General features: G+C 52.6%; 55 protein-coding genes (2 of these 55 only partly in view). 23 read left to right on the forward strand and 32 right to left on the reverse strand.

The genetic code is table 11. The features are described 5' to 3' along the window. Positions 1–649, reverse strand: the 5' portion of a protein-coding gene (locus tag DK507_RS15755; RefSeq protein WP_109357248.1) for a glycosyltransferase. 488 nt of this gene lie to the left of the window's left edge; the window shows 649 of its 1,137 coding nt (coding positions 1–649); the start codon lies at positions 647–649; its stop codon lies beyond the left edge, outside the window. 34 nt (positions 650–683) lie between these two features. Beyond that, positions 684–1,547 carry an alpha/beta fold hydrolase gene (locus DK507_RS15760; protein ID WP_109357249.1) on the reverse strand — a complete coding sequence of 288 codons (864 nt, stop codon included), beginning with the start codon at positions 1,545–1,547 and terminating at the stop codon, positions 684–686. 62 nt (positions 1,548–1,609) lie between these two features. Between DK507_RS15760 and DK507_RS15765 the strand changes: the two genes are divergently transcribed. The 7 genes from DK507_RS15765 to DK507_RS15795 all read left to right on the forward strand — a co-directional run bounded on the left by DK507_RS15765 (position 1,610) and on the right by DK507_RS15795 (position 8,600). Then, positions 1,610–3,010 (forward strand): protein adenylyltransferase SelO family protein, encoded by a 1,401-nt coding sequence (locus DK507_RS15765; protein WP_109357250.1) that lies wholly within the window; start codon positions 1,610–1,612, stop codon positions 3,008–3,010. A gap of 139 nt (positions 3,011–3,149) precedes the next feature. Then, complete coding sequence (gene astD / locus DK507_RS15770; RefSeq protein ID WP_109357736.1) at positions 3,150–4,604, forward strand: succinylglutamate-semialdehyde dehydrogenase; 1,455 nt, start codon at positions 3,150–3,152, stop codon at positions 4,602–4,604. 66 nt (positions 4,605–4,670) lie between these two features. Then, on the forward strand, positions 4,671–5,474 hold the full coding sequence (gene cobA, locus DK507_RS15775) for a uroporphyrinogen-III C-methyltransferase (RefSeq protein ID WP_109357251.1): 804 nt from the start codon (positions 4,671–4,673) through the stop codon (positions 5,472–5,474). Next, positions 5,471–5,767 carry a DUF2849 domain-containing protein gene (locus DK507_RS15780; RefSeq protein WP_109357252.1) on the forward strand — a complete coding sequence of 99 codons (297 nt, stop codon included), beginning with the start codon at positions 5,471–5,473 and terminating at the stop codon, positions 5,765–5,767. The genes cobA and DK507_RS15780 overlap by 4 nt, the downstream gene beginning before the upstream one ends. Before the next feature lie 2 nt (positions 5,768–5,769). Next, positions 5,770–7,401 (forward strand): nitrite/sulfite reductase, encoded by a 1,632-nt coding sequence (locus DK507_RS15785; RefSeq protein ID WP_109357253.1) that lies wholly within the window; start codon positions 5,770–5,772, stop codon positions 7,399–7,401. After that, positions 7,394–7,819 (forward strand): DUF934 domain-containing protein, encoded by a 426-nt coding sequence (locus tag DK507_RS15790; protein ID WP_109357254.1) that lies wholly within the window; start codon positions 7,394–7,396, stop codon positions 7,817–7,819. The genes DK507_RS15785 and DK507_RS15790 overlap by 8 nt, the downstream gene beginning before the upstream one ends. Then, positions 7,812–8,600: a phosphoadenylyl-sulfate reductase gene (locus tag DK507_RS15795; protein ID WP_109357255.1), complete on the forward strand. Its 789-nt coding sequence runs from the start codon at positions 7,812–7,814 to the stop codon at positions 8,598–8,600. Before DK507_RS15790 ends, DK507_RS15795 begins: the two co-directional genes overlap by 8 nt. 231 nt (positions 8,601–8,831) lie before the next feature. On the opposite strand, the gene DK507_RS15800 is transcribed toward DK507_RS15795, so the two are convergent. Both DK507_RS15800 and DK507_RS15805 read right to left on the reverse strand, forming a co-directional pair. Beyond that, on the reverse strand, positions 8,832–9,677 hold the full coding sequence (locus tag DK507_RS15800; protein WP_109357256.1) for a hypothetical protein: 846 nt from the start codon (positions 9,675–9,677) through the stop codon (positions 8,832–8,834). A 61-nt stretch (positions 9,678–9,738) separates the two neighbouring features. Continuing rightward, positions 9,739–11,238 carry a replicative DNA helicase gene (locus DK507_RS15805; protein WP_109357737.1) on the reverse strand — a complete coding sequence of 500 codons (1,500 nt, stop codon included), beginning with the start codon at positions 11,236–11,238 and terminating at the stop codon, positions 9,739–9,741. 155 nt (positions 11,239–11,393) lie between these two features. Between DK507_RS15805 and DK507_RS15810 the strand changes: the two genes are divergently transcribed. From DK507_RS15810 to DK507_RS15830, 5 genes are all read left to right on the forward strand, one after another. Beyond that, positions 11,394–11,876, forward strand: coding sequence for a UPF0262 family protein (locus DK507_RS15810; RefSeq protein WP_109357257.1), 483 nt, complete (start codon positions 11,394–11,396; stop codon positions 11,874–11,876). Positions 11,877–11,941: 65 nt separating this feature from the next. Then, positions 11,942–12,634, forward strand: a complete 693-nt coding sequence (locus DK507_RS15815) for a glycoside hydrolase family 25 protein (RefSeq protein WP_254054416.1) — start codon at positions 11,942–11,944, stop codon at positions 12,632–12,634. 56 nt (positions 12,635–12,690) lie between these two features. Further along, complete coding sequence (gene dcd / locus DK507_RS15820; RefSeq protein WP_109357258.1) at positions 12,691–13,245, forward strand: dCTP deaminase; 555 nt, start codon at positions 12,691–12,693, stop codon at positions 13,243–13,245. Between the two features lie 46 nt (positions 13,246–13,291). Then, entirely contained in the window at positions 13,292–14,485 is a 1,194-nt protein-coding gene (locus DK507_RS15825; RefSeq protein ID WP_109357259.1) for a trans-acting enoyl reductase family protein, read from the forward strand. A 111-nt stretch (positions 14,486–14,596) separates the two neighbouring features. After that, positions 14,597–15,370, forward strand: a complete 774-nt coding sequence (locus DK507_RS15830) for a metallophosphoesterase family protein (protein WP_109357260.1) — start codon at positions 14,597–14,599, stop codon at positions 15,368–15,370. A gap of 69 nt (positions 15,371–15,439) precedes the next feature. On the opposite strand, the gene ctrA is transcribed toward DK507_RS15830, so the two are convergent. Together ctrA and DK507_RS17885 are read right to left on the reverse strand one after the other, a co-directional pair. Then, complete coding sequence (ctrA, locus tag DK507_RS15835; RefSeq protein ID WP_109357261.1) at positions 15,440–16,147, reverse strand: response regulator transcription factor CtrA; 708 nt, start codon at positions 16,145–16,147, stop codon at positions 15,440–15,442. Positions 16,148–16,350: 203 nt separating this feature from the next. Next, positions 16,351–16,515 (reverse strand): hypothetical protein, encoded by a 165-nt coding sequence (locus tag DK507_RS17885; protein WP_162559084.1) that lies wholly within the window; start codon positions 16,513–16,515, stop codon positions 16,351–16,353. Here DK507_RS17885 and arfB point away from each other — a divergent pair. After that, complete coding sequence (gene arfB, locus DK507_RS15840; protein ID WP_109357262.1) at positions 16,509–16,910, forward strand: alternative ribosome rescue aminoacyl-tRNA hydrolase ArfB; 402 nt, start codon at positions 16,509–16,511, stop codon at positions 16,908–16,910. The two genes, DK507_RS17885 and arfB, sit on opposite strands and share 7 nt — an antisense overlap. A gap of 70 nt (positions 16,911–16,980) precedes the next feature. On the opposite strand, the gene DK507_RS15845 is transcribed toward arfB, so the two are convergent. Genes DK507_RS15845 through DK507_RS15860 form a run of 4 tightly spaced genes read right to left on the reverse strand, consistent with a single transcriptional unit; the run spans position 16,981 to position 21,127 of the window. After that, positions 16,981–18,057 carry a glutathione S-transferase family protein gene (locus DK507_RS15845; RefSeq protein ID WP_109357263.1) on the reverse strand — a complete coding sequence of 359 codons (1,077 nt, stop codon included), beginning with the start codon at positions 18,055–18,057 and terminating at the stop codon, positions 16,981–16,983. A 45-nt stretch (positions 18,058–18,102) separates the two neighbouring features. Then, positions 18,103–18,897 (reverse strand): SDR family oxidoreductase, encoded by a 795-nt coding sequence (locus tag DK507_RS15850; RefSeq protein ID WP_109357264.1) that lies wholly within the window; start codon positions 18,895–18,897, stop codon positions 18,103–18,105. A gap of 47 nt (positions 18,898–18,944) precedes the next feature. Continuing rightward, positions 18,945–19,598: a 2-hydroxychromene-2-carboxylate isomerase gene (locus DK507_RS15855; protein ID WP_109357265.1), complete on the reverse strand. Its 654-nt coding sequence runs from the start codon at positions 19,596–19,598 to the stop codon at positions 18,945–18,947. A gap of 29 nt (positions 19,599–19,627) precedes the next feature. Then, a complete protein-coding gene (locus DK507_RS15860; RefSeq protein WP_109357266.1) occupies positions 19,628–21,127 on the reverse strand; it encodes a GMC family oxidoreductase in 1,500 nt (499 codons plus the stop codon). Between the two features lie 104 nt (positions 21,128–21,231). On the opposite strand from DK507_RS15860, the gene DK507_RS15865 reads away from it, so the two are divergent. The 3 genes from DK507_RS15865 (at position 21,232) to DK507_RS18120 (ending at position 24,157) form a co-directional block, all read left to right on the forward strand. Beyond that, a complete protein-coding gene (locus tag DK507_RS15865) occupies positions 21,232–21,864 on the forward strand; it encodes a TetR/AcrR family transcriptional regulator (protein WP_109357267.1) in 633 nt (210 codons plus the stop codon). Between the two features lie 221 nt (positions 21,865–22,085). Continuing rightward, positions 22,086–22,571, forward strand: coding sequence for a GAF domain-containing protein (locus DK507_RS15870; RefSeq protein ID WP_109357268.1), 486 nt, complete (start codon positions 22,086–22,088; stop codon positions 22,569–22,571). A 161-nt stretch (positions 22,572–22,732) separates the two neighbouring features. Further along, positions 22,733–24,157 carry an RcnB family protein gene (locus tag DK507_RS18120; protein WP_254054418.1) on the forward strand — a complete coding sequence of 475 codons (1,425 nt, stop codon included), beginning with the start codon at positions 22,733–22,735 and terminating at the stop codon, positions 24,155–24,157. A 107-nt stretch (positions 24,158–24,264) separates the two neighbouring features. Here the strand turns inward: DK507_RS18120 and DK507_RS15880 are convergent, their stop codons facing one another. From DK507_RS15880 to DK507_RS15895, 4 genes are all read right to left on the reverse strand, one after another. Then, a complete protein-coding gene (locus tag DK507_RS15880) occupies positions 24,265–25,023 on the reverse strand; it encodes an arginyltransferase (RefSeq protein ID WP_109357269.1) in 759 nt (252 codons plus the stop codon). 181 nt (positions 25,024–25,204) lie between these two features. After that, positions 25,205–25,447, reverse strand: coding sequence for a hypothetical protein (locus tag DK507_RS15885; protein ID WP_109357270.1), 243 nt, complete (start codon positions 25,445–25,447; stop codon positions 25,205–25,207). Between the two features lie 187 nt (positions 25,448–25,634). After that, the gene (locus DK507_RS15890; protein WP_109357271.1) at positions 25,635–27,320 is read right to left on the reverse strand and encodes an amidohydrolase; all 1,686 of its coding nucleotides are present in this window, start codon (positions 27,318–27,320) and stop codon (positions 25,635–25,637) included. 30 nt (positions 27,321–27,350) lie between these two features. Then, the gene (locus tag DK507_RS15895; protein ID WP_109357272.1) at positions 27,351–28,226 is read right to left on the reverse strand and encodes an NAD(P)-dependent oxidoreductase; all 876 of its coding nucleotides are present in this window, start codon (positions 28,224–28,226) and stop codon (positions 27,351–27,353) included. Positions 28,227–28,298: 72 nt separating this feature from the next. On the opposite strand from DK507_RS15895, the gene DK507_RS15900 reads away from it, so the two are divergent. Next, complete coding sequence (locus DK507_RS15900; RefSeq protein ID WP_109357273.1) at positions 28,299–29,540, forward strand: threonine ammonia-lyase; 1,242 nt, start codon at positions 28,299–28,301, stop codon at positions 29,538–29,540. A 25-nt stretch (positions 29,541–29,565) separates the two neighbouring features. Here the strand turns inward: DK507_RS15900 and DK507_RS15905 are convergent, their stop codons facing one another. The 3 genes from DK507_RS15905 to DK507_RS15915 form a co-directional block, all read right to left on the reverse strand. Then, positions 29,566–31,635, reverse strand: a complete 2,070-nt coding sequence (locus tag DK507_RS15905) for a S9 family peptidase (protein ID WP_109357274.1) — start codon at positions 31,633–31,635, stop codon at positions 29,566–29,568. A gap of 93 nt (positions 31,636–31,728) precedes the next feature. After that, a complete protein-coding gene (gene folP / locus DK507_RS15910; protein WP_109357275.1) occupies positions 31,729–32,847 on the reverse strand; it encodes a dihydropteroate synthase in 1,119 nt (372 codons plus the stop codon). Between the two features lie 10 nt (positions 32,848–32,857). Next, a complete protein-coding gene (locus DK507_RS15915; RefSeq protein ID WP_109357276.1) occupies positions 32,858–34,006 on the reverse strand; it encodes a site-specific DNA-methyltransferase in 1,149 nt (382 codons plus the stop codon). A gap of 363 nt (positions 34,007–34,369) precedes the next feature. Here DK507_RS15915 and DK507_RS15920 point away from each other — a divergent pair, with 363 nt between their 5' ends. Then, positions 34,370–35,449 carry an acyl-CoA desaturase gene (locus tag DK507_RS15920; protein ID WP_162559085.1) on the forward strand — a complete coding sequence of 360 codons (1,080 nt, stop codon included), beginning with the start codon at positions 34,370–34,372 and terminating at the stop codon, positions 35,447–35,449. An 11-nt stretch (positions 35,450–35,460) separates the two neighbouring features. Here the strand turns inward: DK507_RS15920 and DK507_RS15925 are convergent, their stop codons facing one another. Genes DK507_RS15925 through glmM form a run of 5 tightly spaced genes read right to left on the reverse strand, consistent with a single transcriptional unit; the run spans position 35,461 to position 38,532 of the window. Beyond that, positions 35,461–36,030, reverse strand: coding sequence for a ribonuclease HII (locus DK507_RS15925; RefSeq protein WP_109357278.1), 570 nt, complete (start codon positions 36,028–36,030; stop codon positions 35,461–35,463). Continuing rightward, positions 36,027–36,779 (reverse strand): bifunctional hydroxymethylpyrimidine kinase/phosphomethylpyrimidine kinase, encoded by a 753-nt coding sequence (gene thiD / locus DK507_RS15930; protein ID WP_109357279.1) that lies wholly within the window; start codon positions 36,777–36,779, stop codon positions 36,027–36,029. The genes DK507_RS15925 and thiD overlap by 4 nt, the downstream gene beginning before the upstream one ends. Beyond that, positions 36,776–36,952 (reverse strand): hypothetical protein, encoded by a 177-nt coding sequence (locus DK507_RS17890; RefSeq protein WP_162559086.1) that lies wholly within the window; start codon positions 36,950–36,952, stop codon positions 36,776–36,778. The genes thiD and DK507_RS17890 overlap by 4 nt, the downstream gene beginning before the upstream one ends. 12 nt (positions 36,953–36,964) lie before the next feature. Next, entirely contained in the window at positions 36,965–37,192 is a 228-nt protein-coding gene (locus DK507_RS15935) for a DUF1272 domain-containing protein (protein WP_109357280.1), read from the reverse strand. After that, positions 37,192–38,532, reverse strand: a complete 1,341-nt coding sequence (glmM, locus tag DK507_RS15940) for a phosphoglucosamine mutase (protein ID WP_109357281.1) — start codon at positions 38,530–38,532, stop codon at positions 37,192–37,194. Before glmM ends, DK507_RS15935 begins: the two co-directional genes overlap by 1 nt. 120 nt (positions 38,533–38,652) lie before the next feature. Here glmM and DK507_RS15945 point away from each other — a divergent pair, with 120 nt between their 5' ends. Together DK507_RS15945 and DK507_RS15950 are read left to right on the forward strand one after the other, a co-directional pair. Beyond that, positions 38,653–40,062: a sodium:alanine symporter family protein gene (locus DK507_RS15945; protein WP_109357739.1), complete on the forward strand. Its 1,410-nt coding sequence runs from the start codon at positions 38,653–38,655 to the stop codon at positions 40,060–40,062. Then, entirely contained in the window at positions 40,040–41,032 is a 993-nt protein-coding gene (locus tag DK507_RS15950; protein ID WP_109357282.1) for an aldo/keto reductase, read from the forward strand. The genes DK507_RS15945 and DK507_RS15950 overlap by 23 nt, the downstream gene beginning before the upstream one ends. Before the next feature lie 131 nt (positions 41,033–41,163). Here DK507_RS15950 and DK507_RS15955 read toward each other — a convergent pair whose 3' ends face one another. The 3 genes from DK507_RS15955 to DK507_RS15965 are packed head-to-tail and all read right to left on the reverse strand — an operon-like array spanning position 41,164 to position 45,481. Then, a complete protein-coding gene (locus DK507_RS15955) occupies positions 41,164–42,459 on the reverse strand; it encodes an amidohydrolase family protein (protein ID WP_254054419.1) in 1,296 nt (431 codons plus the stop codon). After that, a complete protein-coding gene (locus DK507_RS15960; protein WP_109357283.1) occupies positions 42,456–43,856 on the reverse strand; it encodes an amidohydrolase in 1,401 nt (466 codons plus the stop codon). Before DK507_RS15960 ends, DK507_RS15955 begins: the two co-directional genes overlap by 4 nt. 29 nt (positions 43,857–43,885) lie before the next feature. Further along, on the reverse strand, positions 43,886–45,481 hold the full coding sequence (locus DK507_RS15965) for a peptide MFS transporter (protein ID WP_109357284.1): 1,596 nt from the start codon (positions 45,479–45,481) through the stop codon (positions 43,886–43,888). Positions 45,482–45,641: 160 nt separating this feature from the next. Between DK507_RS15965 and DK507_RS15970 the strand changes: the two genes are divergently transcribed. Both DK507_RS15970 and DK507_RS15975 read left to right on the forward strand, forming a co-directional pair. Beyond that, on the forward strand, positions 45,642–46,232 hold the full coding sequence (locus DK507_RS15970; RefSeq protein WP_109357285.1) for a nitroreductase: 591 nt from the start codon (positions 45,642–45,644) through the stop codon (positions 46,230–46,232). 80 nt (positions 46,233–46,312) lie between these two features. Further along, positions 46,313–46,657, forward strand: coding sequence for a GntR family transcriptional regulator (locus tag DK507_RS15975; protein WP_109357286.1), 345 nt, complete (start codon positions 46,313–46,315; stop codon positions 46,655–46,657). Positions 46,658–46,685: 28 nt separating this feature from the next. Here the strand turns inward: DK507_RS15975 and DK507_RS15980 are convergent, their stop codons facing one another. The 5 genes from DK507_RS15980 to DK507_RS16000 all read right to left on the reverse strand — a co-directional run bounded on the left by DK507_RS15980 (position 46,686) and on the right by DK507_RS16000 (position 55,066). Continuing rightward, positions 46,686–48,668 carry a tetratricopeptide repeat protein gene (locus DK507_RS15980; protein WP_109357287.1) on the reverse strand — a complete coding sequence of 661 codons (1,983 nt, stop codon included), beginning with the start codon at positions 48,666–48,668 and terminating at the stop codon, positions 46,686–46,688. Positions 48,669–48,672: 4 nt separating this feature from the next. Beyond that, complete coding sequence (gene prsR / locus DK507_RS15985) at positions 48,673–50,055, reverse strand: PEP-CTERM-box response regulator transcription factor (RefSeq protein WP_109357741.1); 1,383 nt, start codon at positions 50,053–50,055, stop codon at positions 48,673–48,675. A 1-nt stretch (position 50,056) separates the two neighbouring features. Further along, positions 50,057–52,153: an XrtA/PEP-CTERM system histidine kinase PrsK gene (gene prsK, locus DK507_RS15990; protein ID WP_254054420.1), complete on the reverse strand. Its 2,097-nt coding sequence runs from the start codon at positions 52,151–52,153 to the stop codon at positions 50,057–50,059. A 1-nt stretch (position 52,154) separates the two neighbouring features. Continuing rightward, complete coding sequence (locus DK507_RS15995; RefSeq protein ID WP_109357288.1) at positions 52,155–53,543, reverse strand: TIGR03013 family XrtA/PEP-CTERM system glycosyltransferase; 1,389 nt, start codon at positions 53,541–53,543, stop codon at positions 52,155–52,157. Between the two features lie 131 nt (positions 53,544–53,674). Beyond that, positions 53,675–55,066: a short-chain fatty acyl-CoA regulator family protein gene (locus DK507_RS16000; RefSeq protein WP_109357289.1), complete on the reverse strand. Its 1,392-nt coding sequence runs from the start codon at positions 55,064–55,066 to the stop codon at positions 53,675–53,677. 283 nt (positions 55,067–55,349) lie between these two features. Between DK507_RS16000 and DK507_RS16005 the strand changes: the two genes are divergently transcribed. After that, entirely contained in the window at positions 55,350–55,772 is a 423-nt protein-coding gene (locus DK507_RS16005; RefSeq protein WP_109357290.1) for a hypothetical protein, read from the forward strand. Positions 55,773–55,800: 28 nt separating this feature from the next. Here DK507_RS16005 and DK507_RS16010 read toward each other — a convergent pair whose 3' ends face one another. Further along, entirely contained in the window at positions 55,801–56,184 is a 384-nt protein-coding gene (locus DK507_RS16010; protein ID WP_109357291.1) for a hypothetical protein, read from the reverse strand. Positions 56,185–56,187: 3 nt separating this feature from the next. Further along, positions 56,188–57,103: the 3' portion of an amidohydrolase gene (locus DK507_RS16015; protein ID WP_109357292.1), read on the reverse strand. It continues 413 nt past the right edge of the window; 916 of the gene's 1,329 nt are visible here — the last part of the coding sequence; its start codon lies off the right edge, out of view; the stop codon is at positions 56,188–56,190.

The raw sequence follows: 57,103 nt of genomic DNA on the forward strand, positions 1-57,103 counted from the left end.
GCCGCGGCAAGTTTTTGACCGCCCGAAGTCCCGCCAGCGTCCCGACGACTACTTCGCCTTTTGCCTTTTTAAACCCTGGAAGCGCACCGCGTTGCGGTTTTTTATCGAACCGCTTCACATCAATACCGTTGGGAATACGGTGCACTTTGTCTTCGGGCTGCTTCCAGACTGATTGCGCGATGTTCTGAAGTCGCTCAGATGGCACCACCAGCGCCTGGCTCCCGCCCAGTGCAAATTTCCGAAACAAGTTACGCTTCCAGTTTAGCTTTTTGCGCTCATCTTCATTGAAGCCATCTTCATGGTGGATCAGCGGAGGCAACCCTTCGACCCGGGCAAAGAGAGTCCGAGCCATAACGCCGTCCATTGAACCCCAGTTATAAGACAGGATCAGATCAAATTGCCGATAATAATCAACCAGTTCACGATAGCGCTTCAATGACGGTTTGCCTGACAATAATGGCGCATCCTTTGGAAAGCTGACCTTGATTTTGCTATCAATCGCATCGCGCGCCGACAGATTATCGGGTTCAGCTGAAAGAACAGTATGCTGCGCCTGCGCTCCAAAATGGTTCATCAGCCTGACCGCCCGTGCTTCTTTGCCGCCAAGATTGAACGTGCTGTGCAAATGCAAAATTCTGGAGGGTTTCATTGGTTATGCCGGCTATCGTTAACGTCAGAAGAAATCAATCGACCCGTTGGAGCAACGCGGCAATCGCGTCAAGCGAAGCCTGCTCCTCCAATGTCGGCGCATGCCCTACCCGCGGGACCGTGACCAGCTCCGCTTTGTTCAGTTTATCGAGCATTTTTTGGGCGGTCGCTTCGCTGAAAAGATCGGACAATGCTCCTCGCAAGATAAGCGTCGGCACGTTTTCGAGCGCCTCCAGTGCGCGCCAGATCGCTTCATTGCCCCCGCCCTTGCCTTCAAATGGCTCCGATATCTTCATATCATAATCCAGCTTAATCCGGCCGGAGCTGTTCATTCGATAGAGTTTCTTTGAAAAGGCTATCCATTCTTTCAAGCTATAGTCGGGATGAATACCGCGACTTTCCTCAGCCTTGTCGCGCGCGGCATGCGCCCAGGTTTCAAAACTGCGACCTTGTCCAAGATTTTCACCGATACGGTCCAATCCGCGTTGGTCGACATCAGGACCGATATCATTCAACAACGCACCGGCTACCCGTTCCGGATGTCGGGATGCCATGATCATAGTGACAATCCCGCCCAGTGACGTACCGAAAAATATTGCTGTTGGCAGTTCGATGTCATCCATAAGTCTGACTACATCGGCAACATAGGTTTTCGCGTTATAGCTTGCGCTATCCTTGGCATATTCGCTCTCGCCCCGCCCGCGCAGATTGATCATGATGATCCGGCGTTTTCCACTAAGCCAATCGCCAAGATGCCCAAAGTCCCGAACATTGCGTGTCAGTCCAGGAACACAGATTACCGGTATTTGCGTATCATCGCCGGGATAGTCACGATAATGCAGCTTCAAACCATCTTCGGATTCCCAGTATTTGTCGTCATAGCTGCCCTGATCGATCATAAATTTCGTGCGTCCCCCGGTTCTTACTTGCCGCGCTCTCTATTCATCCCCACTATTGAGCAATGGCATATAAACCGCAAGCTGAACCGGCAAAATCACCCTATCGCCCCGATGTAAAGATAACCCAGCTGGGTGAAAAAATTGGTGATCCGGTTCAAGCGGCCAAATTTCCGCGCCATGAACTGCGATTCCGCAATGATCGCTGGGACCAAACGATTGGCCTTTCCGACTTAAGCGAAGACGAATGGATCGATCATTTCGGTCGTTTCCAGCCCCTTGCCGACAATCTCAACCCGCCCTTGGCCCTGCGCTATCATGGCCATCAGTTTCGCAACTATAATCCGGAAATTGGAGACGGACGCGGGTTTCTGTTCGCACAAATGCGTGACCATGAAGATCGTCTGATGGATCTCGCCACCAAAGGATCCGGCACCACCCCGTGGAGCCGTTCGGGCGATGGCAAGCTAACACTGAAGGGCGGAATTCGTGAGATACTTGCCACCGAAATGCTGGAGGCTTTGGGTGTGGACACATCCAAGACCTTCTCGCTGGTAGAGACCGGAGAAGATCTTTATAGAGATGACGAGCCCTCCCCAACCCGTTCTGCGGTCATGACCCGGTTGAGTCACAGCCACATTCGGTTCGGTACATTTCAACGTATCGCGGTAGAACAGAATGAAGGATTAATGCACGCACTGGTCGATTATTGCCTGACCCATTTTTACGGCGGTGCAAAAACCGACCATCCGGCCATCGAGTTGTTTCAAAATGTCGCCACCAAAGCTGCCCAGCTGGCCGCCAGCTATATGACGGCCGGATTTGTGCACGGCGTACTCAATACCGACAATATCAACATCACCGGTGAGAGCTTTGACTATGGCCCCTGGCGGTTCACTCCCCATTGGGAGCCCGGCTTTACCGCCGCCTATTTCGACCATGAAGGTCTCTATTGTTTTGCCCGGCAACCGGAGGCGTTACACTGGAACCTTGCACAACTGGCAAGCGCGCTCAGGCTCATATGCGATAGCGATCCTTTGGTTGAGACGCTGGAAGCATTCCCCAAAGCGTATGGCACCGCGTTTACCGAGCACTTCTGCTGGCGTCTGGGCGTCAAAAGTGAAGGCTTTGAAAGGGACAAACCCCTCGTCATGGCGGCAGAGCAGGCCTTAACCCAGAAAGCCGTGACAATTGACCGGTTCTTTTTCGACTGGGGTCAGGATTCTCTACCGAAAGACGAAAGTTACGAGGCCAACGAATTCGCGACTTTTCGGGAAGAGATGGACAAACGCAAGCGCGCACGATCATCTGATCATCAGTATTGGCAATTGGATGCACCCTGCTCCATGCACATCGAAGAGGTTGAAGCAATCTGGGATGCCATTGATCAAAAAGACGATTGGCAACCGTTAACCAGAAAAGTTGAGGCAATACGAGATATGGGCAAGGCATTACGGGGACTGTAAAGCGAAGTAACCGTTCGTATGAGACGAAGCGAATAAAAACAGGTTTATAGTTACTGGATTTTTAAGCTGTATCAGCTAGTTGGTATTGCAACTAACAAAGCGACATTCCGCTTGCCTGCTTGAATATTGTATCGGAACGATTGTGACTGAATTTACATCAATAGAACCAGCCACTGGCGCGATTTTGTGGAAAGGGCAATCTGGCGATGCCGATGCAGCGGTCGCCGATGCAAGGAAAGCTTGGCCGACATGGGCAGCTCTTCCCGTTACCAAACGTATCGAGGCCGTGCGTCGATATGCCAATCAAATTCGCGGGCAAGCAGAAGAACTGGCTGAGCTGATTTCCCGCGAAACCGGAAAACCTATTTGGGAATCACGAACCGAAGTGGAATCGGTCGTCAAAAAGATCGATATCTCGGTCACGGCCTATGCAGAGCGCACGCCGCAACGCCAGCTGTCCAGTCAACCCAATATGCGTGCCGCCCTAAGGCACAAGCCGCATGGAGTCTTGGCTGTACTTGGTCCTTATAACTTTCCTGCCCACCTACCCAATGGCCACATTGTTCCAGCACTGATTGCTGGCAACACGGTAGTGTTCAAACCGTCAGAAAAAACACCGGCAGTGGGCCAGTTTTTGTTTGATGCTTTCAAGAAAGCAGGACTGCCAGGTGGCGTTGTCAACATTGTGCAGGGCGGGCCTGAGGTTGGCAAACAGCTTACCGCGAACGATGATATTGATGGCCTGTTATTCACGGGATCCGCCCAAACCGGCGTTGCTCTCAATCGACAATTTGCCAATCGACCCAACAAGATATTGGCGCTCGAAATGGGTGGCAATAATCCGATCATTGTCTGGGACACGGATGATATTCACAGTGCAGCGGTATTGGTTGTGCAATCGGCTTTCCTGTCAGCCGGGCAGCGCTGCTCCGCGGCAAGTCGGATGATTGTAAAAGACGAACTCTATGACCGCGTGGTCAAAGAAGTTAAGCGAATTGCAGACAGGCTGATCATTGACGAGCCTTTCAGTAAACCGGCACCATTTATGGGTCCGGTAATAGACAATGATGTCGCTGATGGTCTTACTGAAAGCTTTCTGACATTGATGAGCCATGGCGGTCGCCCGATCAAACATATGGCGCGGCCACTGGATGATCGCCCGTTTCTCACGCCCGGGATTATCGATGTCACGGCCATGGAAGAACGTCTGGATATCGAATTGTTCGGCCCGATATTGCAGGTCATTCGCGTCGCTGATTTTGAGGAAGCAATCGCGGAAGCCAACAACACGCGATACGGCTTATCGGCGGCCCTTGTCGGTGGTACAGCAACCCAATATGATCAATTTTGGTCCAATAGCCGTGCCGGTATTGTAAACTGGAACAAGATGACGGTTGGAGCGTCCTCCGAAGCGCCATTTGGCGGCATCGGCCTTTCCGGCAATCACCGGCCAAGCGCTTATTATGCAGCCGACTATTGCGCTTATCCGGTAGTTTCGATGGAAGCAGAGCAAACGCGGGCATCCATTGGCATCGGATTGAAAGACGAAGACCGGACAGAAACCGAAACCGCAGCTGAAGTCTCTGGTCAATAGTATATCTTAGGTCGCTAAAAAAACTTCTGCTTTGAAAATCGCCGCTTACCCGAGCATATCGGTTTCATGGAAACCAAAGAACCTTCTATACCGCAAGCCCAGTTTGCCGACGGCACGGTCTATCTCGTCGGTGCTGGCCCCGGTGATCCGGAGCTGCTGACATTGCGCGCAGCACGCCTGTTGTCCGAAGCTGATATCATCGTCCATGATGGTCTAGTGAGTTCGGACATACTTGATATAGCGCCGGCGACAACCCAACGGGTATCCGTTGCCAAGCAGCGGTCCCGCCACAGCATGGCACAGGACCAAATCAACGCGTTGCTGATTGCCGAAGCGAAGAAGGGTCGCAAAGTTGTTCGCCTGAAAGGGGGAGATCCCTTTATTTTTGGCCGCGGCGGCGAAGAGGCCAGTGACTGCATAAAAGCCGGTGTAAGGGTGGAAGTTGTTCCCGGTATCAGCGCTGCTCTCGGCTGTGCGGCGCAGGCAAAAATGCCTCTCACCCATCGTAATGCATCCAGCGCTGTCTCGTTCGTCGCAGGACAATGCAAAGGCTTGTCAGATCAAAACTGGTCCGGATTGGCCGGTAAAGGACGCACACTGGTTATCTACATGGGCGTTGCCAATGCCGAAGCGATTGTTGAAAAACTTATCGCAGACGGCGCCGCGCCCGACTTGCCGGTTGCCGTGCTGGAAAACGGAACGCGGGACAGTTTCCGGGCCCTCCGGACATTGCTGACTGATCTTGGTGATCTTGTTCAACGGGAACAAGTGAAGAGCCCTGCCCTGTTGGTGGTTGGCGAAGTCGCACGCTACGGCGATGCAACGGATAAATTTCTTGAATATGCGCAAATGGCGGGAGTTGAATTTTGAAAATACTGACGGGAAATGACCTCAAAACGGGCGACGTCACATGGTGGACTGGCAGCGACTGGTCTCGCCATGTGGAAGATGCTGTTGATGTCGGCGAGAATTTCGAATCTATCCTGCACGAAGAAGAGGCCGCCCGCCGGGTCAATGTCCCCTATGCCATTGAAGCAGAGATGACCGACGATGGCCCGCGTCCCGCCCATATCAAAGACCGTGTGCGCGCTCTTGGACCAACTGTAAGACCGGATTTAACACTAAAGCCAGCCGACCCTGAGGCTGGAAACTGGGTGATTTAAGCATGTATCAATATGACAAATATGACCAGCAAATGGTCGATACACGGGTTGCGGAATTCCGCGATCAGGTCGAACGCCGCCTTGCCGGTGAGTTGACGGAAGACCAGTTCAAACCCCTACGCTTGATGAACGGGCTTTATCTGCAGCTGCACGCCTATATGCTGCGCGTGGCCATTCCCTATGGCACGCTGAACAGCAAGCAGATGCGGATGCTGGGCCACATCGCACGTAAATATGACCGTGATTATGGGCATTTTACCACCCGTCAGAATATTCAGTATAACTGGATCAAGTTGGAAGATGCACCCGACATTCTGGCCGACCTCGCTTCCGTCGAGATGCACGCAATCCAAACGAGCGGCAACTGCATCCGCAATATCTCCTCTGACCAATATGCTGGCGCAGCGGCCGACGAAATTGCCGATCCACGCCCTTGGGCAGAAATCCTGCGTCAATGGTCGAGCTTCCACCCGGAATTCTCGTATCTGCCACGCAAGTTTAAAATTGCCGTCATTGCCAGTGATGAAGACCGTGCGGCAATGCGCCTGCATGATATCGGCATCCAACTCGTTCACAAGAACGGTGAACTCGGCGCGAAATTCTATGTCGGCGGCGGCATGGGCCGAACACCAATGATCGCTCCTGAAATCCGCGACTTTGTGCCTGCAGATGAACTGATCAGCTATGCCGAAGCCTGCCTGCGGGTCTATAACCGTTATGGTCGGCGCGATAACAAGTACAAGGCGCGCATCAAAATTCTCGTCCACGAACTGGGCAAGGAAGAATATACTCGTCAGGTTGAAGAAGAATTCGCTCATATGAAGACATTGGGCCTGAACCCGCCAGTAGAAGAACTGGCGCGGATTACCGAATATTTTGCTGATCCGGCTTTTGACACCAGCGCCAGCGATAATCTTGATCTTTCGGATCCGGATTTCAAGCTGTGGGTCGATCAGAATACTGTTGCGCACAAACAACCCGGCTATGCTATCGCAACGATCAGCCTGAAGCCGAAAGGCGGCATCCCCGGCGATGCTTCATCGGCGCAGATTGATCTAATGGCCGATCTGGCGGAGCAATATAGTTTTGATGAACTGCGCGTCACCCATAGTCAGAACATCGTTCTACCACATGTCAAGAAGAGCGATCTATATGCTCTGTGGCAGAAACTGGATGAAGCTGATTTGGCACCTGCCAACCTCGACCTGGTCACCGACAGCATCGCCTGCCCCGGTCTGGATTATTGCAGCCTTGCCAATGCGCGCTCCATTCCGCTGGCACAGAAGATCAGTGAACGTTTCGCCGATCTGGGTCGCCAGCGTGAACTGGGCGAGCTGAAGCTGAAAATCTCGGGCTGCATCAATGCCTGCGGGCATCACCATGCCGGCCATATCGGTATATTGGGCGTCGACCGGAAAGGGACAGAAAATTATCAGTTGCTGCTGGGCGGCTCTGCTGCCGAGGACACTAGCCTCGCCAAAATCACCGGCCCCGGCTTTGATGAGGACGGCGTGATCGATGCCATTGAAACCGTAACTGACCTGTATCTGAAAGAACGGCAGGAGGATGAGCGATTTATCGACACCTATCGCCGTGTCGGCATGGCTGCTTTCAAGGAGGCTATCTATGGTTGAGGCAATCCGTTTTCGCGACGACGAGGTGCATGAAGAACCAGCGGTTTCGCTGGATGCATTTCTGGATCAGTCAAACGCCACCGCCGTTCGGATAGAGGCAGGCGAAGACGCCCGGCTGCTGCTTCCGCTATTGGATCGCTTGGCATTGATCGAAGTCGACTTCCCCGTCTTCGGCGACGGCCGAGGCTACTCTGCTGCGCAAATTCTGCGTGAAGCAGGCTACAAAGGCGAATTGCGGGCAAGCGGTGACGTATTAGTGGATCAAATCGCCTATATGCGACGCTGTGGCTTTGATGCTTTCGCTCCGGACGCTCCAATTGATGCCAGAGTCATGGATAAGGCGCTGGAACTCTATGAAGAGGTTTATCAGAGCACGACAGACAGCCGTGCGCCCATCTGGAAGCGTCGTCATGGGTGAACCAGCTCGCAAAATCGATATAATCGACGCACGTCCTGACTTTACACAGGCAGACGCCGATGCCCTGAACGCGCGCTTTGAGGGCGTTCATGCCTCAGCCATGCTGAAGGCCCTTTTCAAAGAAGGTGGACTTGGCGAGATTGCGGTTGTTTCTTCTTTCGGAACAGAAAGCGCGGTTCTGCTGCATCTGGTTGCGCAGGCAGATCCCTCTATTCCGGTGACTTTTGTCGATACGCTAAGAATGTTTCCCGAAACGCTGGAATATCGCGAGACGCTGATCCAGACGCTGGGAATCCAGAACGCAAATGTTGTAAAGCCAGATCCTGTCGTACTCGCTGCCAAGGATGAGAATGAACTTCGGTGGTCTTTTGACCCGGATGGCTGCTGCGAGATCCGCAAGGTCGAACCATTGGCCCGCGCCAAGGCCAGTCTCAACAGCTGGATATCCGGCCGTAAAGCCTTTCAATCAGTCACCCGACAAAATCTCCCCCGCTTCGAAGTCGAAGACGGTCGATTAAAAATCAATCCGTTGGGCGACTGGGTCAAAGATGATCTCGAAGCCTATTTTGAAGAACATGACCTGCCCCGCCATCCACTGGAAGCGCAAGGCTATCTCTCGGTCGGCTGCGCTCCGTGCACTTCCAAAGTCAAGCCTGGAGAAGACCCACGTGCAGGCCGCTGGCGGGGTTGGGACAAAACCGAATGCGGTATCCATGAGGATATCACGCCGTTGCCGGTCAAAGATGATGATGAAAGTGGCGCGAACGATCCGATCTTTTAAATCGCCCCGCTGTTTTGCCGCTAGGCCATTTTAGGTGCGTACCAGGCTGAGCATTTGTAACAGGAAAAAGCGCTATTCCTCTGAAAAGGACGCCTTGCTAGCCGCACAAGACGCTGACTTTCCATTAAGACCCTATCGGTGTGACCGATGCCGTAAATTCCATCTGACTAGCCGCACCAAGGGCAAAAGAATAGCACGGCCGGCAAGTTAACCTGCTACGGGTCGTAGATATTAGCCAACATCATCCGGATGCCGATATACAAAACGAAAAGGCCACATATGCTGAAGGCTTGAAGGCACAAACTCAATATCAGATAGCCTCGGCTCCTCTATTGCCAACTGATCCGCCTCCGGATTCCAAAGGCGGGTTACGGCGTGATCAGAGGATGTAAAAATCCGAGCTGCCCGGTTCTGTGGCAGTACAGGACTTTTCCTGTTTATTACATGACCGCATGCATAAGCCGCGTTTCCGAGCTTCATGATCTGCCTGAAACCGGCAGTCCGCGACATGTTCCATATAGCAGAAAAGCGTGTCGTTTTCTTAAACTGGAAGGCCCCCCGGATGATTGTTGCACCCCGTTGGTCAGTAACGTCATAATTCAGACCATGGTCAGGTTTTTTGTTAAACAACGAGAAGTTCGCTGAGCGGGCATTCAGGCCTAGATATTCGTTATTATACGCGATGACCGCATCTGAATCATTCCACAAGTTCAGGCACAATGTTCCCCAGTCATGCCGCGTACCCATGGCAATAGCTAAAGCAAAGGGGGAAGCGGCCAGCACTTCACCCTCTTTCTCACTGACCAGAACAAAAAACTGTAACTCGTGATGAGCCCCCATGCTGGCATCTTCAAAATTTGCCATGATGAAACCGGCTGCTGCTGCGCCCGAAGCCGTTTTTACAGGAAAAACAGATTCATCGGCGATCATTAGTTGCAGCATATCAAAATCCACGCTGCCAAATATCAAGAGACCCTCACCATCATAAACATGATAGGGAGTCGGTGCCGCTCCGGTTGAGAGACTTATTTCACCAGATAGCGGATTATCCTGAAATATCGGGTGATTCAAAGCCATTAAGATACGGCCCGAGAGGCAAAGAACCGAAAACCGTTGGAGTGCATATCAGTACTCAGTACTAATAATCATCCGGCGCATCGCCATAAGCCAGATCACCAAATTTGGTAAACTCGCTCAGGAAGCTCAGCTGGATATTACCGGTGGAACCCTGACGGTTTTTGGCAACGATAACGGTCGCCTTGCCCACCTTGCTTTGATGGTCAGTTTCCCAAGCGAGATATTTCGCTTTCTGCTCCTCGGTTGAATTCTCATCCGGGTCATCCGGTTTTACAGCAAGATGATAATATTCGTCGCGATAGATGAACATCACAATATCGGCGTCCTGCTCGATCGAACCGGATTCACGCAAATCGGATAGCTGGGGGCGCTTGTCTTCGCGGCTTTCCACCTGACGCGAAAGTTGGGAGAGGGCGACCACCGGGCAATTCAGTTCCTTGGCGAGAGTTTTCAGGCCTCGGCTAATCTCCGAAATTTCGTTGACGCGATTATCATTGGCACGACCAGACCCTTGCAACAGTTGCAGATAATCGACCACGATCAGGTTGATGCCACTGCGCCGCTGCAGACGCCGCGCCCGCGTGCGCAGGGCTGCAATGGTCAGACCGGGCGTATCATCGATATAGAGCGGCAAATCCTGCAATTCCCGGGAAGCCAGCGCCAAGCGGTGCATTTCATCCCGGCTGATCGCACCCATGCGCAGTTTTTCTGAACTGATTTCAGCCTGTTCGGAGAGAATCCTCGTTGCCAGCTGGTCGGCCGACATTTCCAGACTGAAAAAAGCGGTCTTGGCACCCAGTGAATCTTCAGGTTCAATTCCGTCCTGAACATCGCGGCGATAGCGATTGGCGGCATTAAACGCGATATTGGTCGCAAGCGATGTTTTGCCCATACCGGGGCGTCCCGCCAGAATCAGCAAATCCGATTTGTGCAAACCGCCCATTTTAGAGTTGAGGTCTGTCAGGCCGGTGGTGATACCCGAAACCTTGCCGCCACTATTAAACGCGCGTTCTACGTTATTCAGTGCCTCCGTGGAGGCAGCGAGGAAGGATTTGACACCACCCTCCTGCGCTTCGCCCTCGGAAACACGGTAGAGAGACGATTCCGCTTCTTCGATCTGGGTTTTGGGATCGACCGTCTCGCTGGTGTCCAGTGCATTGTCGACCAGGGTTCGCCCCACATTGACCAATTCACGCAGCAGAGCCAGATCATATATCTGATCGGCAAAATCACGCGCACCAATCAAGCCTGCCCCGTCGCCAGTCAACTTGGCAAGATAGGACGGCCCACCTAACACTTTCATCGCCTCATCGGCTTCAAAATAGGGCTTAAGCGTAACTGGCGTTACAACCATGTTGCGATCAAGCAGCTTTAGAGCTTGCTCATATATACGGCCATGCAGCGGTTCATAAAAATGCTCTGGCCGCAATTTGATTTGGACGTCTTCGGCCACGCGGTTGTCAATCAACAACGCACCCAGAAACGTTGCCTCTGCCTCGACATTGCGCGGCAGGCGCTGGGATTCTTCTTCTACTGCATCAAAACGAACTAGCTCGGCCATGTTCTTATCATCCACGCTCAGGCGGTTCAGAGCAAGTCCGTTCCCGGTAAATTTTAAAATCAGGCGGGGACAGTCTTGTGGATAAATGGCTTTTGTTTTCTGCCGCACTGCAAAAAAACTTGTCCTAACCCCGGTGCTGCGGCAACAGAGCTGAAATGTCCGATCCGCGCATCATAAATGTTGAACTCGACGAAGCCACCATCTTGTGGCGCAATGCCGATATCGAGCAGGAACGACGTATTGCGATCTTCGATCTAATCGAAGAAAACCACTTTAAGCCCTTGCGCGAACATGATGATGGATATGCAGGCCCTTATAAACTGCATCTGAGTGTGCAGGAAGGCCGACTGGTTTTCTCGATAGCCCGTGAAAATGGAGAGCCGCTTGAAACCCTGATCCTTGCATTGGGCCGATTTCGCCGACCCATCCGCGATTATTTTGCGATTTGCGACAGCTATTATCAAGCCATTCGCAAAGCCACCGCCCAAGAGATTGAGACGATTGATATGGCAAGGCGCGGCGTGCATGATCACGGTGCCGAGCTGCTTACCGAGCGACTTGATGGCAAAATAGAAGTTGATTTTAAAACCGCCCGTCGCCTCTTCACTTTGATCTGTGTATTGCATATCAAGAATTAGTCGATTCTCTGCCCGTTGGTGCAGTTGTTCAGTCGTCCAGTTGAGTAGCGCGTCAGGGAAATAGGGTGTCCACACAAAACAGGAAAAATACCGTGCTGCGGTTCGGCCTGATCATCATTGTCCTGCTGATCATCGCCTTTGTGCTGCGTAATATCGCTGTCGGCTGGGCTCCGCCAAGAGACCAGTATCCAGTGCAGGGTATTTCGGTAGATGCCAGCAATGGTGAGATTATTTGGCATGTCGCCGGCGCCACAGGCGTCGATTTTGCCTATGTCATGGCAACCAATGGCGCGGAAGAGCGGGACGCCAATTTCGCCACCAATATCAAGGGTGCACGCGAAGCAGGCATCCGCTATGGCGCCGTCCATGAATATAGTATGTGCCGTCTGGCCACGGATCAGGCGACCATGTTTGTGACTACTGTTCCTCGGGAAGAAAACATCCTGCCGCCTGCAGTGCGGCTCGCCTATGACAATGGCTGTAAGGATAGGCCGGGACGTGCTTTGGTGTTGAGCGAGCTCAATACTTTTCTCAACCAGATTGAAGGGCATAGCGGCAAACCCGCTGTCATAATCGTTTCGAAAGAATTTGAGGAAGATTATAGCATCAGCAGCGGCATCAGCCGCACATTCTGGCTGGAAGGCAACTTCTTTCCGCCCGATTATGCAACTAAGCCATGGGTCATGTGGCGCGCATCCGATATGCGGCGGATCAGCGGTATCGATGGTCCGGTTAACTGGAATGTTGTGCGGCCCTAAGCTTGCTGGCATGAAGCGAGAACCGTCTTGAGCCCAATTCCCGGAGAAAGAGAAACATGAGCATATTGTCCGACAGATGGATTCGCCAGGAAGCCGAGAATAGCGCAATGATCGAACCCTTCGTCGAGGGCCAGAAGCGTGATGGCTGTATCAGCTATGGTTTGTCGTCTTATGGCTATGACGCCCGCGTGGCCGATGAATTCAAGATTTTCACTAACGTGAACAGCGCTGTCGTGGATCCAAAGAAGTTCGACGCCGATAGTCTGGTCGACCGGAAAACTGATTGTTGTATCATTCCGCCCAACAGCTTTGCACTCGCCCGCACGGTCGAATATTTCCGTATCCCGCGCGATGTTCTAGTAATCTGCCTTGGGAAGTCTACTTATGCCCGCTGCGGTATCATAGTGAACGTCACGCCGTTGGAGCCGGGTTGGGAAGGCCACGTGACGCTGGAATTTTCCAACACCACCCCCCTGCCCGCCAAAATTTATGCCAATGAAGGCGCGTGCCAGTTTCTGTTCCTGAAAGGCAACGAACCGTGCGAAACCAGCTACGCTGAACGTGCCGGCAAATATATGGGGCAAAGAGGCGTGACTCTGCCAAAGCTCTAAGTCATAAGATCGTTTCGAAACAAAACTGATAACAAGGAGGGCCGCGATGTCCGATGCACGGGAATTTGATGTCATAATATACGGATCAACGGGCTATACAGGCCGTCTGGTTGCCGAATATATGGCAAAGCAATATGGCGTCGCCAATTCTGGGGGCGGCGACGCACCGAAATGGGCCATGGCCGGGCGTTCGATGGAAAAGCTGGAAGAAGTCCGGGACCTGATCGGTGCCCCCAAGGAAACACCATTGGTTGTGGCGGATTCCGATGATGCGTCCTCCATCGATATGATGGCGAGCCGGGCCAGTGTCATCCTGACTACGGTCGGTCCTTATCAACTTTATGGCGACGGACTGGTCGCTGCCTGTGTTCAGCATGGTACTCATTATGTCGACCTTTGCGGTGAACCCGGCTGGATGCGTGAGAAGATTGACCAGCATCAGGAAGCGGCTGAAAAATCAGGTGCACAAATCTGTTTTTCCTGCGGTTTTGACTCCATACCCTTCGACTTGGGCGTGTTGGCATTGCAAAAAGAGATGGACAAGCGCTTTGGCAAACCAGCTACTCGCGTCAAAGGCCGAGTTCGTGCCATGGAAGGCACATTCTCCGGAGGAACTGCGGCTAGTCTGAAAGAAACGATGAAGGCTATTGCAAAAAATCCCGGCCTGGTAAAGATTCTCGCCAGCAGCTTCGGCCTGACCCCCGGCTTTGAAGGACCGGATCAGCCTAATATGATGATCCCGAAAGTTGATAAAACGCTAGATAGCTGGGTTGCACCGTTCATCATGGCACCGATCAACACCAAGAATGTGCATCGCACCAACTTCCTTTTGGATTTCCCCTATAGCGAAGATTTCAAATATGATGAGATGGTCGTCACAAGCCCCGGCGAGATGGGTAAACAGGCGGCAGAGATGCTGGCCAAAGCCAACCCGCTAAGCGGTGATGATGCACCAAAGCCCGGCGAAGGTCCGACCAAGGAAGAACGGGAAAACGGCTATTATGATGTCATTTTTCTGGGCGAAACCGCAGATGGTGAGACCGCAAGCCTTTGCGTCAAAGGCGACAAAGACCCCGGTTATGGTTCCACCTCAAAGATGATTGCAGAGGCGGCACTTTGTATTGCGCAGGACGGCAACAAACATGGCGGCGGTATTTGGACACCGGGGGCATTGATGGGCAAAAAGCTGATCAAGCGCCTGGAAGCCAATGCCGGTCTTAGCTTCACAGTGGAAAGCTAGTCTTCTAAATTACCCATTCATCTAAATAGACTATATAGAAAAAAGAGGCGGGCGCTATGATGGCGTCTGCCTCTTGAATTTTTAACAAATGAAACGAAATTCGTTGGCACTATGTTGAAGCGCCTGTTCAAAAAGAAATCTGAACCCCGGCCTCTGGACGTGGCCACCATTCCGGAAGGCCGCCGCGTCTATGCGATTGGAGATATCCATGGCCGCAATGATTTGTTGCAGCAGCTGATCGAAAAAATCATCGATGATGATTCAAAGCGTGGTGATTGCAACAGCGAGATTATTTTCCTTGGTGATCTGGTTGATCGCGGATCGGACAGTGCCGGCGTTATCGAGACCGCAATGACGCTCAAACGCGAACTTGGTGATGTCCGCTTCTTGATGGGTAATCATGAGGAAGTATATCTGAAAGCGGCAACGGGCGATGAGAAAGCAACGCGCTTCTTCAACCGGATTGGCGGCAAAGAAACTATCCTAAGCTACGAGATCAGCATGCGGGAATATATGGAACTCGACAATGCGGCGCTGGCGGAGTGTTTACCAGAGCTTATCCCAGATCATCATATTGACTTCATAAAAGACTTTGAGGACCAGATTATCATCGGCGACTATGCCTTTGTTCATGCCGGTATTCGACCCGGTGTCTCGCTCGATGAGCAGAAACCAAAGGATCTGCGCTGGATCAGGGAGGAATTCCTGTCAGCGAAAGAACCGCACGAGAAAGTCATTGTCTACGGCCACACGATCAATGATGACGTTGTCGAAAAAGGTAACCGGGTCGGCATTGATACCGGGGCCTATTATAGCGAAAAGCTTACCGCTCTGGCGCTGGAAGGCAATCAACGCTGGTATCTCGACACAGCGGCCTCACAATAATCATGCAAAAAAACGGCGGAACCTTTGAGGGTCCCGCCGCCGGTTTTTTGGGTAGTGAGCTGAAAAGTCCTAAGCGACCTGAACTTCCGGTCCGACTTCTTCTTCCATGTCACGGAGGACATAGCCGCGGCCCCATACGGTTTCGATGTAGTTTTCGCCGCCGCAGGCAAGAGCAAGCTTTTTACGCAACTTACAAATAAACACGTCGATAATCTTGAGTTCGGGCTCATCCATGCCGCCATAAAGATGGTTGAGGAACATTTCCTTGGTGAGCGTCGTACCCTTGCGCAGGGAGAGCAGCTCAAGCATTGCATATTCTTTACCGGTCAGATGAACGCGGTTGCCATCAACTTCAACGGTCTTGGCATCAAGGTTCACGGCAAGTTTGCCGGTGCGGATAACCGACTGCGAGTGGCCTTTGGAACGGCGCACAACAGCGTGAATGCGGGCGACGAGCTCTTCGCGGTGGAAAGGCTTGGTCACATAATCGTCGGCACCAAAGCCAAAGGACCGCACTTTGCTGTCCATTTCGCTGATACCGGAAAGAATAAGTACTGGGGTCTGCACCTTGGCAACACGCAGTTTTTTCAGAACGTCATAACCATGCATGTCTGGCAGGTTGAGGTCCAGGCAAATGATATCGTAATCATAGAGCTTACCCAGATCGAGGCCTTCTTCGCCCAAATCCGTTGTGTATACGTTAAAGCCTTCAGTCGTCAGCATCAGCTCAATTGCCTTTGCAGTTGTTGGCTCATCTTCAATCAGCAGCACACGCATTGGGCAGCCCCTTTTCTTAATTTACGCACCGGCAACGGGTACACTCCCGAAACCCCTCGATCATTTATTAACCATAAGACAGATGAACGTAAAAGGTTAATTTTCAATTAATGTAGGATAAAGCACGAGTCGCAAGCAGCGCCGTGACTCTGTAAGCCGCAGAAATGAGTCGTTTCAGGACTCTGGCAGCCTCCGAAAAAAAATTAACTTTTTCTCATAGAAATCACCTTGAATTGGCGAAGCAGATGATTTTCAGTGTCTTTTTTGTCGCAAATCACACCGTTTATGCCAGCGAATGGTAACGCATCAAACCGGCGACCACCCTCTATGCCGACCACCATTAATTGAGTAGAGACGCCCGATGTCATTCGATATTCCCGAAAACGCGATCAGTGAAACCTTCCTTGCCGCATCAGGTCCGGGCGGTCAGAATGTTAACAAGGTCGAGACCGCGGTCCAGATGCGCGTTAACATTTACGCCTTGCGCCTACCTCCGTTTGCATTTCGAAAATTGCGGGACATGGCAGGCCGGAAAATGACCAGTGGCGGCGAACTTGTCATCACGGTGCGAGAGCATCGTACGCGGGAAGCCAACCGCTCAGAAGCCCGGAAACGGATAGAAGACATGCTGGTCGACGCGCACAAACGTGACGTTCGCCGGATAAAGACCAAACCTAGCCGTGCCGCCAAGGCAAGACGTGTTGATTCCAAGAAGAAGAAATCAAACGTCAAAAAGATGCGTGGGAAACCAGCTTTGGACTGACCACGACAGGCATTGGCATGGGACGACTACTCACGTTGTTTTTTGTACATAATATGCACTTCACAAAATATTATGGGAGTCCGCCATTAAATACGTTCATGGCCCTTCCAAAGGGTAGATGATTATCGCGGTTATAATCGGATTGTGCCAAAACCTGTGCATCCCAAAGAACTTCCGCATTACCAAAGGGAAGTAACGCTTTAACCGTTTTTTGCTGATCTGCGGACAGCAAGTCAAAACGGTGACGCAACTCTTCGAGGCACCAAACACGATATCTTGATACAGCGATATCCTGATAATCGCAGCCTTGAACCGTCATGTCAAAGCGCTCCTCATCCCTGGCAAAAGCTTCTGCATTAGCCGTCAATTGAACCAAATGCGTTTCACAGATTTCTTTCAACAATGGTGCAGCATCACTTGGTATTTGGGTAACAAACTTTGGCTGGTCTTGGTTCTGACCATGCCACATCCGGGCAACCCATTCAAAAACTGCCGGCGCAGTATTACGCATTATTTCCTGCGGCGTGGGATCTTGACCATAATGTCGGAACATGGGGCCCATCATTCCAAAGTCGGCCAATGATGGCACATTGCCGAGAAGAAACGGGCGATTCTCCAACATCGCTGTCATGCCAGCCAGTGCATTGTGATATGTTTGCTCGATATGTTTTCGTGTTTCTTCTGTGACACCATCTCGTTTGACATAGTGACGAACCTGTCGGCGAACTATCATCTTCAGTCTCATCCACCGGGGCAATTTCAAGTGTCCCGTAACCTCATCAGTCAGAACATTGGAGGCAAGCAGCCTGTCATAGTCATACCACCAACGATAGTACATTGCTGACCGCCAAAGCCATTCATCCCCATAATCTTCGATAAGATGTGAAATGAAATCAACGACCGGATCGCCCGGCAAGACAGGGTTATCCGGATGTTCGTCCTCAAGATGCATGATGATAGGTGTCGTATCTGACATCCACTTTCCATCATCATCGACAATTGGCATCTGCACCGCGCCCACCTTTTCCTTTAGCATCTGGGCGTCGCCATAAGGTGTCGGCAAAAGCGTATAAGCAATATTCTTATAACGCAAATAGGCTTCAAGTTTGCCCGTATAGTAAGATATACGCGATCCGTAGACTATCATATGCCCCTCCTCATATTCTTCCGGTCTTCTCGTTCGATCTATTCATCAGAAAATGGAGTTGTGTTGGCCACCGTCGATCACAATATTCTGACCGACGATAAATCTTGCCAGGGAACTGCACAGGAAAGCGGCCATCGGCGCGAGATCGTCGGCATCACCCATAAAGCCAGCGGGAATGTGATTATGTTCCTTGAAGTGCGCCCTTACGATTTCTGGTTTGCGTTCAAGACCGAAGGCATCGGCATAGGCACCCATAATTTCCGATGCGCCCTCAGTCGCAAACATGCCAGGCAGAAGATTGTTCATGATAACGCCATGCGGGGCAATTTCCCGTGAAACGCTTGCCGTGTAATTGAGTAAAGCGGACCGAGCCGGACCGGACATCAACCGCCAGATCATCGGGTTCTTGGCAGAGAAGGTAGCGATGTTGACGATCCTGCCCCAGCCTTTCTTCTTCATTACGGGGATATAATTTCGCATGATTTCGATCGGTCCGATCAAGGCTGTTTCCACTGAATCGCGCCACATTTCGGCCGATACATCCAAAAAATCTCCGTTAGGATCGGGCGGCTTTATCGTAATCGCAAGAATATCGGGATCAGGACAGGCAGCGAATAACGCCTCTCGACCAGCCTCGGTGGAGGAATCTGCTACAACTGGTGTTACTGGTACACTGTATTTCTCAGCGATCTGCTCTGCGGCGTTTTGTAATCGGGCTTCACCACGGGCGGAAATGACTAGCTCCGCTCCTGCCTCCGCAAGGCGTTCAGCAGTTGCCCTTCCCATACCCGCACTGCCGCCTGCCATAATAGCTTTTTTGCCTTTGATCTGAAGATCCATTTGTTAGTCCCCCTTTGTTGTTAGATATGGCTTGTTCGTTCTGTTGGTTACTTGGACGGACTGCGCCGCAGTCCCGCCTCATCGAGCCGCCAATGCAGCGTGTCGATCCGGTCCTGCCCAAAAAACGGTTCACCCTTGAAGACCATTGTCGGTACGCCCCAGTGACCGGACTGTTCTAGTAATTTATGGCTTTTCTCTATCTCGGCTTTGACATCATAATGTGTGAAGGCATTTTCCATCTTAGATAGGTTCAAGCCCGCGCGTTCAGCGGCGAGCTCCAAATGTTCACCCTTGTCCCAGTTTTTGGTTCCACCCCACAAAAGAGCAGCGACATGATATGCGAAATCTATACCCTTGCCTTGCCGTTCTGCCTCAACACCGAGCATCGACAATCGCCAGATATAAGGTTGGTTTTCGGGAACCTCGAACGTCTCCAGGTCCTGAACGACCGGGTCCGGCTTGGGCCAGACAAATGGCAATCCCAGAAACGCGGCTCGCCGCATGGAATCCATTACAATGTAGCGCGGCCGCTTTTTGTCAGCCGCATCGAACACCGCTGATTTGGCACGTAAAGCAATCGGTAGTACTGGACGAAGCGAGACGCTCACCGCATAATCCTCGCGCAGTCGCAATAAGTCTGGCGTCACCAGATAGGAATATGGGCTTCTGAACGACCAGAAAACATCAATGGTGTTGGCCATTTTTTACCTTTCAGTTCTTTTTGAGATTATCATTGGTCCAGTTCCGCTTTCATTTTGCGGGCAATCCGTTCTGCAATCATAACACAACCCAGATATGTGTTACCCGCCGGGATAGTGGGCATAACCGAAGCATCGACCACACGCAGCCGGGCAACACCTCGGACCCGACAATCGGCATCCAGCACCGTTCCCATCGGGCAGGTGCTGGTCATATGACCATAGCTGACAATCCCACGATCCAGCGCGACAGATACCGCTTCTTGTTTGGTAAGGTCATAGGGTATCAACGGTCGGCATCCAGACTGTCTGAAGGCTTCCGACGCCTCCCATTCTGCAATTTTTTGAAAAGCATGCCGCAACCGATTTATACCGCCGTCGGGTAGATTGGGAGCGATCACGACAGGGTCCATTTCTGCACTGTCACCTAGCCGCACCTTGCCATTTCCGGCAGAGCGCATCAGGAAAGCCGCCATCACAAAATTGGTGGAAGCCTCTGTCGGTGCGGGTGCTATTGGAAACAAATGATAGTCGACGTCCTTACCGTTGGACGCTCCAATATAGAGGGACTGCGCCGGTCCGGCGACACCACCACGCGGCCCTTCATGAGTATATGGCACAGATGGCCCCAGATGATCGGCCATTGTCTCACCAACTGGCAAATCAGCTTGAACAACTATATCATGATCAGCAAGGTGGGAAGCCGGACCAACGCCGGATCGCATGAGCAGAGCGGGAGACCATAGAGCGCCGACCGACACGACCACTTCATCGCCCTCAATCTGCTCGCCGCTCTCTAACGTAACACCTGTCGCTCTGCATTTCTCAATTTGCAGCGCAGCAACCTTGGCATTGGTTCGGATCTCAAGATTTTCCCGCTGCCTTACCCTATCAGTCAAATAGGCAAGGCTGGTCGACAATCGATTGGTGTCTTTATCAACGGTAGCCGGGAAAATACCGATGCCGGGCAATTGGTCAGGATCATTAATGTCTTGAACAATCGCATTACCGACTTCAGCCATGCCATCATAGAACGCAATTTGTGCATGGCTCATCTCATCGCGACGCCAGCGGCGGACCGTAAGAGGGCCTGAATCGCCGTGGATCGGACTGGACCCAAAATCCAGATCGCTTTCTGCAGCTATGAAAGTTTCTGCAACATCGTTCCAGCCCCACCCGTCCAGTCCGGACGCTGCCCAGCCGTCATAATCTTCCGGTAGTCCCCTCAAGGTGGCCAATCCATTGACCGCAGATGTCCCGCCCAATATCCGCCCCTGCAATATCGGAATGGCAGCGTTTTGCGTTTTCATGATGGTCGTCGCGATTGGAACGGCGCCCTGCCATGCATCAGCGGCCCGTGCTGGATTGAGAATTGCGGAATCATAGGTCGTATCATCAGGCCCCGCTTCTAACAGCGTCAGGTGGATGGCAGGGTTTTCACTGAGCCGTGCAGCAAGAACTGATCCAGCGGTGCCGCCACCGACAATGATAATATGTTTGAGATTTTGCTCCACTATCGTTGCTCGCCTCACCTTGTTCCTGCCTTAAGAATCACCAATTAGGTTGCATTACCTATTATTAGGTTATAAAACCTAATTTGACAAGTTTGTTGTCTCCGGGAAGGAAAACAGGAAAAATGAAAGCGCGTTCTCACACCGCGGACCGCATATTGGAGGCCAGTCGCAAAGCCTTCAACGAAAAGGGATATGCGGCAACGTCAGTCACCGAAATCGCGGCTTCCTTGGACATGTCCCAAGGGAATTTAACTTATCATTTTCCGGCGAAGCGCGACTTGGCGATAGCCCTGGAAGACGATGCAATATTGTCGATGAGAGAATATCGCTTAACCAAGAAAAACGGGTCATTGGCTGACAACTATATTGACCACTTACTATTCGGGATGCAGTTGACATGGCGCTACCGCTTCCTTCTGCGTGATCGAATACATTATGCCGGCGCACCCGTTGGTCAGCGACCGGATTCTGAGCTAACCGCAGATTATGAGGGGCTTGTCGATTTACTCAAGCGAATTGACGAAGAAGGACTCTTCTTGAGAGACAACGAACAGAACATTGATGTCCTGGCCCGGTCACTGTGGATTGTCAGCCGCTATTGGGTTGACTATCTGCGGGAACTCGAGGGGCTTGAACAGGTCAGTTGGACCGACCAGAAGCGCGGTATTCAACATCACCTCGCCGTGCTGTTTCCATATCTGAAAATCTCTGCACGACGTGAGTTCGAGGCAGCATTGGGCCAGCGGCAGATATAGAAAGCTCAACAGACTTCAACCATGTCGCTCTTTTAGACTTTCGGTGACAAATATTTGCCTGGATTTTCGGCCTTTCTAGGTGGCAGTGGAAGAAATCCCCGGAAACAGACAATGGATATTATCAACGAATCTTTCTAGAACAATACTTTAACCGAATGGATGAATGCCGTGCAAAGATATCATCTTGAATGCCTGCCCCATGAACTGATAGCGGGCTGCTTATGTATGATTTCTCTATCTCAGCAGATCAGTCCCCGGACATACTATATGACGACCTAGCGACAGCCGCACGGGCGCTGACAGATGGTGAATCCGACGCTATCGCAAATATGGCCAATGTCTCGGCGCTGATCTGGCAATATGTTCCGGATCTGAATTGGGCCGGCTTTTACCGTGTAATGGAGGACGAACTGGTGCTTGGTCCGTTTCAGGGCAAAAGTGCATGCATCCGGATTGCAATAGGCAAAGGCGTTTGCGGAACCGCCGCAGCAACCAATCAGGTTCAGCGGGTCGCTGATGTACACGCGTTTCCTGGTCACATAGCCTGTGATGCGGATAGCCGTAGTGAACTGGTGGTTCCTGTCAGCAAAGATGATAAGGTAATAGCGGTACTAGATTTGGACAGCCCCCTGCCCGATCGATTCACGGCAGCGGACGAGACAGGTATGAAAAATCTGATTGCAGCCATTGCTAACGGGCTTGGTTAACAGCGCCGTAACTATATTGCCCCATTTCGAGACAGTGTTCTAAATCTACCCTATTTTACAAGCTGCTAATGGTCAAACAACGCCTAAAATGGTAACTATGCGTTAACCATTACACGGTGGGACGTGCCAATCGTACGGTCCGAAACAGGGAGTTGTTAACCATGAAGACCCTTTTATTTGCTGGCTTGGCTGGTGCGATGGCGACGACGCCAGCAGCGGCATCCGCCGCTATCGACTCGGTGCCGGACAGCACCGCAGCGCAGGCACCAGTAGATATGTCTTTCGCCTCTGCCGCCGCCCTTGTCTCTGGTGCGCAGGGCGCCAAGAAGACAATGAACCGCATGGGCGGTAAACATATGCGGCATGCCATGCGCGGCGGGCGTCATTTTCGTGACGGTGCAAAAGTCCGCATGGGACGCATGGGATATCGCAAAGGGTACAAACGACCGCACCGTGGTTTCCGGCTGCCGAGAACCTTTATCAGGCCCAGCTTCTTCATCGCCAACTATGGTCATTATGGCCTTCACCGACCCTCTGCTGGCTATGGCTGGTCGCGCTATTATGATGATGCGGTTCTGACCGATCGCCGCGGGATAGTCTATGACAGCGTCAATAATCTCGATTGGGATCGTTACAACCAAGGTTATAATGACGGTTACCGCGCTGGCCAGGTAACCTATGATAAAAGCATCCTGATGAATGATGACCGGGTTATTGCAACGCCATCGGGTGCACATGGCGGATCGACAATCTATCAAGGTGACTGGGACGGCGCATATCGGGAAGATGGCAGTTACAAGGGCGATTGGCAGGGAACCTATCGCGATGCCGAAGGCAAGGTATATAAAGGCCAATATTCCGGTACATTCATTGGTGATGGCGATGTTTCGCAAACCGGTGCCACCTATGCTGATGGTCCGCACTGGAGCAACGAAGGGCCTGTCCGCGACGAGCCTAACTATCAAGAACGCCGCTACGAAGAGCGGGCTTATGACAGCCGGACCGAAGAGCTGGCCTATCTCGAGCGGTGCAAGAAAAGCAGCGGGATTGGCGGTGCGGTTGTCGGCGGTGCGATCGGCGCTTTGGCCGGAAATCGTATTGCGGGACGCGGGAACCGCTTGGGCGGCTCCCTAATTGGTGGCGGTGTTGGCGCTTTGGCCGGTGCTGCAATCGACCAGAGCACAGACCGGTGCCGCAAACTGCTCAAGAAATATGGTCAGGATTATCAAGAGCGTGGGCGATATTCTCGTGCTCCGGGAGTAGACTATCGTGCTCCTGAATACAGTGTCCCTGCTCCGCAGCCACAATATCGGGCACATAAACGTTACCACAGTGGATGGCAGGGCGGATATTACTATCCCGCCTATTACTATACGCATGCCCAACCAATGGTGACCACTGTGGTGATCGAATCTACGCCGGTTACGACAACGACCACAACAACCTACATCGATGAAGAAGTCATCTACACAAAAGCCAAACCGGCCAAGAAACGCTGGAAGGCCGCTCCAAAAAAAGTGTGGAAACCCAAACCGAAAAAATATGACCCTGGCCCCTTGAAAGGTTGCCAGCAGGCCCACTGCTGATATTGCAATGAACATCCACTAGATTGACGAAAGCCCGCTGATCAAAAATGATTGGCGGGCTTTTCCATTTATAAGCTAACGGTTTGCGGGGAATTTCTCTCGGTAAATCAAACAGTCTTCTTGGCATCTACTTCCCGATTAAATCGCCGCCATCCTTCGGGGCCAAGTTGCTCCAGCGGTTGAAAACGGACTTTATATTCCATCCGGCTCGATCCGTTGACCCAATAGCCAAGATAGACATAGGGCAGACCCGCTTTGCGTGCCCGCAAGATGTGATCCATTATAATGAAATTGCCGAGGCCGGCCCGGTCTGGATGATCGGCATCAAAAAAACTGTAAATCATCGACAAGCCATCGCCTTGTTGATCGGTCAGACAGGCACCAACCAGTCGCCCCTTCACGCCATTAACAGTTGGTTCGCGATATTCGATGACATAGCTTTTTACCGGCGACTGCTCAATCATATCGGAATAGTCCATCTCATCCATCTCGGTCATTCCGCCACCGGGATGTCGTTTAGAGAGATATTTTTGCAGTAAAGAAAATTGTTCCTCGGTCGCCCATGGCTCGCAAGCCTCGACGACCAGATCTTGATTGCGCCGCAATAATTTTCGTTGCGTGGCATTGGGTCGAAACTCATCGACCAATACCCTCACCGAAACGCAAGCTTTGCAGTCAAGGCAGCTTGGCCGGTATGCGACGTTTTGACTGCGACGAAATCCGATTCGTCCCAATGCATCATTGAGTTCGTCGGTATGAGGACCACTCAGCTCGGTGAAGACTTTCCGTTCGCTTTTGCCGGGCAAGTAAGGGCACGGGCTAGGATTTGTAACAAAAAATCGCGGAAAGCGAACAGGTGCAGTCACAGATGAGAGCCTTATCTTCTACGTTAAGAATCAGTAAACCCAATATGCCTTGTGCTGTCACTTATGAAAAGGCAATTTACCATGATGCAAGATCAACGGCCCAACTGCGTCTAATCCATCATCATTGGACAAAAAAAACGGGACGATAACGCCCCGCTTTTTTTGAATATCTTTTTAGGCCTCAGGGGCTTGTTGGCTCATCGTCATCGTCATCAGCAATGATGATAATGCCGGCGATTACAGCTGCAGCAGCCAAAACACCGATGATGATGCCAGTGCTACCTTCGAGCTTTTCAGCGTCGGAATCAGCGGTAGCGCCAATGCGTTCTGCAACTGGAGCAGTACTCTGAACAGCCTGAGCCATTGCAGGAGCGGTGATGAGGGATACAGCTGCTACGGAAGCGGCCAATTTTTTTAACTTCATTATTTACTCCAATCAGAATAATTTAGTTACCAAAGGACAAAGTCGAAGCCCCGATCCATCCGATATGCCAATAACGCTGCGCGACTCTTTATGGGGGTGCATCCGCTATCGTTCGTTTTTTTACGGCCAAGCCCCATCAAACGCAAGTATTAAAAGGCAATTTCAGTTAATATGACGCAAACATAGGTTATTTTACTGGTTGTATCGCCTCGTTTACAAAAACCGGTCGTCCCCCAACCCACGTTTGCTCAACCTTGATATTCCTGATCGCTTGCGGCGCAACCAACATAATGTCCTCCTGAATGATAAGGAAATCTGCGCGTTTTCCCTTCGTCAAACTGCCAATCCGGTCCTCGGCAAACGATGCATAGGCTGCGCCTATCGTATAAGCATACCATGCCTCCCCGCGCGTCAACCGCTCTCCCGGCAACCATCCACCAAAAGGTTGTCCATTTGCATCTTCGCGCGTCATTGCAGCCGCCAATCCGGGAAACGGATTGGACGATTCAACAGGAACATCGGTTCCAAAGGCCAATTTCGCGCCCGATTCGAGAATCGATTTCCAAGCATAAGCACCGTCCAGGCGGTCGGGTCCCAGTCGTGCCTCTGCCATTAACCGATCCGACGTCTGATGAACCGGTTGCATCGATGCAATTGTTCCGGTGCGAGCAATCCTTGGCAAGTCCATAGGATCAACAATCTGTGCGTGCTCGATCCGCCAGCGTCGGTCCCCTTTGAAAGTATATTGCAATTCTTCAACGGCAGATAAAATCTCTTCATTGGCCTGGTCGCCAATCGCGTGCACCGCTGTTTGAAAACGATCCATCGCCGCACGGCTCATCTTGTTTTTAAGTTGCGCAGGGGACAGTAGCGCCAATCCTTTCTCTCCCGGTTTGTCGGCATAGGGTTCCTTCAACAACGCACCACGTGATCCCAACGCTCCATCTATATAAAGCTTTACGCCCGCTAGTTTCAGATGATCATCATAAAGCCATGGCGACGGTCCCGGTCCGCCAATTGCAATCATATTTTCGATTTCACCGGCATAAGAGATGATCCGAACTTTCAGTTGCCCTTTGTCTCCTGCCCTTCGGAAACTCTGCCAATCGGACATAGTGGTCCCCATATCAGCAATCGCGGTTACTCCCTGGGAAAGCAGTATTTCTTGAGCCTTCATGAGAGCAAGGTCTTTTTCCACGGGGCGCGGCGCCGGAATGGATTTGCTGAACAGTCCCTGTGCTTTGTCCACGAAGATACCGGTTGGTTTACCGCCTGCTCTTTCGATTGCACCGCCCAAAGGCGCCTTGGTTGCGGAAGTGATACCTGCAGCTTTCATACCTGCGCTGTTGACCCAGGCAGCATGGCCGTCGACGCGCTCGAGATAAACTGGCCGGTCCGGAACAACAACGTCAAGCTCCGCAGCCGTTGGAAAACGTCCCAAACCCCAAACTTCCTGATTCCATCCACCACCGATAATCCACCGTCGATTAGGGTATTTGGCTGCATATGTGCGCAACGCCTCTTGTGCCTCAGCAAGAGTCTTTGTCTGCGAGAGGTCCAGTGTCAGAGCGGCGAAGCCCAATCCCATAACATGCCCATGAGCATCGACAAATCCGGGAATCAGGGTTTTACCTTTGCCGTCAAATTGGAAATCAACATCCTTGGGACGCTTGTCTTTCCGGTCGAGCAACTCCTTTACCCGACCATCGTCGTCGATAACCATCGCAGCAAACCGGACAACTTTCCCTTCTTCATTAAGCGTTATTCCATTGACGTTCTCGATCAAGCTGTCGGCCTGAACCGGAGTTCCGACAATCATAGCGGCAGCCCATAAGGCCGTGCACGCTTTCGCTACAGATGAAAAAATACGCATCACTATCCCCCGAAAATCAATCCCTAAAAACTACGCTCTGCTCTTGGCAATTCTTGAAACCAGCGAACTTGTGTCGTGCCGACCGCCGCCCGCCGCCTGAACTTCAGCATAAAACTGATCAACCAATGCAGCGACGGGCAAGGTCGATCCGTTGGTCCGTGCTTCTGCAAGTGCCAGTCCGAGATCCTTACGCATCCAGTCAACCGCAAAGCCAAAATCAAACTCGTCGTTGGCCATGGTGGCCCAGCGGTTATCCATTTGCCAGCTTTGCGCAGCTCCGCCCGAAATGGCATCATAAACCTTGTCCAGATCCAGTTTGCTCGCCTGAGCAAAACGCAGAGCCTCAGATAGGCCTTCCAAAACCCCGGCAATAGCGATCTGATTGCACATTTTTGTTGTTTGCCCCGCGCCCGGCCCACCCACATGAACAATGCGTGCTGCATAAACCGACATGATATTTTCCGCTGCGGCGAAGGCCTCTTTACTACCGCCGCACATGATGGACAATTTGCCGTTTTCGGCCCCTGCCTGTCCGCCGGAAACCGGTGCATCAACCACAAGTATGCTACGCCCTTGTGCCTCGACCGACAATTGTCGGGCAATCTGGGCAGAGACAGTGGTATGATCGATAAACAGACCACCGCCCTGCATTGCACCGAACGCGCCGTCACGGCCCATGGTAACCGCACTTAAATCATCGTCATTGCCAACACAGCAGATCACAATCTGGGCCTCTTTGGCCGCTTCGGCAGGGCTATGCGCAAAAGCTCCGCCATGTTCCGCAACCCATTTTTCCGCCTTCGATTGGGTACGATTATAGACTGTCAAGTCATGCCCGGCGCGAGCAAGGTGGGCCGCCATGGGGCCGCCCATCACGCCAATTCCGATAAATGCAATTTTTGCCATAATTTATTATCCTTACGGCTCGCATAATCATTGTTTCCCTGAAAGACCAGATGGGTTAGGGGCTTTGGCACTATGACCGATCAAGATACCAGTTCACTTCCGTCCTTTACCTATGCAGATGTCCGGGCGGCCCATGCCCGCATTCGTGACCGCGTCGTGCAGACGCCGACGTTAAAGAGTATCACTCTTTCCGAAATGACTGACGCGGAAGTCTTTCTGAAATTCGAGAATCTTCAGTTTACTGCCGCTTACAAGGAGCGCGGTGCTTTAAACGCCTTACTGCTGATGGATGAAGACAAACGCACTGCCGGTGTCATTGCCGCCTCGGCAGGTAACCATGCGCAGGGTCTGGCGTACAATGCCAAGAATCTCGATATTCCAGCTACCATCGTCATGCCTACGACCACCCCGATGGTCAAAGTGGAACAAACACGCGGCCATGGTGCGGAAATTGTCATGGCCGGCGGCAATTATGACGAAGCCTATTCGCACGCACTGGAGCTCGCTAAGGCACGCGGCCTGACTTACATCCACGCCTTTGATGACCCGCATGTGGCCGCTGGCCAGGGCACAGTGGCGATAGAGATGCTGGAGGCCGTTCCCGATCTTGACCGGTTGATCATTCCGATTGGCGGCGGCGGATTATTCTCCGGCATGGCGACGGCGGCTCATGCGATGAAACCGGATATCAAAATGACCGGTGTGCAGGCCGCGCTTTATCCTAGCATGTACGGCAAACTGAATGGCAAAGACGTAACCGCTGGTGGCGATACGCTGGCCGAGGGTATTGCCGTGCGCAATCCATCCGAATTTACCGCTGCGGTGATCAAGGAATATGTCGATGAAATCCTACTAGTTGGCGAAGCCCAACTGGAGGGTGCCGTCAGCTTGCTGCTCCAGATAGAAAAAACCGTTGTCGAGGGCGCTGGTGCAGCCGGCCTGGCGGCCCTACTGGGCAACAAGGGTAAATTTGCCGGTGAGAAAGTGGGGCTGGTATTGTGCGGCGGCAATATCGACACACGCTTACTCGCCAATGTTCTGCTCCGTGACTTGGCCCGCTCCGGCCGCCTCGCTCGTCTCCGTCTGCATCTGCGCGATCAGCCAGGCGCGCTCTATAATGTCGTGAAGCAATTTGCCGAGCATGAAGTCAACATCATCGAGGTTTATCACCAGCGCGTCTTTACCAACCTCCCTGCCAAGGGCCTAATCACCGATATCGAGTGTGAGGCCAAGGACAAGGAACAGCTGGACGCCTTGATCGTTGATCTCAACAAAGTTGGTTATGATGTACGACAAGTGGAACTCGCGGACTGATCACACCGCACCGCGATGCCTTAACTCATTTCTTCTTGTCGGCCTTGGCCGGATCATATTTGGCAAACCAGCCCATGATATTGTCCACCTTGGCGATCAGATTGCTGGGCCGACCGGCGATTAAATGCGGCGCGTCCGGAATTTTCACCAGCACGGTATCGACATTCTGGACTTTCAAAGCGGTGTAAAATTGTTCCGCCTCCCAAGCAGGGGTGCGCCAGTCCGCCTCGCCCACCATGAGCATCGTAGGCGTCTTCGCGTTGTTCACGATAGACAGAGGCGACCGCCGCCAATATTCTTCCGGCTGTTCCCAAGGTTGCGCACGGAACCAGTGACGGCTGACAAATCGCGAAATATCCGCCGCCAGCGCCATGGTGGTCCAGTTAATCACCGGCTTGATGGATGCAGCGGCGGCAAAACGGTCGGTTTTCCCAACGGCCCATGCTGTCAATATGCCGCCGCCCGAACCACCGGTTATGAACAGACGGTCTTTGCTGACATAGTTTTTGGCAACCAAGGCATCGACAACGGACATCAGGTCATCATGATCTTTCCCTGGATAGTCGAGGTCAATAAGCTGCGCGAACGCTTCACCATAGCCGGTCGAACCTCGCGGATTGACATAAACCGTCACATAGCCTTCCGCCGCAAAGCGCTGAATTTCAGCGGCAAAAAACGGACCGTACATGGCATACGGCCCGCCATGGATTTCAAGGATCATGGGATAGGATCCGTCCGCCTTGAACCCGGGAGGAAGTGCAACCCAGGCCTGAATATCCCGGCCGTCATGCGTGGATCTGGTGATGATTTCTTCCACTTTGGCCAGTTTAAGATGACCCAGCGCATCATCGTTGAGATTGGTCAGAACCCGGCCGGCTTTCCCGCCGCGTGAAAGCGCCACTTCCGCCGGACGATTGGTGCTGGCCTTGGTGTAGGCAATGATGGGCGAACTTCCACCGGCCTTTTTCGCCACTGAAAAACTGCCCGAAGCATAGGGGCGACCAATAGCGGTACCACCAACATCACGCACAAGGGTTTTAACATTCCCAGACAGATCAATCGACAAGAGGGTCAGTAAGCCGTCTACTTCTGCCTGAGCAATCAGAGCCTTTCCGTCCGCACGCCAGTGCACGGAATCTATGGAGCGATCAAAACTCGCTGTCAGGTTGCGCGAACCCGTACCATCTGTGCCCATCACGTAGAGTTCGGTATGTTGATAGGATTTCAGCTTATCATCATAGCCCAAATAGGCGATTTGTGATCCTTTGGGCGAGACCTTCGGCCCAAAATCAGGACCATCGCGCTGTGTCATAGCGATCATGGAAAGATCCGACAGATTCACCCGATAAATTTCACTTTCAATCGGGTCGAGATAGGCGTCTTCAACATCATTGCCGGTGACCAGAAGCGCGCCATTGCCAAGCCACTCAGGCGAGTTGAAGCCATTTTCGCCTTTGGTCACCTGCCGCGGTGTACCGCCCTCAGCACTCAATATAAAGACATGGCTTTTTCCTTTGGGAAGATAACCGGCGCCGTCAAAGCGGAAGACCAGATCATCGAACACCCTAACTGGCTTTGCCCATTCAGAGTCCTTCGGTCCCTTGGGCGGTTTGGTAAAGGACGCTGGCTTGTCCGGGACAAACATGGAAAAGGCAATTGACTTGCCATCGGGAGACCAGGTTGGTGCAGAGGGGTTTACCCCCAACTGCGCAAGTGAAAAGCTCTCACCGCTGTCCATGTAGCGGACCCGCAAGTCGGGTTTCCCATCTGTTGTGGTGAGATAGACCAACCGATCCCCGTCAGGTGACCAGCGTACCGAGGAACTGGACCCCTCCCCTGACACCAGAGGTCTGTGCTCCCCATTTTGCGTGGTGATTGCCCACAGATCACCGATGACACGGTCGCTGCGTTTATCCATCGATTTGCGAGCATAAACGATAGTTTTGCCGTCCGGAGATATCTGCGGATCATCGGCATATTCCAGGTCAAAAACACGCTCGGATGTAAATTTGCTCGCGTCATCGGGCGTTTCTGCCTGCCCTGCGCTAGTGATGGAAAGAAGCGAGCAGGCGGCGAGCAAATAGCGTGTTTTCATTACAATTCCCTTCGTTTCGTCCAACCTATGGGCGTCACGTGCGCTTTGCCAGCAGGAATTTACATAATTTGAGATTGAAAATCGATGACCCTGTTAAACCCGCGCTGTGACCCCGGCATCACGCATCCCGCGCCAGACTTGCGCGGCTTGCACTGTTTCCGGCACATCATGGACACGCACGATCTGTGCCCCTTGCTGGATGGCATGGTGGGCAAAGGCGATGGAGCCGCCCAGGCGTTGGTCTACCGGCGCTTCCTTCGACAGCGCGCCGATCATGCGTTTGCGGCTCGCACCGATGAGCAGCGGCTGTCCAAGTGCATGGAATAACGCGATATTGTTCATCAGCGCCAAATTATCAGACAGCGATTTCCCAAATCCCAAACCCGGATCAACGATGATCTTTTCCCGCTCAAAACCGGCTTCCACAACATCGCCGATACGCTGCTCCAGCCAATCGAACGTGTCGGTCACAACGTTGCCGTAACCCTGACCTTTATGAGGGTTCTTGCCACTAGATGGTGCATGCATCAACACGACCGGCCTGCCGGAGACGCCCGCAACTTCGAGTGAGCGCTTGTCATGCAGCAAAGCAGAGACATCATTGATAATGTGCGCGCCCGCTGTAATCGCTGCTTCCATCACTGCGGCCTTGCGGGTGTCGATCGACAGCGCAGCTCCACATTGTGCGAGTTTTTCGATTACCGGCACAACACGTTTGATCTCGTCGCCTTCCCAAACGGTTTCTGCGCCAGGCCGCGTTGACTCTCCACCAATATCGATAATCGAAGCCCCTGCCGTCGCCATATTGAAACCTGCATCGGCAGCGTTTTGCGGGTCGCCCTCATGTTTGCCGCCATCGGAAAAGCTGTCCGGCGTCATGTTGAGGATGCCCATCACATGGGGTTGATCAAAACGCAGCACGCGCTCGCCACATTGCAGCGGTGCATGGGCCTTGGTCAGATTGGCAAACAATGCGGCAGCCCGCTCTTGCACGGGCTCAGGCAATCGCGATGCAATCTTGTCCCACAATTCCACCGGCACCAGATTTCGGATCGCTGGCTTGCCATTCTCAATTATAGAATATTCAACTTGAGAAAACCATAACAAGCTATTGTTTAAGCGTGTATTCTGGTTATCAAAATATTGTGGGCTGTCGAGAAATCCGACAGGCTTCAGATAGAGTTTTGCATCCGGACCGACAGCATCCACCATGATAGTCTTCCTATGGTTCCGTGGCCAGCAAATAGGTCTGGCGTAAGGCGTCAACCGGTTTCAGCTCTTTTCCATCATCATAATACCAATAGGTCCAGCCATTGCAGCTCGGTGCATCCTGTACCGTTGCGCCAATCTTATGGATCGAGCCTTCGTGGCCGTTCCAGAGCAGCGAGCCATCAGCACGAACCTTGGCTTTGAATTTGCGGTTCTTGCTGCATAATTCCGTGCCCGGTTTCAGATAACCGGTTTCAACCAATGTGCCAAAAGCAACCCGCGGTTTTGCTTTGGGCGATTGCATGGTCTTTAGTTCGCTTTCATCCAGTGGCAGGGCCGCTTCGATGCGTTCTTCTGCCACTTCGCAGTAATTGTCTTCTTTCTCACAGCCGATCCAGTGACGACCCAGTCGTTTCGCCACCGCGCCAGTTGTACCAGTGCCAAAAAACGGATCGAGCACGACGTCGCCCTTGTTGGTCGTCGCCAGCATCACCCGGTACAGCAACGCCTCTGGTTTCTGGGTGGGATGCGCTTTTACGCCATTGCGTTTCAGCCGTTCCTGGCCGCCACAAATCGGCATGACCCAGTCGCTGCGCATTTGCAGCTCGTCATTCAGATTCTTCATCGCGCGATAGTTGAACGTATATTTCGCCTTCTCGCTTTTCGACGCCCAGATCAGCGTTTCGTGGGCATTCGTGAAGCGTGTACCCTTGAAATTCGGCATCGGGTTCGCTTTGCGCCAGATGATATCGTTGAGGATCCAATAGCCGAGATCCTGCAACGACGCTCCGACCCGGAAGATGTTATGATAGCTGCCAATCACCCATAGCGAACCATTGGGCTTCAATATGCGCCGCGCTTCTTTCAGCCATGCCTTTGTAAAAGCGTCATAAACGGCAAAACTGTCAAACTGGTCCCAGGCATCGTCGACCGCGTCGACCTGCCCGCCTTCGGGCCGATAGAGATCGCCGCCCAGCTGCAGATTATAGGGCGGGTCAGCAAAGACCATATCGACGGATTCATCGGGCAAGGATTTCATCGCCTCAACACAATCCATCTTCAAAATCTGGTTCAGAGGCAGATCAACCGCAGGCTTTTTCGTGCCCTTGGTTCTTGCCTTTGCTTTTGCTTTGGGCGTGTCGATACGCTCAATGATACCCATGAAATTTTCGCCTTTTTGACTGAAGTGACGCTTAGGGTGAGTCCTCAACGGCCAGCGGTCAAGGCCGTTAACTTAGGTTAAAGGCGTGTCTTTATGGTTAACAGAAAATTGAAAAGGAGAACGAAACGAGTCCCCCACCAGATATGGAGTCTTTACACGGCTGGCGGACTCAATCCCTAGTGGTGTGTCCCAAAGGACTCGCTTGTCGACCCAAATTGGACAAAATAAAATTTTCGTATTTCCCAAAGACTAACCGCAAATTTTGATTGCGCATTGGTTAACCTGTTTGCCGAATTTCGCAGAATATGGTTATGTCACCCAACAATTCAGCGGATGCTGGCATTTGATCGTACGGGGCGCGTAATGACAATCGATACCAATGTTAAAAATATTACCGATACTGGCAAAGCGCAGGCTGAAAAAAATCTCTTCAAAGCAGATTCCAACGATACAGAGCAAGGGCTGCTACAACCTGAAAAAGAAGCCGTAACCGTCCCGTTTGGTGCCAAATATGGCGGCCGCGCAGCGAGAGCTAAACTGCGGGAACATGCCATATTGTCGACGACCAAGATCGGCGGCTCCATAGCCGCAATCTATTGGATGTTCGCTTATGGATCCGGCTGGGTCGAATGGTCCGCCTTTCTCGTCGGCTATTTCCTTTCCATGGTCGGTTGTATCATCGGTTATCACCGCTATTTCTCACACCGGACGTTCGAAACGTCCAAAGCGATGGGTATATTTATCGCGATATTGACCCAGTCAGCCGCACAAGGTTCTGCGCTGCACTGGGCAGCCAATCACCGCCGCCATCACGCAATGACCGACAAGGTCGGCGACGCTCATAGCCCGCATTTTGATGGTTATGGCAAGCCGCTCAAAGGCTTCGCCAAATTCCATCACAGCCATGTCGGCTGGCTGTTTGACCGGACAACGACCGACCTCAGCATCTATGGCAAAGGTCTGGTCGATGACGAAATCGTCATGTTCGCCCACCGCACACGCTGGTTCTGGTATTTTGTCTCCGCGATTGTTTTCCCGGCGCTCTGGGCTCTGGCCTTTGCGGGGCCCGAAGCGATTATCGGAACGATTTTAATCGCCGGTTTCCTAAGGATTTTTGCCGTGCTTACCGTGTTGCAGAGCGTCAACAGCATCTGCCATTTATTTGGTTCCCAAAGGTTCAAAGGCCACGATACGGCCAGGAATAACCTGATGATCAATATCCTCACCATGGGTGACGGCTGGCACAATAACCATCATCAACATCCCCGTTCGGCCACATCCGGTGTCGTCTGGTGGGAATTTGATCCTTGCGCCAACATCATCCGACTGTGGGAAAAAATGGGTCTGGTATGGAACGTCAAATGGGCGCCGCGTTATATCAAGGATGAAAATGGCGAATGGGTCCCGGAAAAACCCAAGGCGAGCGCAAAGCAGGCCGCCTGAAGCCCAACCACCTACAGCAAAGAAAACTGCGCTACTGGTGCAAAGCTCTTTCGATGGAGGGGCGTTGGTCCATGTTTCCTGAGCGCTGCCATATGTTCAGCCGTGCCATAGCCCTTATTCCGCTCCCAGCCATATTCAGGATATTTTGCAGCCGCTGCAATCATCATGCGATCTCGATACTCTTTAGCGAGAATTGAGGCGGCCGAGATGCAGGCATGAATGGCATCACCACCAACCACCGCTTCGGCTTCATGATCCCATTCTGGCAGGCGATTACCATCAACCAGGATGTGATCGGGTTTCTGCGATAATCCATCAGCCGCTCGTGTCATTGCGGTCATAGTTGCCTGCAAAATATTGATAGAATCAATCTCAGATTCATCACATAATGCTATGCTATATATAGTTTTTTCTAGTATTTCTTGTTCAAGCTTCGCACGCCGTTTCGCCGTCAGTTTCTTACTATCATCCAGCCCGCTTATACCATGGCCATCCGGCAATATGACCGCCGCTGCAACCACCGGTCCGGCCAGCGGCCCCCTGCCCGCTTCATCAATACCGGCCGTCAAAGTGATGGTCATGCCTTCGGCACACCCATGGGGCCATGACCGGCGCCAAAGCCTGGCGCGACCTCAAGGCTCGCTCTGACATAGTTACGCGCTTTGCCAATCGCAGCAGCCAGTTCGTTTCCTTGTGCCAGATAGGTCGCGATCGCCGAGGATAAGGTACAGCCTGTTCCGTGGTTGTGGCGTGTATCGATCCGGCGGCCTTCCCAGCGTTCTATCTCACTATCTGCGCAGACCAGCTTATCGACCAAAATCTCGTCCTGCCCGTGACCACCCTTGATTAGAAACGGCACCTGATAACCAAGGATAGCACCCTCCCCACCCAAACGTTCCATTTCGTCCAGGTTAGGCGTAACAAGGCTGCTCAACGGAATGATCTTTTCAAACGCTGCAATCGTGCGTTCATCCGCCAGTGTCGCGCCGCTGGTGGCTGCCATGACCGGGTCAAGAATAACCGGCTTGTTCCGCACGGATTTTAGAAACCCTGCAACCGCAAGAGCTATTTCCGGAGATCCCAACATGCCGATCTTGATCGCATCAGCATCAAAATCATCCATTACCGCCCAAATCTGGGCCAGCACCATATCTGGCGTCATCAACTCAACAGCAGTCACACCTGCGCTATTTTGAGCGGTAACAGCCGTGATCGCGGTCATTGCATGGCCACCAAGATTGGTAATCGTCCGGATATCAGCCTGTATCCCTGCGCCGCCGCCGCTGTCCGAACCTGCGATGGACAGGACCCGCGGGCAATCCGCCTTCATATCGCGAAAAATAGCAAGATAACTGCTGCAAACAGCAGAAAATCAACAATTCCGATGCTGATAATGATGGTTTGCCGATTTTCCTGAGACCAGTCGGGCGCAATGATGAACAAGCCCAGACCAATCGCAATCGGTACGAACAACAACATGACAATGATCGCCAGAAATATCATGAAAAACCCCGATCAGCTTTTATATTTCCGCTCGGTAGATGCCGGAAATTTCTCTAAAAGAGCCATAGACCGCGTGGGCCTCGGCAGCAAGATGCCACCACAATTTGGGCATGTGCCTTTGTGCATGGCCGTATTGCAATCATCACAAAAGGTGCATTCGAACGAACAGATATGCGCACCGCTCTCGCTGGCCGCCAAGTCCTTGCCGCAGCTTTCACAGTCGGGGCGCATCTCCAGCATTAAGCCGCAACCTCCGCTACTACATTGCAGATGCGATCGACGACCTTATTAACCTGATCACTATTATCGCCCTCTGCCATGACCCGGATCAGGGGTTCCGTTCCGGAAGCACGAATCACCAGCCGCCCTGTTCCGTTCAGCTCTTTCTCTGCTTCAGCAATGACCGATTTAACACTGTCATCATCAAGCGGTGCACCGCCGGAATATCGAACATTCTTCAGAAGTTGCGGAACCGGGTCGAACAAATGCAAAAGCTCACTCGCGGGCTTTCCGCTTTCCACCAGTTCGCGCAAAACCTGCAAGGCGGCGATAGTCCCGTCACCAGTTGTGCCATGGTCCAGCATGATCATGTGGCCGGATTGTTCGCCACCGACATTGAAACCGCCCTTTTTCATCTCTTCCAGCACATAGCGATCACCCACCTTGGAACGCACAAGGGTCAGGTCTTGCGACGTTAAGAACCGCTCCAGCCCGAGATTGGACATGACTGTAGCGACAATCCCATTTCCGCGCAGCAAACCATTGCGGCTCCAGCTGGACCCGATCAGGGCCATCAACTGATCCCCGTCAACAATCTGGCCTTTCTCATCCACTACGATCAACCGGTCGGCGTCACCGTCAAGCGCTATGCCGATATGTGCGCCGCTGGCGACAACACTTTCCTGCAAGGTAGCGACATCGGTGGAACCACACTTATGATTGATATTCTTGCCATTGGGTTCGACACCGATGGTGATAACTTCGGCGCCCAATTCCCAAAAAGCCGAAGGCGCTACCTGATAGGCAGCTCCATTCGCACAATCGACCACCATCTTCAATCCATCCAGCCGGATATGATCGGGCAGCGACATTTTTATCGCGTGAATATAGCGGCCACGTGCATCTTCAAAGCGTTTCGCGCGGCCAATATCCTCGGCAGGGGCCAGCTTGGCGTCCTCCGAGAGATAGCCTTCGATCTTCAGTTCGTCCTCGTCAGACAGTTTGAAACCATCGGGACCAAACAGTTTGATGCCATTGTCATAATAGGGATTGTGGCTGGCTGAAATCATCACCCCCAGGTCAGCCCGCATCGAACGTGTTAGCAAGGCAACCGCCGGTGTCGGCATTGGACCAACCTGCACAACATCCATGCCCACGCTGGTAAAACCCGCGACCAAAGCGTTTTCCATCATATAGCCGGAAAGCCTGGTATCCTTGCCGATCACAACCCGGTGACGATGATCACCGCGGAGGAAATGCCGACCCGCTGCCTGCCCTACCTTCATGGCAATTTCGGCGGTCATCGGACTTTGGTTGGTCAGTCCGCGGATACCGTCCGTCCCAAAAAACTTCTTTGTCATAACAGACTGCAATCTCCAATTGATACGCCTGCCAATTAAAGGTTGGCATTGCGTTTGGTTAAGCCTTAGCGTCTGGCCCGAACAGTATAAAGCCGAAACAGGGAACAAAGCGGTAAAATGATGGAAATTCTAAATGGTCTGATCGACCGCTTGTCCGACATGGTTTTCTATAAAACCCATATATTCGGTATTGATATCGAGCTGGTGGTGCTTTGGCTGGCTTTCCCGATGCTGTTCTTCACTGTCTATCTGGGATTTATCAATCTGCGCGGTATGGGGGCCGGTTTCCGTGCGCTGCGGGGGAAGTTCACTAGCCCTGACCAACCGGGCAACATGTCACCCTTTGCTGCGCTTACCACGGCGTTGTCGGGCACTGTGGGTCTGGGGAATATCGCCGGCGTAGCGATCGCCCTTTCCACCGGCGGACCGGGCGCCGCCTTCTGGATGTTCATAATCGGTTGGGTCGCGATGACCTTGAAATGTGCAGAAGTCACACTCGGCCTCAAATATCGCGAAGTTCAGCCCAATGGCGATGTTCGCGGCGGCCCCATGTACACGCTGAAAAATGGACTGGCTGCAAAAGGGTTCGCCAAAATCGGGCTTGTCATTGGCGGCATTTATGCGTTCCTCGCCCTGTTCGGGGCAATCCCCCTGATTCAGGTGAACCAGAGTTATGCGCAAGTGGCCCATGTCACCGGTTTCACTGAGCCGTTGATCTACGGAATCATCATGGCGGCTCTCGTCGGTTTGGTGGTGATTAACGGTGTTGGCTGGCTGGCACGGGTCACGGCTTCTGTCGTCCCTGCTATGGGCCTCGTTTATCTGGGCGGCGTCTTTGCGATACTCGCGATCAATTTCGAGCAGGTTCCGGCAGCCATCGCCCTGATTGTCTCAGACGCCTTCACCGGCGAAGCTGCTGCTGGTGGAGCCATCGGCGCATTTGTCGTAGGCATGCGCCGCGCGGTATACTCCTCTGAAGCAGGTATCGGCTCTGCAGTTATCGCGCATACCCAGGCACGTACTGATGAACCGGCCTCGGAAGGCCTGGTTGCCCTGCTGGAACCTTTTATCGATACAGTGGTCATCTGTTCTCTGGGCGCAATCGCGATGGTCGTTGCGGGCACCTATGTCGGCGATGTCGAGGGCATAGAGATTACATCTGCCGCGTTCGCGACTGTCGCAAACTGGTTCCCCTACCTACTCGCAGTGGCGGTTTTTCTGTTCGGCTTTTCCACTCTCTGCGCCTGGGGTTTTTATGGCCAGCAAGCCTGGTGCTATTTGTTCGGCCACAACAAGGCAGCAATTTGGTCTTATAAGTTTGTCTATGTTATATGCTTGCCGATCGGCGCGATGCTGGAATTGGGGCAGGTCATCAAGCTGGTCGACAGTGCCTTTTTCCTGATGGCCATTCCCAATATCATCGCGCTCTACATTTTTGCGCCGGAGATCAAACGAGAGATTTTCGGTTATCTGGACAAACAAAAGTTGCCATCAGAGGAACTGCATAATGAAATATCGCAAGCTCGGTAAAGAACTGGAAGTATCGGCATTGGGTCTTGGCTGCATGCCGATGTTCGGCATCGGCAGCGGTATGTATGGCCAGGCCGATATGACTGAAAGCCTGGCAACGCTCGACCGCGCGATAGAATTGGGCGTGACCTTTTTTGACACCGCCGAAGTCTATGGCCCCTACAAAAATGAAGAACTTCTGGGTCAGGCAATAAGGGGACGGCGCGACCGTTTGGTCATTGCCACCAAATTCGGCTTTGATCTTACCGACATGCCGAATATTGGAACAGATTCATCCCCTGAAAATGTCCGCCGCGCCTGTGATGCCTCTCTCCAACGTTTGGGGGTTGATGTCATCGACCTGTTTTATCAGCACCGTGTAGATCCCGATGTACCGATTGAGGATACGGTCGGGGCAATGGCAGAGCTCGTCCAGGCCGGTAAGGTTCGTTACCTCGGCCTGTCAGAGGCAGGAGCGGACACTATAAAGCGTGCACACGCCGTTCATCCAATTGCGGCGCTGCAATCGGAATATTCTCTGTGGGAACGCAGTATTGAGGAAGAAATTCTGCCGATCTGTCAGGATCTGAATATCGGTTTCGTACCATATAGCCCATTGGGCCGCGGATTCCTTACTGGCCAAATTACCAGCCGCGATGATCTCGATGCCGATGATTATCGCTTGCGTGATCCGCGCTACTCGGAAGAGAATTTTGATCAGAACCTGAAAATGGTTGAGGTCGTCAAGCAAGTCGCCGAACGCCACGGTGTTTCACCAGCGCAAATCGCGCTGGCATGGCTGTTGGCTCAGGGTGACTTCATTGTCCCTATCCCTGGTTCCAAACGCCGGGCCACGCTGGAAGACAGCATGGCCGCAGTAGAGGTCGCGCTGACTGACGCTGATCTGGACGAACTGGAGAAGGCCGCGCCGGTCGGTGGTACTTCTGGCCCACGCTATGGCGAAGCGATGATGGCCATGGTCCGCCTCTGACCAAAGCTGGTCATCCGGGCAGATGTCACTTTCCTGAGAGGCTTTCGCTATGAAATCCTGGCCAGTGCTCTTTCTCAGTTTGGAATAATCATCACCAGGTGTGATTTGTGTGAACTTTGAACCGCCGCCCGTTACCGATCATAAGCCTTGGGAAGCGCCCCCGGTGCCGGATTGCGATAGCGTTCGCGCAAGCGCTCCTGACGATTGGAAAGCGATTGCTCGACACCATCGATGAACACGGTTTCCACCTGTGTGGACAGCTCCAGCGGATCGCCGGTCCAGATGACCACATCGCCCTGCCGTCCGGCTTTCAGTGATCCGAGTTTCGCGCCCATGCCCATAATTTCGGCCGGTTTGGAACTGATTGCGGCGAAAGCTTCGTCCCAACTCAATCCTGCTGCGCGAGGAATCCTGTTCAGTGCCACCAGATTGCCGGCATATTGCATCGAGTAGCGCAGTTGATGCGCATCGCGGTCGTTGATCATCCCGATGCCAACCTGCACGCCTGCCTGTTTCATCCGGCCGATATTGGACTGCGTCGCGGCCAGCTCCTCAAACCCTTCCGGCAGATCGGTAAGCGCCGACGCCAATACCGGAACTTTGGCTGCCGCAATGGCATTGGCCACCCGCCATCCTTCATGTGCACCGACCAGTACCAGTTTCAGCGACGGAAAGTCCTTGCGCAGATCGAGTACTTTCAAAATGTCATTGGCACTATTAACATGCACCATCAGCCGCGTGGAGCCGTTGATAATCGGCAATAATGCCTTGGCATCAGATGCCTTCATCAGATCGCTGTCAAACAGCGACGGACTGCGCGAATAGGTCCGCGCTTCTTCCAGCATAGCACGGAACAGGATATGCGCTGCGGCACGGCTGCCCCCTGCCCGGCGGTGACCGGTTTCACCGAATTCAACAAATTGAAAAGCGCGTGCTTTGGTAATGGGATCGCTGTCCTGGCCCAGATCGACAATCGCGCCATAGCCGCCAAACATGGAATTGCCTGTACCCGGGGAAACAACCGCCCGGGTTACACCGGCAGCACGGTTTACCGCAACGGGTGCAGCGAAGGGATTAACGGCATATTGAACATCAAGCGCCGCAGAGAAAACCGAGTCCGCCGCGCGGGTATCGTTGGTCGAACGAACCGCGCCGACTTCGACCAGGCCAATACGGCTGAAGCCTGCAAATATGCCGGGCGTCACCCATTTTCCCGACGCATCAATACGCCGGGCATTGGCCGGAACGGTAACATTGCTGCCAGCCGCCACTACGCGGCCGTTCCGGATAACGACCGTCGCATTGTCCATCGGCGCGCTGCCGTCACCGACAACTACCTTTCCGCCAGTAATCGCAATGGTTTCAGCCGCAGCAGGAGCCGCCATCAGGGCAAGAGAAGAGACAAGAATTGTGGCGAGGTGCTTCATTTCACGTCTCCTTCGCCCGGCTGACCGAGTTCAAAATCACTCACCGGTCTACGACCTGGGTCATTGGCATCGTAAAGCATTGCACCATCAATCCAGACCTTTTCCGGGCGGGCATAAACGCTCAGCGGATTACCATTCCATAACACCACATCCGCCATTTTACCGGGCTTCAGGCTTCCGGTCTGATCGGATATACCCATGGCCTTGGCGGGATTATAGGTAATCCACTGGATCGCCTGCGCATCGCTAATTTCGATACCCATTGCCCGGCCATCGGCAAGTGCCTTAGAGGCTTCTTGGTTCAGCCGCTGAATCTGGTTTTCATCATCAGAGTGGATGACGACGCAGGCTCCGGCCTGTTGCAGCAGGGCGGCATTTTCAGGGATCGCGTCATAGGCTTCCATCTTGAATCCCCACCAGTCCGCCCAGATCGCTGAACAGATATCTTCTTTGGCGAGGATATCGGCAATTTTGTAGCTTTCAACGGCATGATGGAAAGCGGTCACTTTATACCCGAACTCCTTCGACATATCGATGATCTGGTTGAGTTCATCAGCGCGATAGCAATGGTTGTGCACCAATATATCGCCATCAAGCACGGCCACCAGTGTTTCCATCGCCAAATCGCGCTTCGGTGGTTTCGCTCCCTTGCTTTTCTTGCGATAGTCCTGTGCATTAATCCATGTCTGGCGGGTTAGTGACAGGCTACCCATCCGCGTGGAAGGTTTCCTGTTGCGTCCGCCATAAACTCTTTTCGGATTCTCGCCGCAGGCCATTTTCATGCCATAAGGCGCGCCAGGAAATTTCATCGCCTGCACGGTACGAGCCGGCACGTTTTTGAGCGTCACCGCCCGACCGCCGAACAGGTTTGCCGAACCGGGAAGGATTTGCAACGACGTTATCCCGCCATTGGCCAAAGCCCGGGAAAAGCCAGGATCCTGCGGCCAGACGCTATGCTCCGCCCAAACCTCCGGTGTGACAGGAGAAGTGGCCTCGTTTCCGTCGCTATGCGCAGGGACACTGGGCGTCGGATAATCACCCAAATGACTGTGAATGTCGATAATGCCCGGCGTTACATATTTACCGGTTCCGTCGATGATAGTGCTATCGGTCGGTATTGCGGTGTCGGGACCACCAATCGAGACGATCTCACCCGCCGACATGAAGATCACGCCATTGTCAATCTGCTGGCCTTCGCCATCAAATATCGTCGCCCCGGTGATAACTACATTGTCAGACGGGTAGCGTTTGTAGGTGGAAGGAAATGCGGCTTTTGCCGAGCTCTTGCTCGAACCGCTTGCCGATGCACTCGCGGTTTCGGTTTCAGCCGCTGTGGCTGCGCAACCCGTAACCAATGCTCCGGCAGCAGCCACTGCCAGCAAGTCCTTCCATTTCATATTCGACCTCTACGTTAAAATTTGCCCATTCAAGATTTTGTCGTCGGATGAATACCGGCAGCCGCTGGTTCCCCAAATTCGCTTTGGCCTTCCAGATCATCGCCGATATTGTCGTCCTGAAGCGTATCGAGATGCATCAGTTTCTTGATCAATGGTGAAATCACCAACACACCGAAACCGACTGCCACAGCGACCCAGCCTACGGTGGAATATACATCAAGTACGACCTGCTTACCTGCTTCTTGACCAACGCCTTCCGCTCCAGTCGCTGAAGCGATCAGACCGGCGGCGAAATTGCCAGTTGCTGAAGCGAAGAACCAGGTCCCCATGATCAAGCTGGCCATGTGCCCCGGTGCCAACCGGTTCATGGCCGAAAGTCCAACCGGAGACAGGCAAAGTTCGCCGGTCGTGTGCAACAGATAGATCAGGAAGATGAAGATCACAGGCGTGGCATTTTCAAGTCCTGCAGCTTGCGCACCCCAGACAAGAACCAGGAAACCAAGACCAACCTGGACAACACCAAGGCCGAACTTGAATGGCGCCGATGGCTCCATGCCCTTGCGCCCAAGAACCGTCCACACAGTGGCAAAAACCGGTGCAAGCAGGATGATGTAAATCGCGTTGATTGACTGGAAAGTCGACGCTGGGACGCCTGCGCGATCCACGTGACGATCAGTGAACAGGTTGAGCGAGGAGCCCGCCTGTTCAAACAACGCCCAGAATATGATTGATGTAACAATCAGGAACATGGCGGCAAAAATCCGGTCACGCTCTTCCGACGACAGCTTGGAAACGGCGGTGTAGAGGACATAGAGGACGAGACCTCCGCCGAACACGCCAAGCACATAACCGACCAGATCCTGATACTGAATAGCAAGCCAGCAGATACCAACCATGGCAAGACCGGCAATATACATCCACCATTCCAGCTTTAAGCCGGCTACGGGCTGTTCCAGTTTTTCCGGATTAGCCGGCTCACCGCGACCAAGCAGCAACGGCTTGCCCCAGATGAACACCATCAGGCCAAGCAACATGCCAATACCTGCCAAACCAAAGCCATAGGCCCAACCGTAGGTTTCACCAATATAGCCGCAAAGCAGTGAACCGAGCGCTGCGCCAAGGTTAATTCCCATGTAGAAGATCGTATAAGCACCATCCCGGCGAACATCCGTTCTTGGATAGAGCTGGCCAACAATGACCGAAATATTGGCCTTCAGAAAACCCGATCCGACGATGATCAAAGCGAGAGCCAGCCAGAAGACATTGATGACCGGATTGTTATCATGACCAAAGGCCGCATCCCCTTCAAAGGCCATGAAGAAGTGCCCGAGAGTCAGGAGAACGGCACCAAACAATACCGCCTTTCGCTGACCCAGATATTTATCGGCGAGATACCCGCCGACCACCGGTGTAATGTAGACTAGCGCTGTATAAGCGCCATAAATGATGCCGGATTCGCTATCGGAGAAGAGCCAGTGCTTGGTGAGGTAAAATATTAGAAGAGCCCGCATGCCGTAGTAGGAAAAGCGCTCCCACATCTCGGCAAAAAACAGAACAAACAGACCTTTGGGATGGCCGAGGAAAGTTCCCCTTGCGTCTCCCGCTTCTTGATACCCACTAGCCATTAAATCGGCCTCCCTAATAGTTGTGCGAGCTGTCGATCGCAGCCCAGTTGAACCGCACCCTAGTCAAAAATGATCGCGTGTGAAGCATATTGTTGCACTTGTGACCAGTTTGTGAACAAAAAACGTTGCAATCATTCGCTGTCACTACAAGGTTAAAAACATGTTCAATGACCTTTCCAGCCTCAACAGCTATTTATCCTCCCGCCGTTCCGGTCGGCCACGCAACATGATCGCTCCGGGGCCGAGCGACGAACAGATTGAAGATATTGTCGCTACCGCGCTTCGAACGCCAGATCATGGGAAGCTGGCCCCTTGGCGCGTCATTCGGATAGATAGCGATCAGCGCAGCCTTTTGGCTGCCGAACTGGCGAAGGCCTATCAGAGCGATAAGCCCGATGCAGGGCGTTTGGAGCTGGAAGCCCTGGAGACAATGGCGCATCAAGCACCGGCCTTGCTGGTTGTCCTGTTTTCTCCCGTTACATCGACCAAAATACCGCTTTGGGAACAGGAACTGAGCTGCGGCGCATTTTCGATGAACGTGATTCACGCCATTCATGCCCACGGTTTTGTCGGAGGCTGGATTACCGGTTGGCCAACTTATAATGATGATGTCCGCGATCTTTTTGGAAAAGCACCTGAACGCATTGCTGGCTTTATTTTCGCTGGCACCGCAGATGGGGCGCTTGCCGAGCGTCCACGTCCAGAACTGGACGCGGTCCTTTCCCGTTGGACCGGTACACAATCTGGCTAACTGGTTTCAAACAATACTAAACGGCAGAATAATAACACTTACCCCTTGCCTGCATCGCTGTATTATGGCAGTGAAGCAGCATGAACAATGCAAGCAAACCTGTCTATTTGAAATTGCGGGATATCATCTCGGAATCCATCCTCGATGGCGAATATGCCGAAGGTGATATGTTGCCATCCGTCCGCAGCTTTGCAGTGGAGCAAGGAGCCAACCCTCTTACAGTTGCAAAAGCCTATCAAGGTTTTCAGGAAGATGGCCTGGTGACAGTGAAACGCGGTGTTGGCATGTTCGTGGCAAGCGGAGCAAAGGCCAAATTGCGAGATGCACAGCGCGCGGATTTTATCAAGAATGTTTGGCCGCCAGTGGAACGTCAAATGAAGCGACTGAATATCAAGCTGGATGAACTGCTCGAAAACGAAGCCTGAGTTTCAAGCCCGCTGCTCTTTATCACATTCACTGCTTGAGCGCAGCTGACGCCTGCGCAAGACTACGGCGATAAGTGGCATTTTGCGGCACCATCGTCACTGCTTTCTTGATCAGGTCATGTGCGTCCTTGTCCCGTGAACCATCTGCCAAGAGTGCCAGCCCATAGAGATGCGATACCACCGGACTTGAAGGTTGCACAGAATAGGCAATCCGCCCTGCACTGACCGCCTTTTCCGTTTGCCCTAATCCCGTGTAAGCTTGGGACAGCCCCGCCATGATCAAGGCGTCATTGTCACCAATACGTTTGCGCAGACTCTCCAGTATCCGGCTCGCGATGCCCCAGTTTTCCGTTTCGAGATGCTCATAAGCCATCCAGCGCAAACCGGCGATGTTACTGGGATTATAGTTCAGATATTCTGCCAATACCTGACCTGATTCTTGCATGGCCCCTTTTGCCCGAAGTGCTTCAACAATGCGCAGCATAACGGGTTCGGAAAAGCGGATACGGCGAGCGATAGCGAGCGCATCTAGTGCCTCGTCATAGTCATCCAAGGCTATGGCGGTGTCTGCGACCAGCAAATGAGCGTCGCTTGCACCGGGGTTACCGCGTTGCAAGCGCTTTGCTTGCGAAAAGGCGGCAGCAAAATCCCCGCTGTGATATAGCGCCCGGATATAGGGTATAACTGCGATCGCATTATCAGGCGCACGTTCAGCTTCGGCGCGCAAAACCCCAATTGGTGTTTTTGGCACAAAAGCCGTTTTGCCGCCGATATCATGCCGCGCTGCTCGATTCAGCATATCGACAGACCTGGCTTGCATGTCCATCGCCTCTAAAGCCCGTCCAGCCTGCCATAACGCGTACGGGTCCGCGCCACTACTATTTGCCTGACGCTTCAAAACCTCGATCGTACCTTCCGGATCATCTGCAAGATAAAGCGACCGCGCCAGCAAGTTTTGTGCTTGCCGGTTATTTGGTTGTAGTGAGACGAGCCGCCTGAATTTATCGACCGCGCTGTTATAATTCGTTTCGCCATACTCAATGATGCCCTGCACCAGCAATGCGGCCGGCACGTCATCTAAGCGCCCCTCCGTCTTTTGCATGAGCGTGCGCGCCAGACCATATTCGCCTGCCCGTGCCGCCAATACTGCCTGCATGAAGAAAGCGCGGGGGTTCCGACCATCGAGCGAAATGATTTTCCGAGCAACGATCAGCATATCCGTCATCCGGCCCATATCCCCGAGTGTCGCGGCATATTCGGTCAGCAGGGACACATCATTGGGATCAATCTGTAGCGCCCTTTCAAACCATGGAAGGGCGGCCGCCAAGCCGAACTGAAAACGGATAAGCTCTCCGCGATACTGCAGCGCTCGAATATTGTTCGGTTCCAGCTTAACCGCCTCGTCTACCGCAGCAATCGCACCTGCCTGGTCGCCCGATCCGGCACGAAACCGCGCCACATCAACCCACAGGTCAGCGTTTGCAGGATCCTGTGAGATGGCTTGGTCGAAAGCTCTTGTTGCCAACGCATCGTCGCCAGTTTGGACAGCTACACGACCGACAATTCTTGCGGCATAGGCCTGATGCTGAACCGGAATATCATTTGCAAAAAGTTGCTCTTTGGCTTGATCCCATTTCCCCTGCAGTTGCAAAGCATGACCATAAAGATGCCGCACTTCCGTAACTTCAAGACCCAGATCAAAGGCACGCTCCAGTTCCGCCTCCGCGCCGATTCCATCGAACAATTTCAATAATATCTCAGCCTGCAAGACACGCGCATCAATCCACTGCGGGTCCGCCTTGATTGCGTTCATCAACTCGATACGGGCAGACCTTACATCACCGCGAGTGCGATGTTCCTGGGCCTTTGCAAACGCGTCCCGTGCATCTTCGTTGCCATCGCTGGCCGCTTGAATTGCGGTCGAGAGTCCGGTCAGAACCAGTCCGAGCAACAGCGCCAAGACCACAAGCCTTGAACGTCGCACTGAGATGAACCGATCCGGCCAGACCATGATTTTAGCTCGCCTGCTGCAACTGATATTGTTTCAACAGATCATAAAGTGTCGGACGGCTGATACCCAAAAGCTTCGCAGCATTTGATATATTGCCATCTGTTTGTGAAATGGCGCGGATGATGGCAGCACGATCTGCCGCCTCCCTCGCCGCTTTGAGATTCAGCAAATCAGAGACTTCATCTTCAGCAGCCTCCAGATCCAGATCGCTGGCGGCAATCATTTTGCCGTCTGCCATTATCACCGCGCGCTTTATACGGTTTTCCAGTTCCCTTACATTACCGGGCCATTTCCATGCCTCCAAAGCAGCCAACGCATCAGGCGCGATACCTTTGACCGCCGGATTAATCTCGTCGGCAAATTTTTTCTGGAAATGCCGCGCAAGCAGGCTCGTATCACCAGATCTCTCTGCCAAAGCAGGTATTTTGATGACGATCTCTGCAAGGCGGTAGTATAAATCTTCACGGAAGCTGTTATCCGCGATCATTTCCTCCAGATTTTGATGCGTTGCACAGACAATTCTAGTGTCTACGGCAATGGCTTTCCGGCCGCCTATCCGCTCGATAACGCGTTCCTGAATGAAACGGAGCAGCTTGACCTGCAATGGCAGTGGAATGTCACCCACTTCATCCAAAAACAAAGTCCCGCCGTTGGCTTGCTCAATCTTACCCTCGGTCATCTTCACGGCACCGGTAAACGCTCCCTTCTCGTGACCGAAAAGCTCTGACTCTAACAGGTTTTCCGGAATGGCCGCGCAGTTTATGGCCACAAAGGCCTTGTCACGACGGTCACTCGCATCATGCAACCCGCGAGCTAAAAGCTCCTTGCCGGTCCCGCTGGCGCCCAACAGCATCACCGAGGCGTTTGTATTGGCAACACGCTCAATCATCTGCGCCACTTTGAGCATCTCAGGAGCACCAGTGATGATCCGGCCGAGAACCGCGTGGTTGCCGTCTTGTTTCGCGGCAAGACTGGAATTCTCCAGTTCGAGTTTACGAACATGGAAAGCTCGGCGAACAATTAAGCCAAGCTCGTCAATATCTACCGGCTTTTGATAAAAGTCCCAGGCACCAGCCGCAATGGCGCGCAGTGCACTTTCCTTTTCACCATGCCCCGATGCAACGATAATTTTAGTATCCGGTTTCAGGCTGAGTATCGCGTCCATTGTTGCGAAACCTTCAGTCGTCCCATCCGGGTCTGGCGGCAAACCAAGATCCAGGGTGACAACATCGGGTTCTTCCGCGCGAAGCATGTTTATAGCCGTTTCGCGATCACCGGCAACAATGACCTCAAAATCCTCATAGGCCCACTTCAGCTGCTTCTGCAGTCCAGGGTCATCCTCGACGATCAGAAGTTTCTCCAGTGGTTTTTCGTCCTTATCAGACATTTCAAGCGACCCTTTCATTTACTATCTCATCATCTGCCAAATGGCTGGCGAGCGGCAATATCAATGTAAATCGGCTTCCTGCGCCTTCTTTACTTTCCACTTCCAGCCGGCCGTTCATCGCCATCGCCAAGGATCGGGCTTCAAAGGCACCGATGCCAAAACCGCCATCCTTGCTGGACGCAAAAGGCTTGAACAACTGACTGCGGATAAACTCACTCGACATGCCGACACCGCGGTCCAGAACTTCGATTGCAACACTCAAATCCCGCCGGCGTGCATTTATCAATATAGGTTGACCGTCCGTACTGGCATCAATCGCATTTTGGATGAGATGTCCCAATATCTGATCAACCCGGGTGCGATCGGCCATTGCGGTCAGATCATCAATCTGTGCGCTCTCAATTGCATGCAGCAGACGTTTCTTTTCAATGATCGATTGCAACAAAGCTGCGACCTTGACCGGTTTCGGTTCCTCGGGTTTGGCTTTGTTATGCTGTGACAACCGCTCCAGAAGCCCATTCATTTTACCCGCAGAATCTTGCAACGTTGCAATCATGTCAGCCTGAAATTCCGGATTGTCTGCATGCCGTTTTGCATTGCGGGCCAAGAGGCTAAGCTGACTGACGAGATTTTTGATGTCGTGCATGACAAATGCCATACGGCGGTTAAATTCGTCGAAGCGTTGTGCCTCCGAAAGTGATTCCTGACTGCGCGCTTCGGCCAAATAGCTTGCCACTTGGCGCCCAACCACCCGCAGCATATCAAGATCTTCCCAGTCTAGCGTCCGATTTATCCGCGGCCTCGCCAGCAGTACAATACCGGCCAGCCTGTCAAAGTGGACCAGCGGTACTGCTGCCCAAGTCTGTGGATCATTGGTCATCCATTCCGGAATAGCGCTGGCATCTATTTGATCGACCTTATCGGCCCTCAGGGCATCAAATTCGATAATGTGTCCGGTTTCTTCGAAAAATGGCACTGTCCCAGTCGTACAGGCTCGCGAAGGGACATGTATGGTGGGCCAGTTCCAACGAGACTGCAGCGTTAAACGGCCAGCATCATCAGGCATCAACAATATACCTGCCGGGGATTCGGTAATATCGGCAATAGCTTTGACAACGCGTTCATGAAAAGGCGCACTGTCGCTGCCTGGTCGTCCAATGGTGTCGGTAAACCTGATCCATTCGGCCCGATAGTCATAACGATGCTGGAAGAAATTTTTCGCCAGTTTGACTTTAAACCAGGCACGGAATTTTCCTGATGGCAAAAGCAGCAATGCCGCGATGGACGTGCCGAAGAGAAAGCTGATCTGTGCCAGCCGCGCGTAGTCCCCGCCGATGATCTGCAACGCCGTTGCAATGACAATCATCATCAGTAGATATCCACCGATGGCCACAAGCGACAAAGACCGGAACGCGACGCTCCGGGACAGTTTCAAACGCCATTCGGTGTTTCGCACCGATGCCAATGCGAGGATGGGCGCGATACAGGCCATTGCCGGTCCACGCATAGCCGTCAGTTCGAGCGAAAACTGTTGTGTCAGATAGGTGATCGTGAACAGATTAAGGTCGTAAGTCCAAATCGCAGCTAGTGCAGCCATTGGAAGCCTGATGCCTCCACGCGTTTCTGGTGCCGAAATCGAATATAGATTATGGACGAGCACCAGGGCACCAACGGCAAATAGCATACGAAGCACCAGCGAGGTGTAAGCCGCCATACTGGCAAGACGTGGGCTGCCGGTAAAGATCGGAATCAAGGAATCCACGACGATTTGGCCGATAAGAACAAACGCTAGCGCAAAATATATAATGTTCACAGCTGTGGGTTGGTGACGCCCCTCACCTACCCTCAAAAGGACAAACATGAAAATCAGCCACCCCATGTTCCTCAGGGATTCTGCAAAATTGGATATCGGTGAAAAGGCACCTTCCACCGCAATGCTCAAAGCCCAGAAACTTGTGAAAGCCAGCGCCAGAACCAGTGACTGCTGTGTCCTGTTCCGCTCGGTTTTGCGTTGGAACTGCCATATCGTCAGCGCAGCAAAAAGCGCTGCCGCTAGCCCATGTCCCAATATGCTGATCTGACTCAAAATCGTCACCATCTCAGCGCGCACCTTCTGGCCAAAGCACAACCCGGATGGTCTGCAACAGGATCAGGATATCAAGAAATGGCGTATAGTTTTTGGCGTAGTAGAGATCATATTCCAGCTTGTGCCGGCTGTCTTCAATCGATGCACCATAGGGATAATTGATCTGCGCCCATCCGGTAATCCCGGGCTTCACCATATGCCGCTCAGCATAGAATGGCATTTTGGTCTGCAGGTCATCAATAAACTGCGGACGTTCCGGGCGTGGACCAACGAAGCTCATTTCGCCTTTCAAAACACTCCATGCCTGCGGAAGCTCGTCTATGCGCACCTTGCGGATAAAATGCCCTATCCTGGTGATCCTGGGATCATTTTCACTCGCCCAAACAGCCTTGCCGCCAGTTTCAGCATCGGCACGCATTGAACGCAATTTGAGAATGTTGAACTTCTGGCCATACAGCCCAACACGTTCCTGTTTGAAAAAGGCACCGCCGCGGCTCTCCATCTTTATCAATCCGGCAAAAAGCAGAATGAGAGGGCCCGTAAAAAGCAGCAACAGTAAACTCAGAACAATATCAAAACTGCGCTTGAAAACGGTGGATATCCTGCGTCCGGAGGAGAAACCATCTGAAAAAATAAACCAGCTTGGGTTAACGCTATCGAGATCGACCCGCCCAGTCTCTCTTTCCAGAAAGCTGGACATATCGTTTACATGAACCCCTGTGGTCTTGATCGTAAGCAGATCAGCCACCGGCAGTGAATTTCGTCTTTCTTCAAGCGCCAAGACAACTTCACTAACCCCCAGGTCAATCACATGTTGCGGCAAATCATCTATGTCGGTGCGTTTTATCGCCGTTTTAACGATAGCGGGACCTTCATTCATGTCTACGTAACCGCTGACAACGAAGCTGCTTTCTTGTCTGCTCGCAAGTTCTGCGATGCGGTTCGCCCTCGGGCCGGCACCTAGGATCAAAAGACGGCGCTTAAATACTCTGCTATCGAGTATTGTACCCAGCATCACTCGCGCGGCCATCAAAAGGAAGATTGACAAGATCATCGCATAGAGAGAATTCGAGCGCCAAAGCGTCGTTCCCGGCAGTATGAATGCCACGATAGACAGGAAAATCACACCTAGTGAAATGGCCACCAATATACGTGCTGCTGCAAATCTCAGCGATTGAAGCGCTTCACTCCCGTAAACCCCGACGGCAATCAGGGCAATTTCGAGCGCCACGGCAAAGCTAATGATTGGCGCGGGGCGATCATAAATGGAACCGGCGTTCATCCCGATTTGGTTAGCGCGCAATACCCAGCTGATTTCAGCGGCAACCACCAATAGAAACAAGTCCAGAAGCCCCAGAAAAATGATGGGGTAGGGAATATAGTGTTTGAACAATCTGATCATTAAGCAAGCAATCTTGTGGCAAGGCACTCACCTGATAGACAAAATTCGTAAGCTGTCGGTTAATTTTACACTCTTTTTCCGACCAACCCTGGAATTCCATCAAAATTGTTCAGTTTTCCGACAGTCGATTCTCAATCATTGACGAAACTATAAGGTGTCAGTCCGCTTTCCAGCTCGTCAAATTTCAAAGTCCGGTTTTTTGGTGCGGCAGATCGCTGAGGACATTTGTCCCTTGTGCAAGCGGGGCAGCCAAGACCGACGGGTGTTGCGCTTTCCGTCGAAAGGTCAATTCCCCGTGCATAGTATAAGCCGGCAGCCATATCCGCTGACAGTCCCAAACCGACGGCGAATTCTGGAAAATACCCGTTAACACCTGTTCCTACCCCCTGAACTGCGCGCGACAGAGTGAACCATGTCGACCCGTCTTCCAATCCTATCAACTGGCTTCTTTCCTCCAATGGCCGGTCAAAGACACGATGAATTTCCCAGAGCGGACAACGATGGGCACTTTCAACCAGGGACGCATTGCTCGCACCTGCGAAACGTTTGGAAACCAAACCTGACCGGTCAATCCGTATCATGAAAAATGGCAAACCGCGTGCACCGACCCGCTGCATAGTCGTCAGTCGATGGGCCACCTGCTCGAAACTGGCACCAAAACGGCGCTGCAAAACCTGTATTTGATATCCGGTTTGCTCACATGCCCTTAAAAAACGGGCATAAGGCATCATCAAAGCAGCCGCAAAGTAACTTGATAAATGGCGATGATACAGGCGCTTTGACACTTTATCGGGGAGGTCCGCACCAGAAACCAACCCTTCGATTTCGGCCTGGGCCTCAATTTCTCCGAGCAATGCTGCGGCCTGAAAGGTACGAGAGGCTGGATCAAGCATTTCCGACAGCTGTAGCTGCCGAGCATGTAAATCCAGTCTTCTTACAATATCCGGCAAAACAGTTTCAGGGAGAATTCTTATGGTAAGTTGATGGTTGACCCGGAGCCTCTCCGCGATCGCACCATATAAATCTGCCGCACCCAGGCGTAGCTCATCGGCAAGTGTCTCGGCCATAGCGTCAAGATCAGCAAAATGATTGCGCCAGCGTTCAATTTCTGTGCGCACCAACTGAAACGGATCCAAAGTTTCAGGGGCATTATCATCACCTCCCGCTGAACGGCTGTCGAATAGTCTTACGAAGGCTTCTGCGGCATTTGGTGCCGCAATCAGCCATTCCTCCAACTCCGCTCGATCAACGACCAAGTCATCAAACATGGGAGCAGCCAAACGCCTGCCAAGTCCATCAACCCCGCCACCAGGTTGGTCAGCCACCAGTTGCCGGGGATCAAAATCGAACCGATCTGCAAGCAATAACATCAGTCGCGCACTTAACGGGCGCTGGTTCCGCTCAATCAAATTCAGATAACTGGGAGATATATCCAGCGCCTCAGCCAACGCCAATTGTGTCATGTTGGCGGTCCGGCGAAGCCGCTTTATCACCGCGCCAGCAAAAAGTTTTCGATCTGCCATGGGTGATATCCATGTAAATATTTTTACAAATTATCAAGCTTAAATGGAAATAGTAATCATATTTACATTAGATTCTGTAAATTTTCTTTGCGTCCTTCTTCATGATGACCCAAACGATGAGGGAACGGACCGTTTGATCGGTCTCGAAACAGTTTCCTGGGGAGGAAAAGCTATCCGTCGGAGCCTTGCCGCTCCGACGGATTTTTTATGCACAAGGTGTAAGCATATTTTAAGGGCGAGCCGTTAAGGTGATCATATAAAAATCTAAAATTAGGTGCTCTTGATGATCAAACAGGCAATTCTTTTCGTCGTTTCCACTGGTACACTCATTTACTTCATCGCACCCGTTGATGATGAAAAAGCTGCGGAGCCGATTGCAGAAGAGACTTCCAAAACGAAGTCTGCAGTCAAGTCGAGTGCTTCAGACCAATGGAGCTACGACGATGACGAGGGGACCGAGGAATTTGTTTTTGGCGAACCGCTTGAATATTCTGACGATGCAGATACTCCAGCCGGTAATAGCGGCGAAATCGCCGGAACCGCGGGACCAACAATCGACGAACCCACAAAACGGATCGCACGGACGAACTATATCAGCCCGGCGGTTTACTCCAAAGCTCCAAAACCCGGCGGGCCTGGCAGCAAGGAAAATCCAATCGATATGACGCCGCCAGGTGGCAGGAAGCTACCGCAGCCGAAACCCTAAGCATTTCAAACCGCGAAAGACGAACGGCCTACTCGCAGCGTTTCATGACATAATTGTCGGGTTCTATATTCAAGATGAATTGATCCGGTCCAGATATCGTAACAGGCCCCTCCATCTGGAAACGACCTCCTGCCTCGCCTGTTTCTTCATCCTCCGCCAGATCGGTCAAGTTGAGCCTCAACTGACCGGCCGACCATTGCCAAATGCCGGTCAAGTCTTCCGATATGAAATTGCCGCCAGCCAATAGCGTCCAGTTTGTCGGTTGATCGCAAGTTTCTTCCGAAAAAGCCCAGCGCCCTTCGAAATATGACGCTTCAATAGCCTCTGCTGATTCCGGTACTTCAACATTGGCAATAGACACGGTTGCTGCAACAGCAACGCTGACCGCGCCGATTGCCCTGGTCGCAGTCATCCACTAACCGCCCTTTTTCATAATATCGAGCGCCGCAGCTGTGAGCGCTTCTGCACCCGTTGCGACGACTTTTTCCGCATCCGGTGCCCAAAGCGGACTATGGAGTGACGGCAATTTCGTACCCGCCTTTTTCGCAGCCAGATACTCATCCATCGGAACACCGCCGACCCAGAAAATCATGCTTTTGATTGATTCATCGGCACGGCGATAACGGCTGAAATCTTCACCGCCCATCACAGGATTGGATTCCACCACCCGTTGTTTGCCGAAGCGCGCTTCAAAAAGCTTTGCCATCTCGCGGGTAAATTCGGGACTGTTATAAGTTGAAGGCGTAAATTCATCATCACGCACGCGAATTATGGGCATCCGGTCTTCCGGCAGCCCAGCTGTTACCGCCTCGCCTTTGGTAATCCGCTTGATCCCGTCAAGCAGTTTGGCCCGTGTCTCGTCGGAATAACTGCGAACCGTAAGCAACAGATTGGCTTTATCAGGGATAATATTATGCTTAAACCCTGCCTGAAAACTACCCACCGTGACCACCGCAGGGTCTTGCGGATCAATCTCGCGACTGACCAGCGTTTGCAGCGCGCCGACAATGCGCGAAGCCACCACGATCGGGTCCTTCGTTGTGTGCGGATAGGCACCGTGGCCGCCGACGCCTCTTACTTCAATGTCCACACTATCGACGTTGGCCAGCGCATAGCCGGGTGAATAGCCGATAAAGCCTGCCGGTGCGCCCGCGGCGTCATGAAAGGCCATGACATAATCCGGTTTGGGGAAACGGGTATAAAGCCCGTCCTCCAGCATCGCCTTGGCTCCCTCCCCGGTTTCTTCGGCGGGTTGCAGGATCATCACCAACGTGCCCGACCATTCGCCCTTGCGCGCAACCAGCTGGCGCGCTGTTCCGACCCAACCGGTC

The organism is Sphingorhabdus sp. EL138 (assembly GCF_900258045.1).
Lineage (GTDB): Bacteria > Pseudomonadota > Alphaproteobacteria > Sphingomonadales > Sphingomonadaceae > Parasphingorhabdus.

What these genes read in the sequence shown, in the direction of transcription:
- DK507_RS15760 (WP_109357249.1), bottom strand. Translation starts at nt 1,547, where the DNA reads ATGATCGATCAGGGCAGCTATGACGACAAATACTGGGAATCCGAAGAT.
- DK507_RS15765 (WP_109357250.1), top strand. Translation starts at nt 1,610, where the DNA reads ATGGCATATAAACCGCAAGCTGAACCGGCAAAATCACCCTATCGCCCC.
- cobA (WP_109357251.1), top strand. Translation starts at nt 4,671, where the DNA reads ATGGAAACCAAAGAACCTTCTATACCGCAAGCCCAGTTTGCCGACGGC.
- DK507_RS15785 (WP_109357253.1), top strand. Translation starts at nt 5,770, where the DNA reads ATGTATCAATATGACAAATATGACCAGCAAATGGTCGATACACGGGTT.
- DK507_RS15790 (WP_109357254.1), top strand. Translation starts at nt 7,394, where the DNA reads ATGGTTGAGGCAATCCGTTTTCGCGACGACGAGGTGCATGAAGAACCA.
- DK507_RS15795 (WP_109357255.1), top strand. Translation starts at nt 7,812, where the DNA reads ATGGGTGAACCAGCTCGCAAAATCGATATAATCGACGCACGTCCTGAC.
- DK507_RS15800 (WP_109357256.1), bottom strand. Translation starts at nt 9,677, where the DNA reads ATGGCTTTGAATCACCCGATATTTCAGGATAATCCGCTATCTGGTGAA.
- DK507_RS15805 (WP_109357737.1), bottom strand. Translation starts at nt 11,238, where the DNA reads ATGGCCGAGCTAGTTCGTTTTGATGCAGTAGAAGAAGAATCCCAGCGC.
- DK507_RS15810 (WP_109357257.1), top strand. Translation starts at nt 11,394, where the DNA reads ATGTCCGATCCGCGCATCATAAATGTTGAACTCGACGAAGCCACCATC.
- dcd (WP_109357258.1), top strand. Translation starts at nt 12,691, where the DNA reads ATGAGCATATTGTCCGACAGATGGATTCGCCAGGAAGCCGAGAATAGC.
- DK507_RS15825 (WP_109357259.1), top strand. Translation starts at nt 13,292, where the DNA reads ATGTCCGATGCACGGGAATTTGATGTCATAATATACGGATCAACGGGC.
- DK507_RS15830 (WP_109357260.1), top strand. Translation starts at nt 14,597, where the DNA reads ATGTTGAAGCGCCTGTTCAAAAAGAAATCTGAACCCCGGCCTCTGGAC.
- ctrA (WP_109357261.1), bottom strand. Translation starts at nt 16,147, where the DNA reads ATGCGTGTGCTGCTGATTGAAGATGAGCCAACAACTGCAAAGGCAATT.
- arfB (WP_109357262.1), top strand. Translation starts at nt 16,509, where the DNA reads ATGTCATTCGATATTCCCGAAAACGCGATCAGTGAAACCTTCCTTGCC.
- DK507_RS17885 (WP_162559084.1), bottom strand. Translation starts at nt 16,515, where the DNA reads ATGACATCGGGCGTCTCTACTCAATTAATGGTGGTCGGCATAGAGGGT.
- DK507_RS15845 (WP_109357263.1), bottom strand. Translation starts at nt 18,057, where the DNA reads ATGATAGTCTACGGATCGCGTATATCTTACTATACGGGCAAACTTGAA.
- DK507_RS15850 (WP_109357264.1), bottom strand. Translation starts at nt 18,897, where the DNA reads ATGGATCTTCAGATCAAAGGCAAAAAAGCTATTATGGCAGGCGGCAGT.
- DK507_RS15855 (WP_109357265.1), bottom strand. Translation starts at nt 19,598, where the DNA reads ATGGCCAACACCATTGATGTTTTCTGGTCGTTCAGAAGCCCATATTCC.
- DK507_RS15865 (WP_109357267.1), top strand. Translation starts at nt 21,232, where the DNA reads ATGAAAGCGCGTTCTCACACCGCGGACCGCATATTGGAGGCCAGTCGC.
- DK507_RS15870 (WP_109357268.1), top strand. Translation starts at nt 22,086, where the DNA reads ATGTATGATTTCTCTATCTCAGCAGATCAGTCCCCGGACATACTATAT.
- DK507_RS18120 (WP_254054418.1), top strand. Translation starts at nt 22,733, where the DNA reads ATGAAGACCCTTTTATTTGCTGGCTTGGCTGGTGCGATGGCGACGACG.
- DK507_RS15885 (WP_109357270.1), bottom strand. Translation starts at nt 25,447, where the DNA reads ATGAAGTTAAAAAAATTGGCCGCTTCCGTAGCAGCTGTATCCCTCATC.
- DK507_RS15890 (WP_109357271.1), bottom strand. Translation starts at nt 27,320, where the DNA reads ATGCGTATTTTTTCATCTGTAGCGAAAGCGTGCACGGCCTTATGGGCT.
- DK507_RS15895 (WP_109357272.1), bottom strand. Translation starts at nt 28,226, where the DNA reads ATGGCAAAAATTGCATTTATCGGAATTGGCGTGATGGGCGGCCCCATG.
- DK507_RS15900 (WP_109357273.1), top strand. Translation starts at nt 28,299, where the DNA reads ATGACCGATCAAGATACCAGTTCACTTCCGTCCTTTACCTATGCAGAT.
- DK507_RS15905 (WP_109357274.1), bottom strand. Translation starts at nt 31,635, where the DNA reads ATGAAAACACGCTATTTGCTCGCCGCCTGCTCGCTTCTTTCCATCACT.
- folP (WP_109357275.1), bottom strand. Translation starts at nt 32,847, where the DNA reads ATGGTGGATGCTGTCGGTCCGGATGCAAAACTCTATCTGAAGCCTGTC.
- DK507_RS15915 (WP_109357276.1), bottom strand. Translation starts at nt 34,006, where the DNA reads ATGGGTATCATTGAGCGTATCGACACGCCCAAAGCAAAAGCAAAGGCA.
- DK507_RS15920 (WP_162559085.1), top strand. Translation starts at nt 34,370, where the DNA reads ATGACAATCGATACCAATGTTAAAAATATTACCGATACTGGCAAAGCG.
- DK507_RS15925 (WP_109357278.1), bottom strand. Translation starts at nt 36,030, where the DNA reads ATGACCATCACTTTGACGGCCGGTATTGATGAAGCGGGCAGGGGGCCG.
- thiD (WP_109357279.1), bottom strand. Translation starts at nt 36,779, where the DNA reads ATGAAGGCGGATTGCCCGCGGGTCCTGTCCATCGCAGGTTCGGACAGC.
- DK507_RS17890 (WP_162559086.1), bottom strand. Translation starts at nt 36,952, where the DNA reads ATGATATTTCTGGCGATCATTGTCATGTTGTTGTTCGTACCGATTGCG.
- DK507_RS15935 (WP_109357280.1), bottom strand. Translation starts at nt 37,192, where the DNA reads ATGCTGGAGATGCGCCCCGACTGTGAAAGCTGCGGCAAGGACTTGGCG.
- glmM (WP_109357281.1), bottom strand. Translation starts at nt 38,532, where the DNA reads ATGACAAAGAAGTTTTTTGGGACGGACGGTATCCGCGGACTGACCAAC.
- DK507_RS15945 (WP_109357739.1), top strand. Translation starts at nt 38,653, where the DNA reads ATGGAAATTCTAAATGGTCTGATCGACCGCTTGTCCGACATGGTTTTC.
- DK507_RS15950 (WP_109357282.1), top strand. Translation starts at nt 40,040, where the DNA reads ATGAAATATCGCAAGCTCGGTAAAGAACTGGAAGTATCGGCATTGGGT.
- DK507_RS15955 (WP_254054419.1), bottom strand. Translation starts at nt 42,459, where the DNA reads ATGAAGCACCTCGCCACAATTCTTGTCTCTTCTCTTGCCCTGATGGCG.
- DK507_RS15960 (WP_109357283.1), bottom strand. Translation starts at nt 43,856, where the DNA reads ATGAAATGGAAGGACTTGCTGGCAGTGGCTGCTGCCGGAGCATTGGTT.
- DK507_RS15965 (WP_109357284.1), bottom strand. Translation starts at nt 45,481, where the DNA reads ATGGCTAGTGGGTATCAAGAAGCGGGAGACGCAAGGGGAACTTTCCTC.
- DK507_RS15970 (WP_109357285.1), top strand. Translation starts at nt 45,642, where the DNA reads ATGTTCAATGACCTTTCCAGCCTCAACAGCTATTTATCCTCCCGCCGT.
- DK507_RS15975 (WP_109357286.1), top strand. Translation starts at nt 46,313, where the DNA reads ATGAACAATGCAAGCAAACCTGTCTATTTGAAATTGCGGGATATCATC.
- DK507_RS15980 (WP_109357287.1), bottom strand. Translation starts at nt 48,668, where the DNA reads ATGGTCTGGCCGGATCGGTTCATCTCAGTGCGACGTTCAAGGCTTGTG.
- prsR (WP_109357741.1), bottom strand. Translation starts at nt 50,055, where the DNA reads ATGTCTGATAAGGACGAAAAACCACTGGAGAAACTTCTGATCGTCGAG.
- prsK (WP_254054420.1), bottom strand. Translation starts at nt 52,153, where the DNA reads ATGGTGACGATTTTGAGTCAGATCAGCATATTGGGACATGGGCTAGCG.
- DK507_RS15995 (WP_109357288.1), bottom strand. Translation starts at nt 53,543, where the DNA reads ATGATCAGATTGTTCAAACACTATATTCCCTACCCCATCATTTTTCTG.
- DK507_RS16000 (WP_109357289.1), bottom strand. Translation starts at nt 55,066, where the DNA reads ATGGCAGATCGAAAACTTTTTGCTGGCGCGGTGATAAAGCGGCTTCGC.
- DK507_RS16005 (WP_109357290.1), top strand. Translation starts at nt 55,350, where the DNA reads ATGATCAAACAGGCAATTCTTTTCGTCGTTTCCACTGGTACACTCATT.
- DK507_RS16010 (WP_109357291.1), bottom strand. Translation starts at nt 56,184, where the DNA reads ATGACTGCGACCAGGGCAATCGGCGCGGTCAGCGTTGCTGTTGCAGCA.